Below are 57,671 nucleotides of genomic sequence, written 5' to 3'. Positions count from 1 at the left end.
TCAAGGCACTGAACTTCAGCGTGTCCTGCGAATCGCGGCCGGTGCCGGAGTACCAGCCGGATACCTGGCGGCGTCCCATAATCAACGGAAATACGCTCATGCTCAATGGATCGTTCGGGGCAGCCGGGACGAGAAGATTTCCATTGATGCCCAGCCCGTCCACCACCGAAGAGATCGCTTTCGCACTTGGAGCGGTTGCCAGAATAATGCGCGCTCCGCCGAGCTTCTGCAGCTCTGCAACCGTATCCGAAACATCAGAGTCGATATAGTGATGTGCGCCCAGCTTCTTCGCGAGTGCTTCCTTGTCTTTGCCCCGGCCCAGCGCCACGGTCTCAAAGCCCATCCTGCGTGCGTACTGGACGCCCAGATGCCCAAGCCCGCCAATGCCCTGCACCGCGACCACATCGCCGGCGCGTGCGCCGGCATTGCGTAAGGCGTTGAAGACCGTCACACCCGCACACATGAACGGGCCAGCCTCTTCCGCCGGGAGCCCGTCGGGAATCGCGGCCAGCGACTCCACCGGTGCAACCATGTATTCTCCATAACCGCCATCGAAGTCGATGCCCGTGATCTTGCGGTTGGCGCACATGGTGAAATCACCCCGCCGGCATTGGTCGCAGGAGAAGTCGTGTCCACCGTGCCAGCCGACACCGACGCGATCCCCAACCTTCCAGGTCGTAACGCGATCACCAACAGCATCAATACGGCCGGCGACCTCGTGCCCCGGTACGCGGGGATACTGCAGCCCGGGCCAGGCCCCGTCCTTCACCATGACATCGCTGTGGCAGACGCCGCAGGCCTCGACCTTCACTCGGACCTGCCCTGCGCCTGGCTGCGGAATCTCACGCTCTACAAGCTCAAAATCCCCACCCGGCTTACTGATTTGCGCAACCTTCATCGTCTTTGCCACGGACATGCTCCTTGTATGTTTGCGAATCGCCTGGAACCGCAGAATAGCCTAACAGCATGGTTTGATGCCGGGCAGACAAACGTGGCGTCAACTTTCCCATCACTCCAAAGAACCTTTATCGAAGCTTCACGAAAACACCTTTGTTCGCCATGCGTGCTTTGTGACAGAATGGCGGCTCTCTGTTTTTCTGCTCGGCTTCATCCCTCTGCGGTTGTGCCCATGGGATGCAGTACCATCACGTTGTCATAGGAGATGATTGACCATGAGTACAACCCCAGCACCCGTCACCCCTGAACGCCTCATGCAGTTTGGGTGGGGATACGCCCCTACGCTTGCGATCGAAGCCGCCATTCATCATCGCGTCTTCGACGTTCTCGATAGCGGACCCAAAACCCTCGCCGAAACCGCTGCCGCCACCGGCGCCTCGGAGCGCGGACTGCGCAGCATCATGAATGTCCTCGTAGGTCTGGACTTCCTGGCGCGCAGCGGTGACAAGTACACGCTCACGCCAGAGAGCGAAGCCTTTCTCGTGAGCACCAAGCCGAGCTTCCAGGGCGGCATGTTCAAACACATCAGCCGGCAGCTTCTGCCGAAGTGGCTGGGGCTGAATGAAGTGGTCGCCACCGGCAAGCCGGCGCGCTCCGTAAATTCGGAGGGCGATGGCACCGCCTTCTTTCAGGCCTTCGTGCATGACATCTTCCCGATGAGCTATCCGGCGACGCAGGTGCTGGCCGGTCATCTCGCTCTGGAGCAGCGTGAGGGCACGGTGCGCATACTCGACCTGGCCGCAGGCTCCGGCGTATGGAGCATTGGACTAACGCAGAGCGCGCCGAACGTGGAAGCAACAGCCTTCGACTGGGAGGGTGTGCTGCCCGCCACACGGGCCATGGTAGAGCGCTTCGGCCTCACCGCACGCTACAACTTTATTGCCGGCGATCTGAACACGACACCCTTCGGCAGCGGCTACGACGTTGCCACGCTGGGCCACATCCTGCACAGCGAGGGCGCGGCTCACAGCCAGGCGCTGCTGAAGAAGGCCTTCGATGCCCTGAGGCCGGGCGGCACCCTCGTCATTGCCGAGTTCCTGGTCAACGCCGATCGCACCGGACCTCCGGGGCCGCTGATCTTTGCCGTCAACATGCTGGTCAACACAGAGGACGGCGACGCCTTCTCTTTCGAAGAGATCAGCGAGTGGCTCACGGCAGCAGGCTTCGTCGATGCCCGCCTGCTCGATGCCCCCGGACCGTCGCCGCTGATCCTGGCGACGAAGCCTTAGTCACGGTCGTGCAATACTAGCGCTTCACTGCAGGCAGCCGTTGCAACGGCTGCCTGCACTCTCTTCACTTTGGAGTTCTGATGAAGCGTTCCTTCTTTGTCGCCGTATTGCTCGTGCTTGCCTGTGCTGCATCCGCGCAGGTCACTACCTCGCGGGAGCGCATTCTCTTCTACACCGGCGACTGGCATGGCGAGCGTTTTCCCGACGGCCGGCCAAAGCTGCCCGACGCACTGCTCTCTCGCGCGCTGGACGTCACCGTTGAAGATGTGTGGGACTTCCTGCAGGGGCATGGTTACAAGAGTCAGTTTGACGGTGGCTGGCAGTCTCTGCACGCCGACCGTCCTTTCGCCGGACGCGCACTGACCGCGCAATACATGCCATCGCGGCCGGACATGGTTGCTGCCATCAAAGCTGAAGGCAAGGCTGAGGGGCGCGTCGGCGACACCAATAGCTGGCCCATCAAGCAGCTTGAGCAGGGCGATGTGTATGTCGCCGACGGCTTCGGCAAGATCATCGAGGGCACACTGATTGGCTCGAACCTTGGCAGCGGCATTGCGGCCCACACCCACGGCGGATTCGTCTTCGATGCCGGCATCCGCGACCAGGAGGAGAACCGCGAGATTACGGGATTGAACGGCGTCTATCGCGGCTATGATCCATCGGCCTGGGCGCAGATGACGCTCACCGCGATCAATGCTCCCCTGCGCATCGGCAGAGCCGTGGTGCTTCCCGGAGACCTGGTGCTGGCGCGCGCGGACGGTGTTGTCTTTGTTCCCGCACAGCTTGCAGAAGAGGCCATCAGCAGCGCCGAGTTCACCAAACTGAAGGATGAGTTCAACTTCGAGCAGAACGCGAAGGGCTCCAACGGCGGCCAGTTTGAAGGTGGCTGGACGGAAGCGAAGTACCAGGCCTTCCGCACGTGGGTGAAAGATCATCCGGAGAAACTGAAGATGTCACAGGAGGAGTTTCAAAAGCTTCTCTCGGCGGCGAGACATGATTAGGAGTATCGATGAAATTCGAGAGTTCAAGCCGGGCACCGCAGTCAAGACAGACACCGGGATAAGCGCTGAAGGCGCGCTCTATTCCTGCTCCATCACTTATTGCTGCGGTTCTGCCTGAGGCTGAGGCGTATCTTTACTCTCATTCTTCTTCGAATGATGGAACGGCTTCGCCACGGCTCTTCCGGTGCCTTTCGCAATCTTGCCTGTTCCCTTCACCGTGCCTACACCAACATCCTTACCGGCTTCGCCGGCGCCTTTGCCCACATTCTCAGCCGCGCCGATCGGGTGCAGCGTCACCAAGTCACCGGCGCCTTTGCCAACACCCTCGGCGGCGTGGCCTGCGCCCTTACCTGCGCCTTTGCCGATGTCGCCGCTACCGCTACCAACGTCACCACCTGCACTTCGTTGATGAGRCTGAGACTGCGATGGCTGGGGTGGCGGAGTCTGCGACGGAGTAGAGTTCTGCCCCATGACAGCAAGCCCGAACACCAGCGGCGCCACCGACAGGAATACGACAGGAGTTCTCATAGCAAACCCTCCTCCGGAATTGAGATGCATTTGCTACGAATCTGGCTGCACAGAACCGACTCTCTGCACACCTCGCGGGAAGTGACACAAAGTAAAGGTCTAAACTGAGCATTCGTAGAGGGGGTATCGAATGGCAAGGATTCGAGGCTATATCGCAACCAGCCTGGATGGATATATCGCCGATCGGAACGGCGGGCTTGATTGGCTCTTTAAGTATGACGATATGGATCTTGGCGAGCATGACTACCGCTTATTTGCCACGTCGATACGAACCGTCATCATGGGGCGAGACACGTACGATTTCATCGCGGCCCAACCAACTCCCTGGGCGTACGAGGGCAAACGTGTGCTCGTCGTTACCTCTCGTCCAATCTCCTCACCGCCGGGCGAACTGGAAACCCGTCATGATGTGGAGGCATTGATTGCCGAACTCAGAGCGCTCGATGACGGTGACGTGTGGATGCTTGGAGGAGGGCGGTTGCAGGCGGCCTTTCTCGAGCGCGGCGCATTGGACGACATCGAGATCTATGTGATGCCGGAGATCATCGGCGGAGGCGTACCGTTATTTCCGGCCACAGGCCTGCGGCTCTCGCCCAAACTGATCGAGACCAAAGCTCTGGATAAAGGTTGCGTCTACCTGCGCTACAACTTTTCCTGACCATGTAGTTCGTGTGCGACTGGCGATATCGTGTAGTGGCAGATTCGTTTGTGCTCTGTCAGGGATTACGGGGTTCCCGCCCACCCTCGCGGAGTTAGGGTGGGTTAGGAATACCCATAACCTCAAACGACCGAAGAAAGCTCATCCCGCAGGATCTGCCTCTTCCAGAACCGCGGCAAAAGTTCCAGCGCACGTACGCGCTGCTGCGTTTCCGGGTCCGCATCTTCAACCAGGCTGTATCGCCAGATATCCGCCACGCTGATCCGTTCCGGCGCTCGGCTCACAACCGTGATTGCATCGCCTACGGCCAGTGTGCCTTCCTGCACAACCGATGCATACCAGCCAGGGAAGCCCTGGCGCACGAACAGCGCAACCATATCCGGCCGCTGAAACTTGATCTGCAGTTTGTAACAGGGGCTTCTCGGCTGCAGCACCTGGAGCAACGTACTTCCAATCTGAATCACGTCGCCGATACAAAGCTCAGCCTCTGAAAACCCCTCGGATGTAATGTTCTCCCCAAATGCCCCGGGAGCGAGCGGCCCTGTACCCAGCAGCTTTTCCCAATCCGCATAGTGTTCATGCGGATAGAAGTACACGGCTTTCTGAGGACCTCCATGAACCGTCAGGTCTGCCTGCACATCTCCATCCAATCCCAGGTGGCGGGCAGAGACGTTTCCGGAAATAGGCTCTTTGAAGATGCTGGTGGTCACAACCTTCCCGAAGAATTCAACGTCACGCCGCTTGCCCACATTGACCGAGTACACCTTGCCCACATCTGGCACCTGAACACCATCCTTTCGATCTGTTGAGAAGATTAGATGTTCCCGCGGCCTCCCCGGAATCTGGAAAATAACCGGCAGACGAGAAGTTCCGTCAGATGCCCCATGATCATTGACATCGCCGTCCGCGCTGTGACACCGTACCGGTAGCGCGCTCTGGGGCGCCTCCTGTCCGCGGCAAGGGAGAGTACTCCCACCCACTTTCAACCTGTGTTTCTGCAAGGACCTTTCATCCGGCCCTGAGCTCAGCGGACCTGGGCAATCACGGAAGGAAGGTACTATGTCCCGCCAGATCACGCCCGCTACCTCACTCGACAACCTGCGCCGCGAAGCCAAACGATGGCTTGCCGCCCTGCGTGCACAGGACTCCGCCGCGCTCGAACGCTTCACCCACGCTCATCCCAAACAAACCGGAACGATCGTCCTGCGCGATGTGCAGCATGCGCTTGCCCGCGAGTTCGACTTTGCGGGCTGGAGCGAGTTGAAGCTTGCTATTCAGGAGACGGCAAAGTCCCGGACACTTTCCATGCATCAACAGGCCGCAGTGGATTTTGTCGCTGCCTACAAAGGCGACGCCGAAGCCCTGGAACGCCTGAACCGCTACTATCACCGCGAGTTCACTCTGGCCGACCTTAAGGCAGAAATTTGGCGGCGCGATTACGCGTTTCGTCAGCGTGCCTGGAAACGCGCCGATGGGAAGGAAGGCGATAACGAATTCCCCATCGAAGAAGCGCAGCTTCTACTGGCGCAGGATGCAGGCTTCGGCAGTTGGGAGAAACTGATCGGCGCCGTCAACACAGGCCAGTCTCCGCAGGGGGCGCCGTACGCGATCGATACCAAAGACAACAGGATCGGACCACGGCGCCGCATGTCTGCAGCTGACTGGGACGCTCTGATTGCCGTCATGCGAGAGCAGCGCATTTCTACGCTCGACGCCAACGGACACATGACCGACGACGCGCTCGCGAAGATCGCCTCACTCGACTTCGTCACCGGCCTGAACCTCGACGGCTCTCGCGAGCTTACGGACGATGGCCTGCTGCATCTGGTGCATATGCCTCAACTCGAACAGCTCAACCTGAGCGAGTATCCCGGAGGCAAGCTCACTGACCGCGGCCTCGAGGTGTTGCGCCATCTGCCCAACCTGCGCAGGTTCGAGATGACGTGGCAGTCAGCCATCACGGATCGCGGCGCTGCTAACCTCCGTTTCTGCGAGTTGCTGGAAGAGGTCAACCTGATGGGTTCTCCCACCGGAGACGGCGTCGTCGAAGCCCTGCAGGGAAAACCACATCTTCTCCGCTTCAGTACTGGAAGATACGTGACCGATGCGAGCATTCCACTGCTGCACAACTTCCCTCTGCTCAAGACGCACACCGGCGAACGGGCGAAGCTGGTGCTTGATGGCCCCTTCACCAATGCAGGCCTGCAGGCGCTTGCCGGGCTCGATGGCCTGCTGGAGCTCGATCTCTTCTGGCACGTCGACCGCATCACGACTGACGGATTTGCACACCTGCTCAAGCTGCCTCATCTCGAATCGCTGGGCTGCGATGGACGGCTCAGCGACAACATCGCGCTGCAACACATCGGGACCATGCCCCGGCTGAAACGCCTGCGGATCCAGGAGGCCGCCGCCGATGACGATGGCTTTACCGCTCTGGCACGGTCGCAGAGTATTGAACAGATCTGGGGACGCGTCTGTGAGCACTTCGGCGGCCGCGGCTTTCTCGCCTTCTCGAAGATGCCAGCCCTGCGTAACCTCGGCATTGGCTGCAGGAATGTCGATGATGCCACGCTTGCGGCGCTGCCTGACTTCCCCGCTTTGCGCGAGCTCACGCCGATCGGCTTCACCGACAGCGGTTTCCGCCACATCGGCCAGTGCCGTCTTCTGGAACGCCTGACCTGCATGTACTGCCGCGAGTCCGGCGATGCCGCCACCGAAGCGATCCAAGCACTGCCGCTGAAGTACTACTACGCCGGCCTGACACAGATCACCGACCGCAGCATGGAATCTCTCAGCAGTATCAAGACGTTAGAGAAGATCGAACTCTACGAGTGTCTGAAGGTCACCGATGCCGGTCTGCCGTTCCTCGCTAAACTGCCACGACTGCGAGAAGTCCACCTCGACCACCTGCCCGGAGTCACGTTGAGTGGAACCAAGGTCTTCGGACCTGAGGTTCATGTCTACTACTCTGCGTGAGAAATCGACTGGTGAAGGGATTGGGTGCCCCATATCTGGCGGCATTATCGCCAGATGTGGGAGTGGTGGCACGACACGCGTGTCACGTTGCAAACCCACATCTCGGCGTAGCCGAGATATGGGGCACCCGATCGTTCAACTTACTTACTATTCGCAGTCAACGGGCGGATCTTGATATTGCGGAAGTAGACGACGTCCCCGTGATCCTGCAGCAGGATGTGTCCATCCGAAGCATCGCCGAAGCCTTTGAAGTCTTTGAACTTGCTCTGCGCCAGGGCTTCGCGGAAGGTCGGCGAGGTGCGGTCATATTCCAGCACCTTCACACCATTGAGCCAGTGTTCAGCATGATTGCCGCGTACTACGATGCGAGCCGTGTTCCACTCACCGATCGGACGCGTCGGCTTGTTCTCCGCCGCCGGCAGAATGTCATAGAGCGACCCCGTCTTGCGGTCACCATTGCGGCCCAGCTTGGCATCGGGGTGCACATCGTCATCCAGGAGCTGGTACTCGAAGCCGATGACGGACTTCGCCGCCTCATTCACCTTGTCGTTGACGAAGTACTTCACGCCGCTGTTGGCGCCGCGCGTCAGCTTGAAGTCAACGCTCAACTCGAAGTCGCCGAAGATATCGTCCGAAACGACATCGCCCTGGTGAGACTCCGAGGACCGCAGATGCAACACGCCTTCCTTGATCTCTGCACCGTCCACCGGTACATCCGCACCCTTGGCGCTATGCCATCCATGCATCGACGTGCCGTCCCACAACAGGCGCCATCCGGCGGCCTTTTCTTTGGGAGAAAGGGTGTTGTTCTGCGCGTAGACGGCAGGCACGAGAAGAAGCAACAGGGCACGGGCGGCAAATGACGGTTTCATAGGAAATCAATGGTACACGCACTCAACTATCCCCTTGCAAATGCTTGACGTTCGCCTGCCCCCGCACTACGCTGATGCCAGCGCGAGGGGCGCATCCAGTCCGCGGAAAGGGCCGTGCCCACCCATCTACACAACTGAAGGACGAACCTTCTTTCAGCCTGATCTGTGCGGACTCCAGGCATGTCGTGAAAGGAGATTCGCATGTTTCCCAATCCGCAGGAAGCGCTTCCCCAACCCGCCCGCCTCAGCCTGGAACAATACCGCAAGCTCGCCAAGGACCTGGTCAAGGTCTGCAAGACCGCAGACCCAGAAGCCATCCGCAACCGCATCACCCTATGGATTCGCGAGCTGGCGCGGCACAGCGACCTCAACCTCACACCCACCCTTCCGGTTGCCGTCGAAGGTTGGATCGACCAGGTCACAACCTTCACCATACAAACACTGCTCCAGGGCAAACGCACCTGCGCGCTGACCGATGCGCAGTTCGTGATTGCACGCTGCCACGGCTTCGCAAGCTGGCCCAGGTTCGTGCAACACATCGAGCAGGCCAGTATCGTTACCTCTACGATCGCGGAGTTTGAAGCAGCCGCTGACGCCATCATCTTCGGCGACCAGGCAACGCTGAAACGGCTGATCGAGAAAAACCCTGGGCTGGCGCGGCAACGCTCCACCCGCGAACATCACGCGACCCTGCTGCACTACACCTCAGCCAATGGTGTGGAGGGCTATCGCCAGCGAACACCGGCCAACATTGTTGCCATCGCGGAGTTCCTTCTAGAAGCCGGCGCGCAGATCGATGCTGAGGCCGACGTATACGGCGGCGGATGCACCACGCTTGGCCTGGCAGCCACCAGTGTTCATCCCGAAACGGCGGGCGTGCAGGAGGCATTGCTGCAGCTCCTTCTCGATCACGGAGCGCAGATCGAAAAGCCAAACCTCGCCGGCAACGGCACAGGCGCTGTCGTCTCCTGCCTGGCGAATGGACGCCTGCAGGCCGCTGTCTTTCTTGCCTCGCGCGGCGCCCACCTCGATCTTGACGGCGCAGCCGGTATCGGCAGGCTCGATACGGTGAAGACCTTCTTCGACATATCCGGACGATTGCTGCCGTCTGCAACCCAACGCCAACTTCAAAAGGGATTTCTCTGGGCCTGCATGTACGGATGGGAAGAAGTTGTCGTCTTCTTGCTGGAGCATGGAGCAGACGTGCGCGATCCCGCAGAGACTGGCGCGACAGGCCTGCACTGGGCGGCCGGCGGAGCGCATCTTGGCATCGTCAAACATCTGCTGCTTGCCGGCTCTTCACTGGAGGAGTTCAACCGCTGGGGAGGCACGGTTCTGGAACATGCGGGATACGGCCTCGAACACAACACCGCAAACGCCGACTTCGCGGCAACCTTTGAAGCATTGCTGGCAGCAGGCGCGGCAATACGAGGTCCAGAAGTCCCGGGATCCTGGCTGCGATGGATCGATCGGCTGAAAGATATCCCTGCTGCGCAGAAAGATAGGATTGCCGAGATTTTCCGCCGTCACGCGTCAATCCGATGAATCTTCGCCCGTATTATGTGGCCCAAGAACATTCAGGCCTCAGCAGGCAGATAAAGGTGCCGTACGTCTATGCAGGGATGTGTTTTTACCGGGCCGGAATCAATCCGTGCTACATTGCACGTACAAAAGCTAAAAATCTGTCTTCCTTTTCCCGCAAGGGGTAGAGGTTCTGCCATGTCGCTCTTTCCGTATCGGTGCCCCCAATGCTTGTCATCCCACGCGGTGCGAGAATCACACCCGCGTCTCTTTGACCTGCTTTCGCGTTTTCTGCTGCTGCGGCCCTATCGCTGCGAAAGCTGCCAGCGGCGCTTCTATGCGTGGAAGAAGTAGCTCGTAGATATCCATTCCTGACCCTGAACAATTGGGTGCCCCATATCCGGGGTCCCCAGCGGGCTTGCTCGTTGGGGTGGTATCTCGGCGTAGCCGAGATGTGGGGTTTGCAGGATGTGGGGATGACCGCGACTGTCGTGGTATTTCATTCCCACATCTGGCGATAATGCCGCCAGATATGGGGCACCCCGCCCTTACCAGGGTTTAGTGTTGCCGCTTAGTTCCGCCATATCGAGCACATCCTCGTCGGCGAAGACGATCCGGTTCCTGCCTTCATCCTTCGCACGATAAAGGGCGTCGTCGGCAAGATCGATCAGCCGCTGTACGGTGCTGCGTCCGAGCTCATACCAACTCACTCCGATCGAGCAGGTGATATTGAGGTAGTGCCCGCTGCAGCCAATCGGCTCCGCACAAAGCGCCGCATGCAGTTCGGGCAGGCGTGTACTTGCTGTCAGCCGCGTTAGACCGGGAAGCAGCATCATCATCTCTTCACCGCCGTAGCGGCCTACAACGTCGTACGGTCGTGCAAGCGCGCCCAGGCGCCGCGCATATTCACGGAGCACACAGTCGCCTGCCGAGTGTCCCCAGGTATCGTTCACCCGCTTGAAGTGATCGATATCCAGGAGAAGCACAGCAAAGGTGGCGCCCTCGCGCCGTGCCCGCTCGACCTCCTGCTCCAGGTGCTCCATGATTGCCCCGCGATTGAGAAGACCGGTCAGCGAATCGTGTGTTGCCTGAATCTGCAGCTCCTGCCGCGCTTTGAGCAGCTCATGCTTCTCCTGCTCCAGCTCGCGCGTGCGTTCCTGCACAATCGCTTCGAGATGGCGCTGCCGCTGGACAAAGAAACGCACACTCCAGCGCCACACCAGCAGGCATAGCAACAGTGGAGACAGGATATAGACCGCCCACATCGTCCGCGTCTTCCACCATGGCGGAAGAATCCGAAATTCAGCCGACGCCGTCTCGGACTTGCGTCCGGTTCCTTCATCAACCGCGACAACCTCAAGGCGGTACTCGCCCGCGGGCAGTGCCGGATAACGCAGGTCGTGCTGCGGCGTATCCTGCCAGTCTTCTTCCAGACCCACCATGCGATAGCGGAAGGTGATGGAACTCTCGCGTTGAAAGTCAGTGGAGACAAGATGGGCTGTCAAGGAGTCGCGGCCCCACGGTATTTCTCCTTCATGAAAGAGCGTCAACAGCTTCTCGCCGATCTTTACCTCGGCAATCTGCGCCGTCAGCGGTTCCTGCGTGAACAGGTGTTCCGGATGCACGAAGTGCGTCATGCCTCCACTGGTGCCGATCCAGACCGTGCCGTCCTTATCTTCGTAGAAGCTGTTGCTGTTGATATCGTTCCAGACCAGCCCGTCTTCGACACCGCAATGGCTCCATCGGCTGCCATTGAAAAGGTAGAGACCTTCTCCCGTCCCGGCCCAGACCCAGCCTCGGCTGTCTGTCTTTACCAGGAAGACTTTGGCGTCGCCGCTGGCCCACGGTATCGGCTCCAGCAGCTCTGCCTTGTTGCCGCGCACACGAAGATGCACAAGGTTCGGCTCGTTGCCGGAGATCCAGAAGGTGCCGTCGTGGCCGATGCTGAGCTGCGCAGAAAGCGTGGGATGGTATGCGGCCGGAAGCTCAATCTTTTTCCAGGTCCCGCCCGTCAGCCGGAACAGACCGCCACCGGCAATGAACCAGAGAGCGTTGCGCTTGTCTTCCGCACCGACATAGACCTGCTCTGACGGAGCGTCTTTGCCGGTGATCCTCTGTACGCTCCGCGAAGGATCATCGGGCGCCACGACATAGAGTCCGTTCAGCGTGCAGATCCACATACGTCCCGAACTGTCGCGGAGGATCTGAAAGACGCCTGTAAGCTGAGCTACCTTATGGCCTTCGCCGGTCGCGGGATCGTAGTCAAAGACACTGCCGTCGTCGCTTCCCGTCCAGAAATGTCCGTCGGCAGCCATCGCAATCGATTGCACACGATGAAGAGGAAGCCTGCTGGATGCAGCGCGCTTTCTGATCGACCGGCTTCCCGCTTCAATCATCTCGAGACCGCTCTCGGTTGCAATCCACATGCGGTCGCTGCGATCACGGGCAAAGTTCCACACGATGTCCGATCGCAAGCCGTTCATGGTTGTCCAGTTCACGGTGTTGTCGTATCCAAGCCACCGTCCCAGACCTTTGCCGTTCCAGCCCACCCAGACGGAACCCCGCCGATCGACAAACAGCGTATCGATCATGCGCACGGGAAGATCCGCGCCTCCCTGCAATACGTTCCAGTTGCCGCCTTCCAGGCGCGCCAGACCTTCGCCCAGGTTGATAAGGATGCGTCCCTGCTTATCCTCGACGATCGCGGTTCCGCGCGCTGCAAGAGCGCCGCTTGGCAGACTCAGACCGGCAGGAACAAATGCTTTCGCATCACGGTCCAGCCGGTAGAGCGAGCCCTCGCTTCTGACCCACAACCGATGTTTGCTGTCTGCAAATGCCACGCGCCAGCGCTGCTGCGGCAGGTTCTCCGCAGTTCCGTAGATATGCAATCCCGCCGCCGCTGAAAAAGAACAGATCTCGAATCCGCACCCTACCCAGAGGCGATCGTCCTGGCCGGCGACAAAGGTGATGTCCTTCAACTGAGGATGCTCACGAACAAGCTCAGGAGAAAATCCCGGAGCAACCGTCCACGTCGAAGCATGCTGCTCCGCAACATAGAGCATTCGCCGGCTGACGAAATAAAGCCGGTCATGCTCGCTCGGCAGCGCGGTCAGCGTTGTGTGCAGATCGAAGTCGAAGCCGCCCGGCGGCTCCGGAATGGCGTGCACGCCGCCGTGATCCATCACATAGAGCCAGCGCAACGTCGAGAACCAGACGCGGCCCTCGTTGTCGCGGGCCGCGCCGGTAACGTACTGCTCATCCGATGCGTTGAACACAATTCGCTTGAAGTCGGCGCCGTCGTACCGGTATACGCCACCCTCGGCGCAGATGATGAGAGATCCCTCAACGTCCTGCACGATATAGCGGACGCTTAAACTCTTCAGCCCCTCCGAGAGACCGTAGGTGCGAAACGCAAAATGCTGCGCCGCCGCCATCGTGGCCAACACGCCTAAAAGGCATGCGCACAGTGCAGCGACGATACATTTTCGCGTCATCCCGGGAACCCTTAAACGGCATATCGGCGGCAACCGGGAAAGATTGATCTGTGATGTAAAGATTTACCAGGACCGATGAGTCTTATATCGGCAACCCTGCTCTGCACACCCTTTTCGGGCTACTCGCCAACAGGGAAAATGCTCTAGCACGGGTCATGCAGTAGCGTTCACAATGCTAACGACGCGATATTCGAAGCGCCCTGGCGGTCAATGGCCATCTTCGCCTGTCGCAGACGTTCGCGGAGTTTCCCGGTGGCGATCCGATGACAGCGCAGGCAAAGTGTGCGGATATTGTCGAGGTCGCATTCGCCCCCGCCCTCGCTCACCGGCAGAATATGGTCAGCATCCCAAAGGCTCTTACGAGAGCGGGTGCGAAGCCCCCAGTGCTGCAACAGGTCCTGCCGGCGATTTCCGCGCGAGTACCGGAGAGTCCGCTCGGCAACGGTTGTATCGACGGAGCACTCCGCACAAACACCTACGTCTCTCAGAAAGACCTGCTCACGCAGATAACCAGGCTGCGATCGCAACTTCCATTCATGCACGCAGAACTCTGAACAAAACGTGAATCGGCCTCGAGGAACTTCTAAATTGCACCAGCGGCATAGACCGCGACCGTTCGCTCCCTTGGGGATCGATTTTCGGTCTACCCAACCTCCGGTCATGATGCGTGCGGTGCTCATCTCGTATAGCTATTCTCGCCCAACAGGACCGGAGCCCATACGAGAGAAAGGTACCGGAATCATGAATGACATCGATGTCTATGTCAAACCGGCGAGCCCGCGTTATTCACGACTCGCAAGGGATGATGCATCGAGCGAAGCTCGATCTGGTCTTGCTTAAGGGCACGGCTTTTAGCCGTGCCGAACAGGGAGCAGAGAACACGCGGCTTTAGCCGCTGAGGTCAAAATATAAGTCGTTAGTTATGGTTAAGAACATCAGACACACACAGGAGATGCGGTACCTCAGCGGCTAAAGCCGCATTCCTTTTCGAGCCGAGACGGGACGGCTAAAGCCGTCCCCTTAAGCAAGACGGAGCGCCTTTGGCGCTTTGCCCAGCCAGCGGCACTGGCCGGGGTCCCCGCTGCTCCCACCCAGGTACGCGCAATCCATAGAGTTCAACTATGGCCTTCACTTCGTACATAAAATCCCTACGAAGTCGCTATCGCCGCTTTCAGCAGCCCGGAGACATAAGCCGGTGTAAGCGGGATTCGCCTGGCATGAATCCCTGTAGCGTCGTGGAAGGCAGCGGCAATCGCTGCCGGACACACCGCATTCGCCGGCTCGGAGCCTCCGGCGTAGCCTTTGTCATCACGGGAGATCTGCACTATCTTGATCTCCGGCATCTCGGCCATGGTCAGGATCTTGTAGCTGCTCCAGTTGGTGCTGGTGATCTTGCCGGTATCGAAGGTGACCTCCTCCTTCAGAGCTTCGCTGATACCCATCACAACGCCGCTGAGCATGCAGCGCTCAAGCTGGCGGGGATTGATGATCTTGCCCGGTTCTGCCCCGATGGTGAACTGTGTCACCTGAATCACACCTGTAGCGGGCGTGACGATAATCTCTGCGATGCCGACCCAGTAGCCATTCTGACGCATCATCAAGCACATTCCGCGCCCATGCAGTTGATTCCCATCTTCACTGCGAGCCTTGGGATTCGGCGATGGCCGCGGCTGCCATTCTGCTGCCTTTGCCGTCGCGTGCACCAGTTCGGTAAGACGTTGATCCGAGGTGTGCGCAAGGCGAAACGCGATGGGATCCATACCAGCCGCCGCGGCTGCTTCATTGAGAAGCGATTCGAGGGCAAAGTTCTGCTGCCGCTGTCCGGGAGTGCGCATGATGAGTCCGCGCATGCCGACTCCGCTCGGTGCATCGCTGCCAAGGTTAGGCGTGCCGTAGACCTCCTCCCGGCGATGCGGAATGCCATCATAGGGCCACTCTGTTGCAATCCAATAACCCGGTTTCGGATCGCTGGTGGGCATGCCGGCAAGGATCGCTCCAACGATGCGTGCGTCGTTTGATTGCGTCGAATAGAACGAGCTTTTAAGAGCAGTGATCCGGTTGTTCGCATCGAGACCACAAGCGATGTCTTCCACCCAGCCGGGAGAACTGGCGGACCAGGCGAAGTCATCCTGCAACATCCACTGCACGCGCACCGGCCGGTGCAGCATCTGCGAAAGGATCGCGGCGTCACCTTCGGCGCCGTCTCCGCCGAAGGTCGTGCGGCCGAACTGTCCGGCATGGTCGAACCAACGCACGACGACCTTATCCATCGAGGTGGAGAGCGTATTGGCGATCTGCGCGCGCAACCCCTGAAGATTGGCCGAGTGAGACCAGACGGTAGCAAAGCCATCCGCACGAACGTCGGCCACTGCTACAAAGGGTCCAATGGGCGCGTGCTTGATAAAGGGCTGCTCGTAGGCAGCGGAGACCTGCTTTGCGGAAGTGCTGAGCGCGGCTGTCGTCTCTTCAATACTTCCCTTTCCTTCCGAGGGAGCCTTCCACGGATAGCTGCGCAGAAACCCAGTGAGCTTGTCACTGCCAGGCAGCCCCGCCCACTCTGTCCACTTGGTCGCGGAGGCAACGGCGCGAGAAGCGCTGATAGCTTCCCACTCATTCGGTGAGACCACCGCAACCAGGTTCTTCTTCACGACCACCTGTGCGTTGGGGAACTTCGTCTTGTCGAGTGCGCCTGCAGCGATCAACGTTGATCCCAACGTCGGAGGACGCACGACGCGGGCATGCAGCATATTCGGCAGCATGACATCGCACGTCCACTGCGTGCGTCCAGTCACCTTGTCTGGGATGCTGGGCATCGGGTATGACGTGCCTACGACCTTATATCCGCTCAACGGCCGCATCGGCGGATTTCCCAGCACGACGATACCGTCCAGCCCGGAGAGTCCGTTCCACGCGGTTGGGTCAACGCGTGCGGCTTCGCCGGAGACAGGTATGGTGAGATCGAGTTGCTGGTTGCGAACAAGCTCGGCGTAGCTGATCTTTCGTCCATCGCCGGAGACGATACCGTCGCTGACCGTGAGCTGGTCTGCGGGGAGATGCAGCTTCTCCGCCGCCAGGCGCAGCAGGGCCTGATAGGTATAGGCGGCCACTTTGCGGAGATTCTCTGCCCCGGTAAGAAAGCCGGCGGAGTAACCACCGTCGGGTGTGCGGTCGGTATCGCCCATGATGAGAGAGATGGTTTCGGGACGGACACAGAGCTCGTCGGCGATGATCTGCGGATAGAAACCGCTCATTCCGGTGCCGATCTCAGCGCGGCCGGTACGTACGAGGATGCTGCCGTCATCGTGCAGCTCAAGCCAGGAGGTAGCCGGCATCCCACGCGGCGGTGCCGTCTGTGATGTCTGCCCCGTAAGTCGCGGCGTTGCCATGGAGACGACCAGCGCGCCACCAGTCTTGAGAAAACCGCGACGGGTAAGCTGAGGCAGGAACTCTTGAGAAGGAACGGGGCTCGAAACCGGAAGCATGATCTTCATGCCGGTCTCCGATCCGACGTCATGACCGTCGACGCTCGCTGCACCGCGCGGATGATCGCGGCATAGGTTCCGCAACGGCAGAGATGGGGTGATGGAGGCTTGTTCGTGTACGCGTCTTTGATCTGGGCAACGCTCGGCGTGGGGTTCGTTGCAAGCAGTTCGACAGCCGCGATCATCATGCCGCTCTGACAGTAGCCGCACTGCGGAACCTGTTCGTCAATCCATGCCTGCTGCACCGGGTGAAGCGTCTCTGCCTCCACGGCTGCACCTTTGTTCTGTGCCCAAAGCGCGGGAAGCCCCTCAATGGTGACGATCTTCTTGCCGGTTGTGGCGGCAAGAGGCGTGATGCAGGAGCGAACCTCTGCTCCATCAACCAGAACAGCGCAGGCGCCGCACTGCGCCATACCGCAACCGTAACGCGGACCGGTACAGTGCACCTCATTCCGCAGCACGTAGAGCAGGGGCGTCTCAGCGGTTGCGTGGACAGGATGCTCCTGTCCGTTGACGTTGAGGGTGAGCTGATCTGCCATGGGTGATGCTCCTTGAGGTCGTATCCAAACCCGCCGTCGATAAGAACTACATTGCGATACTAATCAAAACCCTTGTCAAACCAACACAGATTGGGTTGTGGGTGAGAACCCCTTGTTGCGTCTCAGACGCAGATTCGATAGGTTTGTCCCATTACAACAATTTGAAAATCGTCCCGCGACGGCATGCGTTGCTGGTCTTGCAGGGGATTTCTCCAGCTTCTGTCCCTCGGATTCCTTTTTGTCCGCTCAAAGCATTTCCCCTGTTCCTGGGTTTCCCGGAAGGGGCGTGCAGCGGCGTTTTCATTGCGGAAAACGCCCATAGATGTGAATGCCCTGGTCTACACCTACAGGGAAAACGCTTAATCAGATTTCTCTTCGAAAGCGAGAAGCTCCATGAATCTGTATCGCATCACGCAGGCTGCCGCCCTGGCCGCGGCGCTGCTGGTTATTCCGCCCGCAGCCGCGCAGGAACAGGCGGGTGACAAGGTTGATCTCGACGTCCTGGCACAGATCAAGCACGAAGCCCTCCAGAACTCGCAGGTGATGGAAAACCTGTACTACATCTCTGAGGTATATGGTCCGCGCGTCAACAACAGCCGCAATCATCGCGCAGCCGCCGAGTGGGCCATGCAGCAGATGAAGGCGTGGGGACTGAAGAACGTCCACCTGGAAGCATGGGGCCCCTTCGGTTATGGCTGGCAGATCAAGAAGTATTACGGTGCGCTGGAGTCTCCCGCCTATGCCGCGCTGACCGGCTTCCCGCTGGCATGGACACCGGGCACCGACGGCCCCATCACCGCCGATGCCGTATGGGCTCCCATCCATTCGAAGGACGACTTCGCCAAGTACAAAGGCAAGCTGAAGGGTAAAGTTGTGCTGATCTTCGATCCGCCTCAGCTTAAGCTGCACTCAACTGCGGAAGCGGCGCCCAGCCCGACCGATGAAGAGGTCGAGGCGCGCACCAAGACTCCTCCGACCGGCCCTCGCGGTGGAGGCGGCCGCGGACGCGCCGGTGAAGGAGAGTGGGACTACACCCCGACCTCCCTTGCACTATCAGGACCGAAGGGCCGCACTCTTCGCAACGAGGTCAATGCCTTCCTCAAGGAAGAGGGCGCTGCCGTGGTGCTGACGCCGGGCTACAACGGCGACGGCGGCACGGTCTTCTCAACCTACGGTGGATCCGAAGATCCCAAGGATCCGGTTCCGCCTCCGATGGTCGCCGTTACTCCTGAGCAGTACAACCGCGTTGTTCGCCTGGTGCAGCATGGAACCACGCCGAAGTTGACCTTCGACATCCAGGTCGACTACCAGAAGACGGATCAGATGGCCTTCAACGTTGTTGGCGAGATTCCGGGTACCACCAAGGCCGACGAAGTGGTCATGCTCGGCGGCCACTTCGATAGCTGGCAGGGCGGCACCGGCGCCACCGACAACGGCACCGGCTCCTCTGTCGCCCTGGAGGCGGTACGCATTCTGGCAACCATGCACAAGCCCATGGCGCGTACGGTTCGCGTTGCCCTGTGGGGCGGCGAGGAAGAGGGACTCTACGGTTCCATCGCTTATGTGCAGCAGCACTTTGCACAGCGCGAAACCATGAAGAAGACTCCGGAGTACGACAAGCTGGATGTCTACTTCAACGACGACTCMGGTTCGGGCCGCTTCCGTGCCGTATCGGCGCTGGGCAATCCGCAGCTTGCGACGATCTTCAGGTCGTGGATTGAGCCCATCAAGGACCAGCACATCGTTGCTGTGACCGGCGGTACCGAGTTCAGGCCCACGGCGCAACCCGGCGGCACCGACTCCACCAGCTTCTCGTGGATCGGACTGAACGGCATCGGCTTCCAGCAGGACTCGTTGGAGTACGGCACCCGCACCCATCACTCCAACGCGGATCTCTATGACCGCGTGCAGAAGGACGATGTGATGCAGGGTTCCCTGGTCGAAGCCTGGTTTGCCTACAACGCAGCCACCCGCGCCGAGATGCTGCCCCGCATCCCAACACCGGAGCCGTTGAAGAAGTAATCGGACGTAGAAAGAAGCAAAGGGTGAGGCCAAAGCCTCACCCTTTTGTTATTGCACTTGGTGTATTAGCTCTAAGCACCAAAAGGTTGCACCTTCTCAGGTGGGAGCAGCGGGCTTCAGCCCGCTGCTCCCACCCGGTTCGAGCTTCGCTCGAATATACCCATCGCGTTGAGATGGATGGGGCACCTAACTATGACTGCAGATCACCATCACTGGCAGCTCTTTCCGACTCGGCCATAACGTCATAGAACACATCATGGAGCATCTCCCCGTTTTCCGGATTGACCACGGTTCGGTTCCCCTTCGCATCCATCGCAACCAGCTTGAATGAGCCCTCGTACGATCCGATTCCGTCCAACACATTAAGGAACGTAACGGCCGAGAGTTCGGCGCACTCCCGCAGGAGTTCTTTCACCAACTCGCGGCCATTGTCGTCGAGATCATGGAACCAGCGCGCCCGACGCTCTTCGATTTCTGCTCGAGCATGCAGGGACACGCCGACGCTTTTGTCGATCTCAGAGGTCCAGGCCTCCATAGGGATGGTCGGTTTCGGCTGCAGTAGCTGCTTCAGTATTTGCTTGTACGGATAGTCAATCGCGTCGCGTTGTATGACTTCAATAAACTCACGTGCATCCATCGTCAATGTCCTCAGCGTAATTACCATTTTGCAGCATTCCACATCGCTCGTAGAACCCTGCCAAGGTAGACATGCGCCTACATGTTGCGCTTCAGCTTGGTATCTCCGCTTACCTGGTTTTGGGCCAGGCCCAAGCCTGTCGCAGGATACCTCTCAACCACTGGACGCGGCCAGAACGCCACAAGGGTTGAATCCACAGTAGTAAGTGTGATATAATACTAAAGGTAACTTCACGTCAGAACTTACTATGAGGTCTCATGCCTATCTCACACGACGCTGTTGCATCGTTCTTCCAGAAGTTTGCGGCCAGCAGCAATTCCAAAGACACACCGGCCGAAATCTCACACTTTGCCGATGTCTTCGTTGCGGCTGGTCCGTCTGGTAACGTTATCGTCAAGGTTGAAGATTTCGCGAAGGTATTGCCGAAGAGACGCCAGCTCCTGGAAGCATCCGGTCTTGTTCATACCTCACTCAAATCCTTCGATGTGACCGCTTCGACAGACCGCCACGTCGTCGTCAACAACACCTGGGAGATGGACTTCAAGACCCAGACACATGGTCCGGTCACAATACCGGTATCTGCCACCTTCACGATTGATATGGCCAGCGATACGCCCAAAGTGCTTGTCTACCTCGCACATCAGGACATCCTGCAAATCCTTCGTGATCGTGGAATGCTGGCCGCCATTTAGGCACCGGCCTCCAATAACCTTGGTCTAATTGATGGCCCTCCGGCATCAGAAGCATTAATGGATGCATAGAGGTGCCCCATGAATGACTCTCTTGATTTCCGGCTGTCCCGTATCCCTCTCAAGAACCGCGCCGGCCGTATGCCGGCGCTTGGCTTCGGCACTCTGATTCCTGATGCAGCAGAAACAGTGAGTGCAACCAGAGGTGCGCTGCAAGCCGGGTTCAGGCATTTCGACGGTGCGGAGCGTTATCGGAACGAACGCGAGGTGGGCGAGGCGTTACACGCCGGGCTCGCCGCCGGTGAAGCCACGCGCGACGATATCTTCGTCACCACAAAGTTATGGAATACCAATCATCGACCGGAACGTGTCGAACCGGCATTTGAAGCAAGCCGAAACAGGCTTGGGCTTGAGTATATCGACCTTTATCTCATTCACACTCCGTTCGCGTTTCAGCCTGGAGACGACCAGGATCCCCGAGATCAAAACGGCAATGTTCTTTACGACAAGGGAGTGACGTTGCTCGATACCTGGCGAGCCATGGAGACTCTCGTGGACCACGGCAGGTGCCGGGCGATCGGGCTATCGGACATTACGCTGGACGCACTTCGGCCTATCTACGAAGCAGCAAGAATCAAGCCCGCCGTCGTCCAGGTCGAGTCACACCCTTATCTACCGGAGACAGAACTTTTCGAGTTCTGCAAACAGAATGGAATCGTGTTGCTAGCGTTCGCACCTCTGGGTCACGGATTGAGGCCTGGGCCGTTGGAAGACCCGACCATTCTGGCGATTGCAGCACGCGTTGGAAAGACACCGGCACAGGTCCTGCTGGCATGGGCGGTCCAACGCGGTACAGCCTTACTCACCACACCGAAGACCGCGGCTCGCGCGAGAGAAAACTTCGATATCTCCGCCCTTCCTGAAGACGCGTTTAACCAAATCAACAGCATTCAGACAAGACAACGGCTCAATTCCGTGGTGCACACCGGCGTGCCCGGCTTCATTGCGCAAGGCAGATGATGTTAGAGCTGCTGACTCGGACAGCATAAGGTAATCCGCTGCAAATGGAGGATGTGTGGCAAAACTGCTTTCAGTCAATGTCGGCCTTCCACGCGAAGTCGAATGGCAAGGCAAGCTGGTCCGTACCGGAATCTGGAAGCTCCCCGTCTCCGGCCGCGTCTTTGCGCGGCGATTGAATCTGGATGGCGATGGCCAGGGCGACCTTGCCGGCCATGGCGGGGAACACCGCGCCGTCATGGTCTATCAGATCGATGCCTATCGCTATTGGGAGAAGGCGCTCAATCGGAACGATTTTGAGCACGGGCAGTTTGGAGAGAACTTTACCGTCGAAGGTCTTGCAGATGATGAGGTCTATATCGGCGATCGATACAGCATCGGCAACGCGGTCTTTGAGGTGACGCAGCCTCGCGTTACCTGTTACCGGCTAGGCATCCGCATGAACAATCCCCAGATGGCCGCCTTGCTCATCTCGCACCGGAGGCCGGGATTCTACTTCCGCGTGATTACAGAGGGCGAGGTTGGTGCGGGAGATGAGATTGAAAAGATCGCGGATGGACCGGGACGAATTTCGGTCGCCGAAGTCGACGCGCTGCTGTATCTGCCGAATCACGATCCTAAACGCATCGCGGTTGCTGTGACGGTTCCCGCGCTGAGTAGTGGATGGAAGGGCTCACTTGAAGAGTTACTGAAAGCAGATGAGGAGGGCGTGCATAACGGCAACGCCGGGCTAACATCTTCCATTTCTTCTCCACCGTTGTGGAATGGCTTTCGCATGCTGCGGGTTGCCGCGGTTCACCAGGAGAGCAGCGAGGTAAAGTCCATCGTGCTGGAGTCAGTGGACGGCTCGCCTCTTCCGGCTGCGCTACCGGGTCAATATCTAGTCTTACGTCTTCACCCGGACAGGGGTTCGCGTCCCGTGGTGCGCAGCTACTCCATCTCAGGTGCCTCCGATGCCGGGAGGTATCGCATCAGCGTGAAGCGAGATACCGGCCCGGGCAGCCAATACATCGTGGACGTAACCCAGGCCGGCGACATGTTCGAAGTAAGCGCGCCACGCGGTGAGTTTGTACTGCGCTCCGGGACACGTCCGGTCGTTCTGCTGAGCGCCGGGATTGGCGTGACTCCGGTCTTATCGATGCTGCATGCGCTCGCATCTCAGAGCTCAGCGTCTCATCGCGAGGTCTGGTGGGTTTACGGGACGCGCAATGCCCAGATGCATGTCTTTGCCGAAGAGACTCGCGGGTTGCTGAAAACCATTCCCGGAAGCCATTCGGTGATCGTTTACAGCAAAGCGGATCCTGCAGATCGGCTGGGAACGGACTTCGATATAGCAGGGCGCCTGGACCTTGATCGCTTGCAGAAACTTGGCATACCTCTCGACGCCGATTTCTATCTGTGCGGTCCTACTACGTTTCAAAACGACATCACCAGGGACCTGGGCTCTTTGTCTGTTCCAACGAGCGCGATTCATCAGGAGATCTTCGGCTCCGTGGGTTCTATCACACCCGGCGTCGTGAAGGCCAAGGTTAAACTTCCGCATCCGCCAACGGCTTCCACTGGAAACGGACCGCTCGTCTCATTCACCCGCAGCAATCTAACGGTGCCGTGGGACAACAGATTCCGGAGCCTGTTGGAGTTTGCTGAGGCCTGCGACGTCCCCGTCCGATGGTCCTGCCGCACCGGCGTCTGCCACATGTGCGAGTGCGGTCTGCTGAGCGGCGACCTGCATTACTCTCCCGATCCGCTGGATCAGCCGGCTGGAGGAAATGCGTTGATCTGTTGTTCGACGCCGGAATCACAGGTTGATCTGGATTTGTAATCGATATCTTCGTTTTGTGTTGTTTGAGATTTGGGGTATTCCTTACCCCACCCTAACTCCGTGAGGGTGGGGCACCCAAGTAGGGGGAAATGACAAAGCAAAGGGTGCCATGGCACCAAGCGCTGAAGGCCGGGGTCCCCAATGAACGTGTTCATTGGGGTGGAAAAGCGCGCTCTATACCAGCCTGGGGCAACGCCCCAGGTTTCGGTCTCCATAAGATGTTAAAGGGCTGAAGGCCCGCTCTATAGCCCTCCTGTTCAGGCGATCGAGGAGTCTCAAGAACCTCCTCGCTAAAGGCAGCGTTTGGTAAGAACAACCATCTCTCCGAATTGACTGCAAGACGAAGGAACGCACTTCGTGAATAATTCTCCTTGTGAAAAAGACATCCCTCGCATCGTTGAGTCGCCGCGACCTCATCCTTGGAGCAACTGCCTCGGCTTCGCTCGCCGCCGTACCGCTTCGCGCGCAGAGCACTAGACCGTCGCTGCCCCTCGCCGACCTTCGTGAGACACCCGCCCAGATAACAGCTTTTGCAGGTCTGGATAACGCGCAGCCGTTGACACGCTCCGGCAGCGAATGGCGGGCAGGTGACCTGGTGGTCACGCTCGATAACGCGGGAACAGGAACCGTCGTATCGCTGGCGGCGCCCTCGCTTGCTGTGACACACCTGCGTCTTCGCTGGAACATCCGCCACCCCGAAGATATCGTCGTGCTGGGCGATGCGTGGGAGCGCTCGTATGGCGATCTCGGCTGGCGCAATGTCGTCGCCGAACGTCCACTGCCCTGGTACTGCGCCGTTCATCAGAATGACACCACGCACTGTTACGGGGTCCAGACCGGTGCGGCGAGCCTTGCAATGTGGCAGGTCGATGCGGCGGGAATCACGCTCTGGCTCGACGTGCGCAACGGCGGCGAGGGCGTACTCCTGGGATCACGCGTAGTCAAGGCAGCAACGCTGATAGCGCGTCGCGGAGAACGTGGCGAGTCTATCCACAGCACCTTATCCGCCTTCTGCCGCACGATGTGTCCGTCGCCGCGGCTGCCGAAGACCACCGTCTATGGATCGAACGACTGGTACTACGCCTACGGCAAGAACACAGCGGAAGGCATCCTCCGCGATGCGGAGCTGGTCGCAGCGCTTGCTCCCTCCAGCGGTCCAAAGCCGTTCGCCATTGTCGACGACGGCTGGCAGAACAAGCAGGCGTTTCCCGACATGGCGGCGCTGACATCGCAGATCCGCTCTAAGGGAGCACGTCCGGGTTTGTGGATTCGGCCGCTGCAAGCGCATACAGGCGCCGATCGCAAACTGCTTCTTCCCGACGCACGTTATGGACGCCGCCGGGAGCGCTTCAACGATCTTGCCTACGACCCCACCATTCCAGAGGCTCGCGAAGCCGCGCTCAACACCATGCGTGAGGCCGTGCGCTGGGGCAACGACCTGGTCAAACACGACTTCTCGACCTATGAGTTGTTTGGCGGCTGGGGAAGCGAGATGGGGCCGTCGATGACCACAGGCAGCTGGCACTTCAACGACCGCTCGCTCACCAACGCCGAGATCGTGCTCAACCTCTATCGCGGCCTGCGCGAGGCCGCCGGGGAGCAGACGGTCGTCATCGGCTGCAATACCATCGGTCATCTCGCCGCCGGCCTGTTTGAGGCGAATCGCACGGGAGACGATGTCAGTGGGCGCGCCTGGGAACGCACACGCCGCATGGGCGTCAATACGCTCGCCTTCCGGCTGGCGCAGAACCGCACGTTTTTCATCGTGGACGCTGACTGCGTTCCGCTCACCAAAGCCATCGCGTGGGAGAAGACACGCATGTGGCTCGATGTGGTGGCACGTAGCGGCACCGCGCTGATCGTCTCTCCCGAACCCGGCGCGGTTGGAGCAGAACAGAAGGCAGCCCTACGCGAAGCCTTCGCTATCGCCGCGTCAGCTCCTGCTGCTACCGCGGACGATATGCTGCAAACCAATGCGCCACAGCGTTGGACGTTTCAACAGAACGGTGGAACGAAGAAAGCGAACTATAGCTGGGATGAAGATGGCGCATCGCCGTTCTCGATTTAACTGATTAATTCAAGGGCATCGCCAGATTCGAGATAACCCATGCACCGGGTGCCCCATGTCCCCGAGGGACATGGGCCCGTCTTCGCTCTCCCAATGCCATTTCTCCGGTGTGAACAGCTCTGATCGATTCTCTGAACCTGCAGGACTATAGAGCGGGCCTTCAGCCCTTGGTTTTCAATGTGCCCGAAACCTGGGGCTTCACCCCAGGCTGGTATGGAGCGCGCCTACAGCGCTCAGAGCCATGGCACCTTTTTGTTTGTCATTTCGGAGCTACCGGAGCCATCAGTAACAAACAAAGGCGCCGCAGTCTTCACCACTCTTTTGAAGAATCCCCCACGCATAGTGCACGATGGTAATGATGAGTGATTTTGTGAACGTTGGTCTTATCGGTTATGGATACGCTGGTCGTGTCCTTCATGCTCCTTTAATTCAGGCAATCCCCGGCCTGCGTCTCACTACCGTCGCCTCTTCCAAAGGAGATCAGATTCGCGAGGCTCTGGGAGACGTCCGTGTCTGCACGCCGCAGGAGCTGATTGCAGACGTACAGATTGACCTCGTGGTCATTGCCACGCCCAACACCGAGCACTTCCCGCTCGCAATGGCGGCACTCGAAGCCGGTAAACATGTCGTGGTCGACAAGCCCTTCACGCTCGATCTCGCCGAGGCTGAGAACCTGCGCGCCGCTGCTCTTCGCAAAGACCGTATGCTCACCGTCTTCCATAACCGCCGCTGGGAGAGCGAAGTTCTCGCCATCGACGAAGTGCTGCAGCGTGGCGTGCTCGGCCGCGTCGTGCAGTTTGACTGCCACATGAACCGCTTCCGTCCTGTCGTGCGCAAGCGCTGGAGAGAGGACGCCGGCCCGGGCGCGGGACTATGGTTCGATCTCGGCCCACACATGATCGATATCGCGCTGCACTTCTTCGGCCTGCCGCAGCAGATCACTGCTTCGTTCGCGATTCAGCGTGAAGGCGGACAGACCGATGACTGGGCGCACGTCATCCTCAGCTATCCGGACAAGCGCATCGTTCTTGAAGCCATGAACGTTGCCTCAGGCTCACTGCCTCGCTCCATCCTCCACGGCATGCAAGGCACCTGGGTGAAGTACGGGCTCGACACGCAGGAGGCGCAGTTGCAGGCAGGCATGTCTCCTCTTGATCCGGCCTTCGGTATCGATCCTGTGCCCGCGGTCTTCTATGCCGGCACGGGTGAGACAGTGGAATACCCCACGCCTCGCGGCAACCAACTGCCGTTCTATGAAAGTGTGCGTGACGCGATCCTTCACCACATGCCTGCACCCGTCTCCGCGCGGGACGCCCTTGCCGTTATGGCTGTGCTTGAAGCCACCTTCCACTCCGGCGAACAGCAGCGAACGCTTCCGCTTGAATTCAAACTGCCGCAGGAGCCAGAGTGGGGCGAATCAGAACCGTACGCATACGAGAAGCAGTGATAAGCATCCATGAGAAAAGGACCAGGACAAATGCTCGATTGGTAATGCCGTAGGGAGCGCCTCGATGCAGCGTACGGAACTGGATAAAAAAGGCGATGAGCATGAGCGCGGCCCAAAGTATCGACTCCACGCGAAACGATCGCCAGCCAGGATGTTTCCAGTAAGCAACAGGTAAAAGTAGCGCAACGAGTATGCTGCCGCCAACGTTAATGAGGAAGCTGGCGGTATGGATATTGCCGGTGCGAGTATTTACGGTAGACTCCTCCAGGTCCGTGGGGAAGATCGCGGAGACGATCAAGCCGATGGATACCACCACAAGCAGTAATATCGCGATACGGGCGACCAGCGAACGCAGGCCGCTCCGGTGAAGTCCGATTGCCAATGAGAGATAGCCAAGGCTCATGGCCACGAAGACGGATTGCATCAACCAGCCAAAATGTCCGACCGCGTAATCACTGATCATGTGAGAGCGCGGGGTATAGTCTGGCCGCAGAAAATGCAATAAGGCCAGGGCTGCGAATGCGTACAAGATGAAGAAGGCGACCAGGTTCGGCCAGATTGTGCTCTCGGACCGAACAGGTGCGACAGAATTCTCCTGAGTCATAAGGCGTTCCAGATTGCATCGAGTTTTAGAGTGACGAGAGAAAGGCGGAACTCTCTCGCAAGTAGCTTACTTCGGCTCCGGCCCTTTGTCTTCAGAAGCTCTCCGTATCAACCGAAAGTTGAAATCATTCCTGCAAATTTGTAGCTAAAAAACCGATAAAACCCACTAGAGCATTTCTCCTGTTGCTGGGTATCCCGCGAGGAGCGTGCAGCGGCGTTTCATTGCGGAAAACGCCCATAGATGCATAAGCCCTGCTCTACACCCACAGGAGAAATGCTCTAGCGGCGGTAGCGTTACACTCATAGGGTGAAAACGAAGATGTTGTTTGCACCTCTCATGGCGATCGCGCTCGCCTCGACCGTCGCCGCGCAAGACACCAAAGCGTTTCTCGGCCGTTGGGATATGACCGTTACCCCCGCCACCGGCAAACCATATCCGCAGTGGATTGAGCTGACGGAGAATGGCGGCAAGATTGAAGGTCGCGTTCAGCCGAAGGGCGGCGGATGGCATCCGATCTCGGACGCCCACATCGAATCGGGCAAACTGATCGTGGGTGTAGGAGAAGCAACGAATTGGGAGCTCACCTCTCCCAGCGCAGGCAAGCTGACCGGCGTCGAGAAGCACGGCGCCACCGATGGCCCGGCGCTCGCCGGAGTGAAAGCGCCTTCGCTGGATCGGCCCATGCCGAAGAAGTGGACCAAGCCCACGCCTCTTTTCGACGGCAAAGATCTGAAAGGCTGGGAGCCGATCGGCAATGTCGACAACAACAAATGGGTCGCGCGCAATGGCGAGCTGGTGAATGACAACCCTGAAGTTCCCGGTCAAAAGACCCACGGTGCGGCCAACATCATGACCACCGAGAAGTTCCAGGACTTCAAACTGCATATCGAAGTGAACTGCCCGGAAGGTGGCAACAGCGGCATCTATCTGCGCGGCCGCTATGAGGTACAGGTCGGCACCGAAGGCGGCAAGCTGCCATCGCATGAGATGGGCGCCATCTACAGCCACTATCCTCCGCCGGCAGGCTCAGAGCTTGGTCTTGGAAAGTGGACGACCTTTGACATCACCCTGGTCGGCCGACATGTAACGGTGTTGCGCGATGGCAAGATGTACCACGACAATGTCGAGATTCCCGGCCCGACCGGCGGCGCTCTTGATAGCAACGAGGCCGAGCCGGGGCCGTTCTATCTGCAGGGCGATCACCACGGCGTCATCGCATACCGCAACATCACCATCTCCGTTCCGGCAAAGGCCTCGCCGGCCCCCCCGCGGTTCGAGCAGGCTTATCGATTCGCTCCGTAACAACGCTCCGAACCAGCCTTCAGGGCGTATCGATATCCGATTTGAGCTTCGTTAGGAATTTTGGGTATTCCGAACCCACCCTAACGTTGTGAGGGTGGGGCACCCGGGCAGAGACAAGGTGTCACGATTCTAAGCGCTGAAGGCGCGTTCTATACCAGCCTGGGGCAACGCCCCAGGTCTCAGTACCCAAAAGATGTTGAAGGGCTGAAAAGGCCCGCTCTATAGTTCAGTGTTCAGAGCCTAGACACCGCCCTTCATTTTCCATGGGCAGGAGACTCCTCTATCGTTCGCAATTCGGGGTCGCTCCACTCCACCGCAGGAGGAGTTCAACCTCTGCCTGACTAAGCGGCTCCTTCGGAACACGGACAAAGCCATTGGGAGATGGCAGGAAAACGTAAGCATCGGACATATCAATGCATTTTATGAAGGCGCTCCAGGCGAAATGCGCAGTCACTTGACCATTGCCTCGATCACTAAAGATACCCGATTCGTCGATGGTTAGGACCTGATCGTTAAGGCCCGCCTCCTCTTCCATAAAGATGGCCCTCAGACACTTTTCCCGGGTTCTTTTGGCAAGTAAACCAGAGAAAAGCGCGTACAGAACGTACACCACAACCATCGTATAAGTAGGCACGCGAATGGGCGGAACCTGTGGTGAGAGCCCCACAGCCAGACAGACAACGCCCAAAATCACATATTCCGGCCATGACCGTTTAGGCACCCTTTTCGGCTTCATCGCCACAACGGCCTGCAAGGTATCCCTGTACTGCTCAAAGCTGATTGTGGGACGGAAACGGATGATGTTTATGGCATCAGTCATTTGCAATAGGCTGCCAAAGCTCGATGCGATTTCCTTCCGGGTCAGTGACCCAGCCGAACTTTCCGAAGTCGTAGCTCTCGCGCTTTGGATCGACTGTGACGCCCGCGGCGGTCAAACCGTCCAACAGTCCATCCAGGTCATCCACCTGAAGATTGATCATCGCCTTCTGTTCCGGAGGGAAATACGCGCTGTCTTGCTTGAAGAAGGAGAAGACAACCCGCGGGTGTTGCGTCGGAGCGGGAAATCCGAACGCTCCATCAGCTTTCACCAGGCCGAGATGCTGCTCGTACCACTGATAGAGAGCCTTCGGATCATTTGCCCGCAAGAATGCTCCGCCAAAGCCGGTAATGGAAGCCATACAGTCTCCTATGAGGAACGCTTGTCCAGAGCTTACGTCTGGAGAACCACAGTGTATCGGACAGCTCGAATAGCACCCAATGAATTAAGGTGCATGGATATATTCGATACGGTCGCGCGCAAAGCGCGATACCCAGCGACCGTGTTTGCCCAGGACCCCATTCTTCGCGATAAAGCTGCGAAGAATGGAGCAACGAGTGTCTACAGCTTCCGACTTTATCGACCACTCTGGTTACACAATCTCCGCCGCAGGCGTCACTTTGGCAAGATCCTGTTTCAGCAGATAGAACGACACGGCCAGCAGAACTACATCCTTCATCAGAAAAGCCACATTACCAACCATCGCGGGAAAACCGCCTGCAGACGGAGCCCAGCCATCGGGCATGAACGGAATGATCGTCACCGTCGCAATGAAAGTGAACACCGATCCCAGAGCGCCCAGGATTCCCGCCTTACGGTTCCAAAACCCCGCCAGCAACAAGCCTCCAAACAGCCACTCGGAGACACCCAGAAAGTACGTCGAGCTTTTGATACCGAAGACCGCGTACATCCAGTAGATGAGAGGTCCGTGGGTGAAGAATGGGACTAATCCTTGTGCCTCGTACTCAAACCACTTCTGATACCCGAAGAAGAAGTAGATGATAACCATCGATGCGCGGATGAGATGGTTGTCGAGGTCTCCCTTTAGAAGACTTGATTTCGATAGAAGTCGGATAAGCGCGTTCATTGACCTTATTTCCAATCTCCGGCAGCGCTTCAGCGCCGCACGGGAAGCATCTATGGAGATAAGACAATACGGATTGGCATAACTAGTATCGTTGATATACCTTAGAGTCTCGATGGATCGCCTCGCGCCCTTTTTCGAACGGTTTTCCCTCACAGCCCGGATGTTTTATTCGGGAACCTTGTGCGGAAGCACGCCCGACCAGGCGAACGATCACGCCGGTTATCTTCATGTGCTCGGGAAGGGAACGCTGAAGATCTCGCGGCCTGGCGCCCGCAAACTGGTTATTGATAGGCCGAGCGTTATCTTTTTCCCGCGTCCCCGGCTTCATCGGCTTCACGGCCCAATGGAGGATGGCGCCGAGCTGGTATGCGCGACGATCGAATTTGGCACAGGAATGTTAAATACGCTGATTGCGTGTCTACCTGAGCCGCTCGTGGTCCCGCTTGATGCCCTTCCCGAACTTGCGCCGACGCTGCAGCTTCTGTTCACCGAGGCCGCCGCACAATCGCCGGGCCGTCAGGCTGCCCTGGATCGACTCTTCGAATATCTCTTTGTACTGCTGATGCGATCGGCAGCAAGTGCGCACATTGTTGAGAGCGGGATTTTGCCGGGGCTCAGTGATCCTCGTTTGAGCAGAGCCATCGAGGCCATGCATCAACGCCCCGAGACTTCGTGGTCACTCGAACATCTGGCTCAACTTGCCGGTATGTCCCGTGCTCGTTTCGCCGTCCATTTTCGGCAGGTTGTCGGTATGACTCCATTTGATTACCTGACCAACTGGCGATTGGGGATCGCGCAGACAATGTTACAGAAAGGTAACTCGCTGAAACTCATTGCGGCCGCTGTGGGATACGCCAATGCCCCGGCTCTCACCCGTGTCTTTACGCAACGTCTGGGCGTATCTCCTTCGGAATGGCTGGCTCGCAGCCGAATGCACAACGAGTGAACTAGGCCTCTCGCCGAGTCGTCCAGGCTGAGCGACAATTGCTTCGAAGGGGTTTTGTTATGAGCGCACCCACGATCGAACTTTCGATGATCGTGAAAAATGGCGGAAGCAGTCTGGCACGGTGTTTACAGAGCGCGCGGTCCATCGTGGATCGCATTGTTATCGGCGACACCGGATCCACTGACGACACCGCTGAGATTGCAAAGAGATTTGGGGCGACCTGGATGCCCATTCCCTGGAACGAGGACTTCGCCGAGGCCAGGAACCTTGTGCTGCAGCAGGCAACCTGCGACTGGATTCTTGTCCTCGACGCCGACGAGATGATGGACCCGGAAGGCGCCGAGCTTCTGAAGAAGCTGGTCGCAAAGACGGATATGGACGCCTTCGATGTCGTGCGATGGAACTACGTACGGCAGGCCAACAGTCGGAGCGGCGCGGAAGGGGCCTTAGCGAATCCGCGCATCCTTCCGGAATCGGCCCCCTTCCCTGCGTATGTCACCACCATCAATACCCGTCTGTTCCGCCGGAATCCTGAGATCCGCTTCGAACGGCCGGTGCACGAGACCGTTGTCTATCGCGTGCAGGAGCTCGGTCTCCCCATCGGCCAGGCGACGTTCGTGATCCATCACTTCGGGCTCGTCGACGATGAAGAAAGCGTTCGCGACGCCAAGAACGCGCTTTATCTGGAGATCAACAGACGGCATTTTGAAGCGTATCCAGAAGACAGCAGAACAGCCTACGAACTGGGCTGGGCCGAGCTCGAGTTCTCCAAGGACCCGCAGGCAGCCCTGGACATGTTAATTCGCGCCGTTCAGTTGGATGAATCCAACATGGACGCCGTCATCCTGGGCGGGGTTTGCTTGCTGCGCATGCAGCGGTACGAAGATGCGATCCAGCTGCTCTCACATGCCATGGCAAGGAACGTGACCAGCATCGTCCTGTACGAAACGCTCGGAGATGCTCGCCTGCACCTGCAGCAGTACGAAGAAGCGGCTCACGCCTACAACACGGCTCGCAGGCAGGGTGGAGCAACCGCGCTGATTTTGGCGAAATACGGAGTTTGCCTGATCCATCTGGGCAAGACGCAGGAAGGAATAGCGATTCTCCGCGAGGCTTGCTCGATGGAGCCCAAATATCCGGAGCTCCTGGATATCGTGATTGCCGGCGCGGTCACGATGAACGAACTGGCCTTCGCCGCGGAGATCGCACAACAACGCCTGGAGCTTCCAGGAGCGACCGACCTGCATCGCTCGATTGCGGACTATCTGGAAGTGGAGCAGGAATAGATCAGGGCTTCCGTCTCACCTGCCCGCCTGAGACTCATGGGCAGCACATCTCGCTCTGCCCGCATCTCAAGTTTCTGCAGAACGGAGGGCGATTGAGATGACCACAGCAGATCGCATCAAGCACGCAATAGCCATTACGCTGATCGGCGATGGAGTGGCTGCTGCATTGCATCCCACGCACGGTGGACAGTTCTGGAAGAAAGGTCCTGCCGGTTGGCGGCGCGGCATGCGCTGGTGTCAGCGCCCCCCCCACGCGACCCGCATGTTCGCAATCGCACAGGCCGGTCTCGCAACGATGTGGGTGCTGCATCACGAGCGCGGAGCCAGGAGCCTCTTTGGCTAAGCCCGTTGTTGCTCGTAGGACAGTGCATCTAGAGGTCCACCGCCGAAGCTGACCAAGTCCGTACAGATCCGCGAAAAGAAAACTGGTTGCGGCCGTAATTCCTGCGAGCGGCCACAGTTCTTCCTAACCCACCCTAGCGTTGCGAGCGTTCACCCCAACGAACAAGTTCGTCGAGGACTCCGAGGGTGGGCACCCGCTGGGTAAGCGCTGAAGGCCGGGGTCCCCAATGAACTTGTTCATTGGGGTGGAAAGGCGCGTTCTATACCAGCCTGGGGCAACGCCCCAGGTCTGATGGCCCCATAGAAATTAAAGGGCTGAAGGCCCGCTCTATAGAGCTTCAGTAAAAGCGAACTTGTCGATTTGCCCTGGCAAGGCTAATCCGACCGCATCACCTCCGATATGGCCGACGACAGTCGCTCGCTTGTGAACTCAGGCCTCCCGCATATAATTTCGTCGCTGCAAAATACTATGGTTAGAAAGATGGCCGAAGGCCTAGAGCAATCGCCGGCACATGGTCTGAACGCGGTTTCTCAAGATTCTGTCCTAACCCTGGAGACGTACAAATGAGACGCGCGTTGTTCTCTGTGCTGCTGGTGTCGTTCTTACTCTGCGCGGCCTCTGGTCTCCATGGCCAGACCTTCAACCTGCAAACCGGACGCGAACCCGTTGCTTCCCTCGATGGCCTCTGGCGTTTTCACACCGGGGACGATGTCGCATGGGCCGACCCTCATTTCGACGATTCGCAATGGCCCCTGCTCCGCTCCGATGAACAATCGAGCCAACAGGGTTATAAGAACTATGGAGGATTCGCATGGTATCGCTTCACCGTCGCGGTGCCTGATGGCAGCAGGAACTGGTCCATCTATTTAGGACCGATGGAAACCGGCTATCAGCTCTTCGTCGACGGACGTCAAGCCGGTTCTTTCGGCCCGATCCAAGGTTCCCTGAACTACGCCATCGCAAGCCGCGTCTTCGACCTATCCCCCGCCGCTTCTGGCCCGCGTACATTTCATATTGCCATCCGCACCTGGCACCTTCCCGTCTGGGCGGACTACGTGCCGGGAGGCTTCTATGGCAGCAGCTATTTCGGAGACTCCCGCCTCATCGCGCGACGCGCGGCGACGGATAGATCGCTGCAGTGGAACGGCCTCGTCGATGAATACACCTATGCCGTGCTCAGCACGCTCGTCGGCCTCGTCGTGCTCGTGTTGTTTTTCATCCGTCGTGAGGAACGTGAATATCTATGGTTCGCTCTGTTTCTCCTGGCGAACGCGGTCGACATTGGATTAGGCATCAGCAGAGATTTTGCTCTGATCCCTTTACCGGTCTTCGATTTTGTCGATGGCCTCGTGCGATTGGCCGCTCTCTTTGCCGCTCTGGCATTTTTCTCCGTCGTATTGCGCACCTCGCATTCCAGGTCCTGGTGGTTCGTTGTTGCCCTGTTGTTCATCAGCCCGCCAACGGTCGTGTTTCTTTACGTCTTCCATATCACGTCCGTGGCAATCGCCGGGTTGCTGGGCACGCTGGCCGCGCTCCCTGCCATCGTATGGATTTTCGTAATCCTACTTAAGCGTTCACTCCAACGTGATCGCGACGCGCTCATCCTGCTGGTTCCCACTCTTCTCTGGCAGGGATTTCCCTTAATCGACGACATCCTCCTCGTCACCTGGCAACTGGGCTGGCAGCGTTGGACGGCACGCTGGGTTTTCCCATTGCTAACCAAACCGTTCGTGCTGATGCCTGGTCCGGCCGTCGGCACAATCTTCATCTTTGCCCTGCTTCTATTTCTGATTCGGCGCTTCTCGCTCGCCCGGCGGGAAGAAATGCGCCTTGCGAGTGAACTCGAATCTGCCCACAGCATTCAGCGCACGCTCGTGCCGCCTATCTCTACTTCATTCGGCGGCTACGACCTGAATGGCCTCTCGCTGCCCAGCGAAGAGGTGGGCGGCGATCTGGTGGACTTTGTGCTGCTCCCTAATCGATCTATCCTCGCCTACGTCGCTGATGTCTCCGGTCACGGACTCCCGGCCAGCATCCTCATGGGCATGATCAAGACCGCGGTCCGCACCATCCTGCTCGAATCCTCGGATGACTCCGCTTCCCTTCTCGCCAGTCTCTGCGACCGTCTCAACCGCGCACTCCCTGCGGTGAAGGCGCCGCACATGTACGCAACCCTGTCCGCTATCTGTCTTGCACCCGATGGCCGCGTCCAGTACACCCTCGCCGGACACCCATCGATCCTCCACTACCGGGCATCCAACCGGACCGTGCAAGCGATCACCTGCCATCAACTCCCCGTCGGCCTGCTTCCGGTCGACGCATATCTCTCGCACTCCCTGCAAATGGAACAAGGCGATCTCGTCGCTATCGCCACCGACGGCATCCTTGAAGCTGCCAACGCCCAGCAGGAAGAGTTCGGAAGTGACCGCATCGCGGCGATCCTGACGCAGATGCCTGGGCAGGACCTTGCAAGCATTCGCGACAGCATCGTCTCCGCCGCACAGGCCTTTGGCAAACAAGCCGACGATCAGACGATCCTGCTCGTCCGCCGCGTTGAATAAACTCGCAGCACTCCTTCGGAGAACAGCCTCGGCACGGCGCTGGTTGCGAACTCAGCCTGCCCGCTTATAATTTCGTCGCTGCTGCAAAATGCCAATGATCGGAGATTCGAATCCATGATCCGCCAGGTGCTCTGGTTTTCTCTGTTACTGCTCCCATGTACGCAATTGGCCGCGCAAGGGGTCGCTGTCCCGGGCGATACCTGCAAGCCGGTGGGTGTGCGTACACAACAGGTCGGCTGCTGGATCCTGGCGGACAATCCCGTAGGTCAACTCACAAAGCCACAGGTCTTCTGGCATCTCGACGCCTATCCAACACGGCTCGCGGCAGAAGCAGACAAAGGACCACGAGGCACGGTGGTCGAGTCATTTGGCAAGGTGTGGCTGATGACCATCGAAGACGAGAAATGGAGATCGGCCCACGGAAATCGCATTTCCGAAATTGGACCGCTTCCGGTCGTGGCTGGAGAAAAATACTCGGCGCAGTTTATGGAAGCGGACTTCACACCGGGAATGACGGCGCCCTCACACCTTCACTCAGGCCCGGAGGCCTGGTATGCCGTAGGCGGCGAAACATGTCTGGAGACCTCCGATGGCCGCATGCAGATCAGCCGGGCAGGCGCCGCTCCCGTAATCGTTCCCATGGGATTATCGATGCACCTCACCGCGATCGGCACGGCAGAGCGCCAATCGATCGTGATTATCCTGCATCAATCATCACAGGTCCCAACCACGATGGTCCATGACTGGACACCAAAAGGTCTTTGCCAGGCAAGCAAGTAAGCGAACCGCGGCTGTCGCTACCGGGAAGCCGACTTGTCGGGGCGCTCGATAAGTTTTGCGTAACGTGTCGAGCTTTATCCATGCAGCAAGCAGAGGCATCCTGAAAATCAGGACGCCTCCCGTAGCTTGCCAGGGTTCAGAACAGGTACTTGATTGCCAGTTGTAGCTCGCGGTTATTCAAACGGGTTGAGGTGATCTGGCCGAAGGTGCCATCTCCCAGGTTGGAATCCGGCGTCGACCACTGCGGAGTATTGAAGGCGTTGAATGCTTCGAAGCGGATCTGAAGCTGATGGGCCTCATTGAAAGGCATTGCGACGTTCTTCATCACGGCAAGGTTTACGACATCGGTTGCAGGCGATACAAGAGGATTCCGCGTCGACGTCCCATAGTTCAACGTGCTGAGCGTAAACGCATCCGTATTGAACCAGTTGTCGATGGAACGATGTGCCACCGACAAAGTCGAACCAGGAACCCTGTCGGGACGTTGCCATTGGTTATCCGTATTCTGTCCGTCACTGCTCTGCAGGACATCGTATGGATTTCCGCTGGCAAGCTGTACCAATCCATTCAATGCCCAGCCGTCAGTTAACAGCTTTGCCGCCATCGCGTCGCTCTTGTTGAAAGCAGGAAGCTTCCACACGTAGCCCATGGATAGGTTGTGCCTCTGGTCAGTCGTTCCGCTTGCCCACTCATGCGGGTTGCGAGGGTTCTGACACCCGCAGCCGCCGCCATTCGTATCGAAGGCCTGGTTATCCAGCTCATGAGATAACGTGTACGCAGCCGTAAAGCTCAGCCCTTTGGTGAACCGATGCTCGAAGTGCATCTGCAAACCGTTGTAGTTCGATGCTCCATCGAAATCCTGATAGCGGATCCGAGCGAAGGTATTGTAGGGTCGTCGCCCCTGGACCGGATTGACCAGGTCGCCCGGCGCAGGCGAGTTGAAATTCTTGATACTGCTATCGATATGGCTGCCATTCACACCGACGTAGCTTACGTCCAGCACATTGGACCCGAACTGCTTTGAAACAGTCAGATTGTAGGTTTGCAGATAGAGGTCCGGGCGCTGACGATCCGCAGGGAGTGTTACCGCATTGAAGTAAGGGTTCGCGGGATAGAGCGAGGCCGGCACAGGGTTCTGAATCGTCGCAACCGGATTGCTGCTGGGATTGGTTATGGTGAGACTGCCTGCCGTCGGAGGATTCAGCTGCAGGATGTTGATATTGTCGAACTGGCCGCCATAGTAGAAGACTCCGTATCCACCGCGAACCACCATCGTAGGCGTCACGCTGTAGGCAAAACCCAGTCGCGGGCCGAAGTCTTTATGGGTGATCGACCAGATGCTGTTCAACCGTTGGCCCGGAGCCGGCGTGAATACCGGAACGGCGCCACTGAAGTCGAGCGTACGGCTGACGTTGTTCACGTCGACTGGCGGAGCGAACAGGTCATAACGGACGCCAAGATTGATTGTCAGTCTTGAGTTCACACGCCAGTTGTCCTGCGCGTAATAAGCGGATCGCCATTGCCGGGCTTTTGTGATCGGAACGCCTTCAGGAGTAAGGCTGGTGCGTGGGAAACCAAGCATAAAGTCCGCAGCAGGATCCCCGGTGATATCTCCTGTGAAGTCCATCTCTCCAAATGGCGTGTTGTTCGTCGTCGCGTCGTCGAGCACATAGCGGATGTCGGTGCCGAAGATCAGTGCGTGTTTGCCATGGGTCCACGTGAGATTGTCGGCAAGCTGATAGGTCCGGCTGTAATCAAGGTTCGATGCTGCGAGGTCGTCACCCATGCCCAGATATCCAGCGATATTCAGAATGGGGAAGCCTTCTTCATTGGGATTCAGAGGCCGGCCATTCGGTCCGCCGACTTTGAATCCATTGATCCCTAGAGATTCAACCGTAAAACCTGTACCGGTCCGCGTGCCCGACTGCTTCACGTGTTCGAGGTTCGTGCCGGCGCGAAGCTCATTGAGCAGCTTCGGCGAAAAGACATGGAGATATTGCAGCGCAACGTTGTGGATGGGATATGTACCGGTGAAGTGAAAGTTGGGATTCACATCAGTCACCGGAAAGTCGCGGATGGCATAGATGTAATGGAGAAATACCTGGTCGCGATCGCTGAACTTGTGATCGAGCCGAACGATACCCTGGTTTACACTCAACCGGCCAGAGTTGACCCCAGCGTAGTTCGTACTGCCACTGCTGTTTGGCAGGGGCATATACGTGTTGATGATGTTCTGGGCTACGGCATTCACTGGAATCTGGTTGTTTGGGTATGGGTTACCCGTAAACGGGTTAATGATGGGAGTCGACGAGGCGGAAAAGTCTCCTCTGCGCTGCGCCGGCGTCAGAACATTCGCCGTCGATGGAAACTCCTCAACGGAGCGAAGGCTTTCATAACTGAGAAAGAAAAAGGTATTGTCCTTGATGATCGGACCGCCAACTGTTGCTCCAAATTGATTCTGCTTCAAGACATTTTTCGAAAGCGGAGCGGGGCGAAAGTAGTTACGCGCATCGACCGCATCGTTACGAATAAATTCGAACGCGCTGCCATGGAATTTATTCGTTCCCGACTTCAACTGGATATTTACATTCGAGCCGGCACTGCCACCGTACTCCGCGGAGTAGTTGCCGGTTTGCACGGTGAACTCTTCGATTGCGTCGATGGAAGGATAGAGATTCACATACGCATGCCGATTGTTCACCATCGTGATGCCATCGACGTTGATCTGTCCCCAGGTCGAGCGGCCCCCATTGGATGATATGGCGGAACCGTCGGTACTCGAGGAATGAAGATCGGGGTTGTAGACACTCACACCCGGAGTCAACACGGCAAGATCATCGAACTTCCTTCCATTCAAAGGAAGATTCTGGGTTCGCTCTGTATCGATCACTGCGCCCAGCGAGGCATTCTCGCTCTGCAATAAAGGCTGACTGCCTTCGACCTGCACAGTCTGCTCCGCTGCGCCGGCACTTAACGTAAAGTCGATCTTTTCCTGTTGATTGAGAGTCAGAACGATCCCAGTCTTCTTTTGCCTTGCGAAGCCCTGAGCTTCAATCGCAACATCATAGGTTCCCGGAGCAAGATAGCGGACAGCGTACTGGCCTTCGCTACCCGTGACTATGGCCTTTCGGGTTCCTGTTGCCGAAGAGGTGATCGTGATTGTCGCTCCAGGCAAGACTGCGCCTGAACTATCCGTGGCCGTTCCCAGAATGCCAGTGTCAAAGGATTGACACAAAAGCGGACAGGCCATTGCAAAACATAGTATTGTCGCCAGAAAAGCGAGACGGGTACGCATGGGGGAGACCCTCCTGAGCATTGAGTTTGCGTTCAGAGATGGGGAAGCAACGCTTCAGCGCGGTACGATGTCTACGATTTCAACTATTACGGATCTGTTACGACGATGCGCGATTATAGCCATGCCTCGGTCATGCGGGGACAGGGGCAAATGCCCTAGTAAAAACTAGGAAATTCTTGCTTATAAATTTTGTTGATCAATAGGTGAAAGTAATTTTTCGCCGGTGACACGGCAGATCCACGGCCCTTTGCCTCGACCTTGATAGAAAAGTGATTCGGGCTCGGATAAGAACTAGTTCAACACACCCGCTGACAAACGTACTCCAGGTCCGCTTCTGTAGACCCATCCCATTTGGGGTGATGACAACAGGGCTTACCACTCATTGAATCGGAGCTGCGATATTTCGATGATTGCCGATGAGAAACGCGCAGCAGCAACAAAGAAACTCATTCGGAGTTGAGCGTCGCTAGCTGTACAAAATGAAGTAGACGATCTACCTCCAATGGGAGTAGTGTGTCTACATCCATGAACGAAAGAAGCCAATATAAGAACCGAATCGAGCTGCTACAGGGAACACTCGACATGCTTATTCTTCAGACTCTGCAATGGGGACCGCAGCACGGATACGGAATTGTCCAGGCTTTACGTTTGCGATCCGGGGACGTGCTTCAGGTGGAGACCGGATCACTGTATCCGGCTCTCCATCGATTGGAGCGTCAGAGCTGGGTGCAGTCTGAGTGGAAACAGTCGGAGAGCAAGCAAAAAGCCCGCTATTACCGAATCACGGCCAAGGGGAAAAAGCAGCTGGCCTCAGATCTGGGCCGATGGGAGCGGATTGTTGAAGCGATTGGGTCGGTGATGTACGTCAAGCCGGAGGAGAGTGAGTCATGAAGTGGTTCCCGAGCTTCGGTTTTCAGTGGCGCAAGCGCGAATTGCAGGAAGAGATTGATGCACACCTGCAGATGGCGATTGCAGATCGAGTAGCGCGAGGGGAAACGGCGGAGACAGCGCGACGAGCAGCAGCGCGGGAGTTTGGAAGCGTTCCTTTGGTGCAGGATGTGACGCGCCAGATGTGGGGCCAAGCCTGGCTTGACCAACTAGGCCAGGATGTCCGTTACGCGCTGCGGCAACTGCGCAAGAGCCCCGGCTTTACGATCACCGCTACGGCCATGCTGGCAGTAGCTATCTGCGCCAACAGCACCGTATTCAGTTGGATCGACGGCACCATGTTGCGTCCGATTCCGGGCGCGAGAGACACGGGCGAACTCGTAAGCCTGCAGCGGGGAGAACGGAACTTCTCGCCGACTCCGCCTTTCTCCTATATCGACTATCGCGATCTGCGCGAGCAGAACCACGCCTTTGCCGGAATACTTGCCTATCATAACGATTGGATTGCGCTGACTGGCGGCGCACAGCCGGATCGTGTCTATATAGCGAATGTGTCGGCTAATTATTTCGATGTGCTCGGCATCAAGCCAACGCTGGGGCGATTCTTTCTGCCGGACGAGGAGGCCCGTGCGGTACCCAACGTGGTCCTGGGCTACGCGCTCTGGAAGACGCGTTATGGCAAAGACCCGGCAATTGTGGGCAAGTCGATCGAGGTCGCTCGGCATCCGGTGACGGTGATCGGTGTGGCGCCGGAGGGGTTTGTCGGAGCAGCTCCCGGGCTGCTTGACGATCTGTGGGTAACGCTCGATCCCCTCGGGACGGATGTGTGGCGAATGACCCATCGCGACTCGGACTGGCTGATCTTAGTAGGAAGATTGCGGCCCGGCGTGAGCCGTGGCCAGGCAACCCAGGATCTCGATACCTCGATGCACCATATTGTAGTGGCGTATCCGGACCAGCATCTCGGCGATAACCGGATCACGCTCGATCCGATGTGGCGTTCGCCATTCGGCGCCAACGGATACATGGCGGCGACGCTGCCCATTCTGCTGGCCTTCGCCGGCGTGGTGCTGTTGTTGACCAGTGCGAACGTGGCCACGCTCACGCTGGTGCGGTTTGTATCCCGGCGGCGTGAGCTTGCCATCCGGCAGTCGCTCGGGGCCAATCGCATGCAACTGGTGCGGCAGATGATGCTGGAGGGCGCTGTGATTTCCATCGTCGCGGGAGCCGTGGCCCTTGTATTGACATGGTGGACATCGAAAACATTTGCGTGGTTCTTTCCAGTGAACGCAGTTCCCCTCGCACTGAACGGGAACGTGGACCATAGGGTGGTGATCGGGATTGCGGTATCTTCTCTTTTGGCAGGCATGCTATGCGGCGCGCTCCCCGCCTGGCGATCCTCTCACGCGCCGGCCATTGAGGTACTCAAGGCAGAGTCTGCAAGTATCTCCGGCGGCTCACGCAACCGGAAATTGCTCAGTGGGCTGGTGGTGGCGCAAATCGCGCTTACCCTTCCGTTGCTGTTGTGCTCCGGGCTATTTCTGCGAACGCTGCGGAATCTCGCCGCGGCGAACCCCGGCTTTGAGCAAGACCACGTTCTCACTGCGTCCGTTGGGCTGAATATCGCCGGCTACAGCAACGATGAGGCAAAGTTGATCCGTCGCAAGATACTTGATCGCGTGTCGGCACTGCCCGGCGTGGAGGTTGCGTCTCTTACCGACTGGATTCCGATGACCCTGATTCAAAAGAGAAACGATGCGTATCCGGAAGGGTATGTGCCGCACCCTCATGAATCTCTGCTGGTGCAGAATGCCGAAGTGGGACCGCGGTATTTCGAATCCCTTCATATACCCATCTTGGAAGGACGCGAGTTTACGCCGGAGGACGATGAAAGGGCCCCGAGGGTACTCATCGTGGATCAGACCGCGGCGAGGCGCTACTGGCCGGGACAGGATCCGCTGGGAAAGAGGCTCAGGATTTGGGGCAGCCTTTTCACGGTTGTCGGCGTGGCGAGGAATTCAACCCATACTTTCGTGAATGAGTCACCCGAGCCTATGGTCTATATGAGTTATTTCCAGCAGCCGGGGTACGAGACGATGGTGCAGGTGAAAACCGAGGGTAATCCCGTCGACCTGGAGCCAATGGTGGAAAACGCCATCCATGGGATCGATTCGCGACTGCCGGTTTTCGATGTGCGTTCCATGCGGGAGAGCACCCAGATGGCCAACATTTTCGCCGTCATCGAGAGCACCCTGGCGGGGATGTTCGCGCTGATTGGGCTGGTTCTTGCCATAACCGGAATCTACGGCGTCGTGGCATATCGAACCCAGTTGCGAACCCACGAGATCGGGATACGAATGGCTCTAGGTGCTTCACGGGTGGACGTGCTGAGACTCGTGCTGGTGCAGGGATTGTGGCTCACAGGCATTGGGCTGGCACTGGGACTAGCGTCCGCGTTGGGACTGACACGTGTCATCGGCCGGATGTTGTATGGAATCGGAGCCAACGATCCCATCACCGTCGTTTCCGTCGTTATGCTTCTGGGAGCAATGTCATTGTTAGCATGCTACCTTCCCGCACATCGAGCGATGCGCCGGAACCCGGTGACCGCAATTCGAGAATTGTAAGCTGCAGTTCAGATTCGACGCGAATTGGACGGATTCGGGGTATGCGTGGCAAGCAGCAGGCGCAAAGCTTAAAAAGGCTTGAGGAGCAGGTTGGGCTGACCTTTTTTCACAGCGCCACGCCGCTATTGAAGTTTTGCGAGAAGTTAAAGAGGAAGGCCCCTGCTGATTTATGGAACATCACAAATCTCAGTGGTCGCGTACGGAGCCGTCTGTCGCATCCCACATCTCCGGGAACTTCCATTCCGGGATACCGCGCTCATTGTCGATGAGGTTGTCATCCAGCTCGATGCCGAGCCCCGGCCCGTCCAGATTGCCCTTCAGGACAATGTTGCCCTCGGTCATCACGAATGGCTTTTTGATGTAGCTCTTCCCCATCGGGCTGCGCTGCACATTGGGCGGCCCTCCCTTTACCGCCTGCAGCGACGGCACCTCATGCGCGAGGAAGTTCGGGATCGACGCCGCCACGTGCATCGAGGCGGCAAAGCCCACCACTCCTTCCTTCGAGTGCGGCAGCATATCGGCATAGAAGGCCTCCGCGAGCGTGGCCACCGCCTTCAGCTCGGTGATGCCGCCCACATGCGTAACGTCCGGCTGCAGCAGTTGCGCCGCGCCGGCTGTCAGCAGGTCACGGAACTGCCACTTCGTCACCATGCGCTCGCCCGTGGCGAAGGGGAACACCGTCTTCTTCGCCATCTCTGCCATCAAAGGCAGGTTCTGGAACTGGATCGGCTCCTCATAGAACCAGGGGCGGAAGGGCTCGAGCGCCTTGATGATCTCCATCGCGGCGGGCGGCTCATGCTCGCCGTGCATCTCGATGCCCAGGTCGAAGTCGGGACCGACGAGCTCGCGGATCGCCTTTACCTTTTCGACAAAGCCGTCGATATAGTACGGGTTCTCGGACGAGCGTGACAGCCGGCCTCGTGTGGACGAGACGCTGGTCTTCATCGACCGGTAGCCCTGGGCGAGCACGTGGGTTCGGGTTTCTTCGACGCTCTCGGCCTGGCCGTAGCACTTGATGCGGTCCCGCGTTGGGCCACCCAGAAGGTCATAGATTGGAACTCCCAGCGCCTTGCCCTTGATATCCCACATCGCGATATCGACCGCGCCTAGCGCGGAGGTGAGGACGATATCACCGCGATAGAACGCGTGCCGGTAGATCGCCTGCCAGTGGTGTGCCGGCCGGCGTGCGTCCTTGCCGATGAGGTAGGGCTCGATCTCCTTGATGGCGGCGGCCACCGTGGGGATGCGTCCCTCCACAGTGCCCTCCCCGATTCCGGTGATACCGGCATCGGTGTGCATCTTGATGAAGATGCTGCGCAGCGAGTTGACCGGGATGATCTCGAGTCCGGTTATCTTGATCTCGTCGCGCGGGTCGGCCAAAGCGGAGGCGTGGTTCACCGGCTGCGCGGCAAGGTTGCGCTCGCTCGCGAGCAAGCCGCCCAAGCCCATGGCGGCGGTTTTCATCCAGCTACGGCGTGACTGAGCCATCGGCGATTCCCTCGGTGTGATTCCAGAAAACGCTGGAGCATTTTTCCTGTAAGTGTAGTGTAGGGTTTCCGCATCTATGGGCGTTTTCCGCAATGAAAACGCCACTGTACTCCCCTCCCGGGATACCCAGCAACAGGAAAAGTGCTCTATCACCTGAGCCGTGAGAACGTCATCCTGCAGCGTATTGGCTTGTGGGGTCTGAGACCGCTTGCAGCCAGTAACGGATCAAACAATCGTGAGTAAGACAGAGCCGGCGCGGCGTAGCATAGTCGGTGAATTCCAGGCGAAACAGCTACTCGACCTTGCTTGCTTTATTTAGCAGCACCACGTGAGAGAAGACTCCCGTGTCGAGCGTGGTTGGGAGATGCGAACAGAAACCGATGCCCACATAAAAAGGTGCGTCGAAGTGCATTGTCAGCGGAGGCCCAAGCGGGTGCATCGGTTCACCCTTAATCGACGCGTAAATCGTGATCTCATCACCCTTCTTCRTGATCCCGATCCGCTGAGCCATCACTCCGTTGAGGGTGCCGCCAAAACGATATTCCATGTCCCTCATCTGCGCGCCTTTTTCCGGACGATCGGCTAAGTGAATCATGCCGGTGCCGTGCATACCGACCATGGCTTCCTTCGAGTCGTCCTCAAGTGTCTGCCGGACTACCAGCACAACCTTGCGATCGCCGTAGCCACCAGCCTTCGGAAAACTGGTATTCGCCGCAAGAGATACATCGCCCGACATCTTCTTGAAGAGAAAATGGAACTCGTCGCGCTGGTACCAAATGTTGTATCCGGCCGAGGTCACCGTATATTGCCCGATGGATTTGTCGTATCTGCCGCTGCCTTCCACAAGCGCACCGCCCACGTCCGCCTGCCCATCGAAGATGCCGATGGGCATCTTGTCGATCCGGCTGGATCGGTGGAAATCGGAAGGTGGAGGCACCTGCTTATGCGTCGCCGAGCCGGGCAGCGCCCAGTCCGGCACCCCTTCCGGCGCCTGCGGTTGCTGTGCTGTCGACAGAAGGCTGAGTGCTCCTATGAGTAATGCAGATGCAGCGCAAAAAGCATACTTTCTCATCGAACGGCACTTTAGCAGATGGTGGTGACAGATGTAATAAGTCCTCATAGTGTCGGCTTGTGTTTACCTATCGCCCCCAAGTCTTCGCTGGGGAAGAACAGGCCGATACACTCATTGACCCTTGACCGGGTTCGATTACTTCTGGGAAGAGTCGTTTATCAGGAGTAATCCGCTGAAGTTGCCGAAAACTAAAACTTTCAGGGAGTCTACAATCGTAGCAAGCTGCTCTGGGATTGAGCTGTAGAATTAGGCGTTCTCTGACGAGGTCTACTCATTGGCTCAAGGTAAAGACAATCAGAATGTATCTAAGGGAATCAATGCCAATAAGCATCGCGAGACGCGCTTAGAGTCACTCTCGTCGATCTGTGTTGTTCTAGTTATCGGTCTGTTCACTATGAGCGGTCTAGCTCAGAATTTTGTGATCCCTTCCGGCTCAATGGAAAAGACGTTGCTTGTTGGCGACCATGTCGTCGTGGATCGTATGACCTTTGCTCCTCCAACGAGATGGGCCCCGTTCGTCCACTCTCGAGAGCCCAGGCGCGGCGACATTATTGTGTTTTTGAAGCCTAATCCCGAAACGCCCGATCTAATCCTGGTCAAGCGCCTGATTGGCCTACCCGGGGATCGCATTCGTTTGGATCACGGAATTGTCTATCTAAACGGGGTACGCCAAAATGAGCCGTACGCTATCCTGCCTCACCTAAGCGAAGACCCTGAGGACCAATATTCGCCTTCACGCGATGATTTTCCCGCTCTCGGTGCTCCGGAAGGTGCTACGGCCGTCTGGTCGGAGGAGCTGGCATCTCATATTGCTGACGGCAACTTGGTGGTTCCTGCCGGCAAAGTCTTCGCCATGGGAGACAATCGTAATCACAGCGCTGATAGCCGCTACTGGGGATTTGTTCCTCGCGAAAATATCCTCGGTCGGCCCCTTTTCAATTATTGGTCGTTTGATGCTGGGACTACAAAACCAGAGACACAGTCGATCAGCGTTGTCCAGCGTCTCGAGGCGTTCTTGACTACATCCATCCACATCTTTGACAGAACGAGATGGACTCGCACGGGACACCCGATTACATAAACGGCTAGACGATCCGCTATGTGCACGGTGAGCCTACCTCTCGTCCGAATTGGATCATCTTTCCTGGAATTGAAAGACTCGTTGACAATGTGGCATGCCTTCGCACCGCGGTGCTAGCATGCGTGCATGCCCCTGAATCCAGCAGAAGTCTTTCAGCACTATACCGACGCATGGAATCGGCACGATGCATCTGGCATTGTCTCCACATTCGCTGAATGCGGAACCTACACCGACCCAACGACCGCTGGTCCGCTTGCCGGAGCAGCGATAGCAGCCTACGCAGAATCCCTTTGGCATGCCTTCCCCGATTTGAATTTCGAAACGGTAAGTTTGACCAATAACGCTCAGGGATTGGTCTCAGCCGAGTGGCTCATGAAGGGGACCAACACGGGCCCCATGATGGGCCTGCCCCCTACGGGCCGTTCGATCGCGTTGGCCGGTGCCGACTTCGCTCGCATCGAAGGCGGAAAAATCCTTTCCCTGCAAGGATATTTCGATAGTGACGCCGTACCGCGCGCCTTGGGACTTGACATCATCGTGCAGCCCTCCGCAATCGGCCCTTTCGGGTTCGGCACCAGCGTTCGCGCAAGCAATGGAAGCACCGCCCTTCCCGGTGCGTTCAGTATCACCAACTTCTTTGCGCGCAATCCAGAGGAGGCCGCCGTCATGAAGGAAAGCGGCCGCAAGATAGCTATGGACATGCTAACCATGCCGGGGTTCATCAGCTTGGTCTCAGTTGTCGTGGGAGATTGCCTGATGACCATCACCGCTTGGGAGACCCTGGACTCCATGGCGCCCCTGATGAAACAGGGAGAGCATCGTTCTATGGTCAGCCGCTACTTTACCTCGGAATTCGGTCAGGGCGGAATGACCGGGGTGTGGGTTCCGGGCCGCCTCAATCCACGCCGCGTCCGCTGTCCTGGCTGTGACAAGATGACCCCTGTCGAAGCTCCGAAACAGAACTGCACCTGCGGCGCTGTACTCCCTGATCCACTTGCCTATTGGTAGCTAGATTCGCTCAATCACGCAGGCGGGTCGGAAGGCGTGAGTCGGTCTGCTGGAAAGCATCTGGAGTGACTTCTCTGATAAAGCGCGCCTCTCGTAAACGTGCCTGCCATTCAGCGCGGGATTGGTAACCGGAAGTCGGCTTCTCCTCAACTGACCTGGAGCGCGAGTTACCACGATTAGAGCTGTTGTCGCTCATCGCCTTATCCGCAGCGGTTGCAGATGCCTGCGGTTCACGTCCGCAGGTATATTGGTCGCCCGGGAGTGAATGATGATTAATCCTTCTGTATCGCGACGGAGAATGCTGCAGATGGCCGCAGCTTTTGCACCCACAGCCATGTTGCCTGCCCAGAGCACTCAGAGTGACGCTCAGACCGAGACCGACCTACGCCCTACGGTCTCCCGCGTTCACCCCGGCCCGTCCGGCAAGCTGGTCTACACGGCTGACGCACAGGGCAATACCATACCGGACTTCTCAAACGCCGGCTATGGCGGCGGGGGTGTGCCCATCCCTTTTGTGCCCACGCGTGAGACCATCTGGCCGGTTGCCGGTGACAACGCGGCCAACCTGCAGGCGGCTATCGAGCGCGTCTCTGCTCTTCCGCTGGACGCTGATGGATTTCGAGGAGCTCTGCTGCTGCGCGCGGGTCACTACCCACTGGCCACTCCAGTGAGCATCAAGGCCAGCGGCGTTGTGCTGCGCGGTGAAGGGATGGGGGACACGGGTACGATCCTGATCGGCACCGGGACCGGCCGCACAACCGACGCCACCGGTCCCGGCCGCGTACAACCCACGCTTGTCCGAATTGCAGGCAGCGCCGGCTGGATCCCCAGGGAAGACAGCAAGCAAGCGGTTACGGACGACTACACACCTGTGGGATCACATACCGTGCGCGTAGCCAATGCGCGGGGCTTCAAGCCCGGCGATACCGTCATCGTTCGCCGGATCGGCAACCAGGAATGGATTGACGCCATGGGCATGAATGGCGCCACGCCGCAGACGCGCTGGCGACCGTTCAACGTGGAGTGGGACCGCGTTGTCGTTGACGTGCGCGGGAACCTGATCACGGTCGACGCACCCATCACCTGTGCCATCGAAAAGAAGTGGGGAGGCGGCGAGGTGCTCAAGTACGAAGACAACGACCGCATCGCCAACGTGGGCGTGGAGAACATCCGCGCCATGTCAGAGTTTGATCCCACCAAGCGGACCAACGAGTACGGCAACATGGACCGCCCCGACTACAAGGGCGAAGAGTACTACGCCGACGAGGACCACTTCTGGAACTTCGTCACCATGGACAATATCCGCAACGGCTGGGTGCGCAATTGCACCGCTCTGCACTTTGCCAACAGCCTGGTGGGCACGCAGCGCGGAGCCAAGTGGATCACGGTGGAAGACTGCATCTCGCGCGAACCCGTCTCGCGCCGCATGGGCGCTCGCCGCTTCACCTTTGCCTTGCGCGGAGAGCTCACGCTGGTCCAGCGCTGCCACTCTGACAAGGGTCGCCACTCCTTCATGATGGGCCAGCCGACGTCCACGCTGAACGTGTATCTCGACTGTGCTGCCACCAATCCCTATTCGTCCAGCGAAACACACGAGCAGTGGGCCACCGGCGGTCTCTACGACAACGTGCACGCGCCGCTCACGGCCCGCTTCTGGAAAGACATCGTGATCGGCTGGGGCGGCGGCAATACCGTCTTCTGGAACTGCGTAGGTCCGTTCCTGGTGCAGAAGCCACCCACCGCACAGAACTACGCCTTCGGCCACATCGGTGTGGATATGATCAGCTACAACACTGCCTTCCAGGACCTGACCAAGGAGGGCGGCTACATCGAATCGCTGGACAAGCACGTATCTCCACGCAGCCTCTACCTTACCCAACTACGCGACCGCCTGGGCATGGCCGCACTCGGCAATGTAGCGGCACCGGGCCAGAAAGCCTAAACACCGCAGGCACATAAAAGGCGCACAGGGTTACCTGCCGCGCCGCCCCCTGCTTGAACGACGAAGCAGGCTAGGTGCCGAGAACGGCGTTTATGGGGAGTGATGCATGGTCTAAGAACGTTTATGTCTCTTCCTTCGTCTCTTTCCACAATAGATTTCGCACCTTGTTGGCCATGGCATTCCGCGACCAGGAATTGATATCTTTTTTACCGCCGAAGAAATCGTTTTCTCGCCGGAGCCACACATGAAACGTCTCGCCCTCGCCCTTCTCGTTGTTGCCGCCATTTCCGCGCACGCGCAGCCTCCGGCCCCAGCCACACCCACAACGCTCAAGGACGCTTACTCGCCCTACCTCCGCGTCGGCGCAGCGCTGAACAACGCTCAGTTTGAAGAGCGCGACCTCCTCACCAAGGACATCATCGCCGCGAACTTCAACACCATCAGCCCGGAGAATGTCCTCAAGTGGGAGGTCGTTCAGCCCGGCGTCGACAAGTACAACTTCGACCCCGCCGATAAATACGTCGCCTTCGGCGAGAAGCACCACATGTTCATCGTCGGCCACTGCCTCGTCTGGCATAGCCAGACGCCCAGGTGGGTCTTTGAAGACGCCGATGGCAAGCCCCTCACCCGCGACGCTCTTCTCGCCCGCATGCGCGACCACATCCACACCATCGTCGGCCGCTATAAAGGCCGCATTCAGGGATGGGATGTCGTCAACGAAGCCATCGCCGACGACGGCTCCATGCGCCAGTCCAACTGGTACAAGATCATCGGCGACGACTTCATCGCCAAGGCCTTTGAGTACGCCCACGAAGCCGACCCCGCCGCCGAGCTCTACTACAACGACTACTCGCTCGAAAACGAAGCCAAGCGCAAAGGCGCTCTCGCCCTCGTCAAAAAGCTGAAGGCAGCCGGCATTCCCATCAACGGAGTCGGCCTGCAGGGCCACATGAAGATCGACCGCCCCACCCCCGCCGTCGAAGCGCAAACCATCGAAGACTTCGCCGCCCTCGGCGTCCGCGTTAACATCTCCGAGCTCGACATCGACGTCCTCCCACGCACCAGCGTCCTCGACTCCGCCGACGTCTCCGCTACCGCCAAAGGCGACTCCAACTCCAACCCCTACAAAGACGGCTTGCCGGAAGAGATGCAGCAGCGCCTCGCCCAGCGCTACGCCGAGTTCTTCCAGGTCTTCCTCGAACACTCTAACCAGATGGGCCGCATCACCCTCTGGGGCGTCGACGACGGCCACACCTGGCTCAACAATTTCCCCACGCGCGGCCGCACCAACCACCCGCTCCTCTGGGACCGCCAGGGCAAACCCAAGCCCGCCTTCTTCGCCGTCCTCAAGACGGCCATCGACTGGAAGGCCGCCCACCGCGGCCCGGCGACCTCAACCACGCCTCGCCCCACCGGCATCGAGCTCGTCAAGACACTCACCAAGCCCAAAGGCTTCCGCGCTCCCATGGAGAAGGACTTCGGTGGCTACCTCCTCGTCTACTTCAAGGACCAGACGCAGGCCGCCTACCTCGCCGCCAGCAAAGATGGCTACACCTTCACCGACATCAATGACGGCCAGCCCATCTTCCTGGGCGCCGAACTCGCCGAGCAGAAGGGCGTCCGCGACCCCCACATCACCCGCGGGCCTGACGGAGCCTTCTATCTCGCGATGACGGACCTGCACATCTTCGGCCAGCGCGCAGGCATCTTCAAAACGCCCTTCCAGCGCCCGGTAGAGGAGTGTGGATGGGGCAACAACCGCGCTCTCGTCCTCATGAAGTCCTACGACCTCATCCACTGGTCCCACTCAGACTTCCGCGTCGACACAGCCTTCCCGGCACTCGGCAATATCTGCACCGCCTGGGCGCCGGAGACCATCTACGATCCCGCAAAGAAGAAGATGATGGTCTACTTCACCATGCGCTACGGCCCCAAGGGCAGCGACGTCTACTACGCCTACACCGACCCGGCCTTCACCAGGCTCGAAACCAAGCCGGAACTTCTCGCCCACACCGACGGCGCGGACGGCGACATCACGCCCTTCCATGGCAAGTACGAGCTCTACTTCGTATCAGACGCTAAGATTCGTCATGGCGTCTCCAGCACGCTGACCGGCGGCTACCAGATGGATCCGCAACGGATCGACCCCGAAAAAGTCTCCACCGAAGCGCCCACCACCTTCAAACGTCTCGGTACGGACAAGTACGTCCTCATGTATGACGTGTATGGCGCGCGTCCCAGCAACATGGGTTTCAGCGAAACAACGGACTTCCAGCAGTTCACCAACCTCGGCCGCTTCAATGAAGGCGTCATGAAGACCACAAACTTCACCAGCCCCAAGCACGGCGCAGTCACCTACCTGACGGCAGCAGAACTCAAAGCCATCGCAGATCACTGGCATGTGCCACTGCAATAGACAAACCGGGCACAAAATTGCTGGAGATCGGAGTCCGTACCGGAAGCTTTCCGGGGACATTGAACAATCGAACATTCCACATTGCCTGGGAGAACAAGAATCACGGTTCAGGAGTTTAGTTGACAGAGCGAGCCGACTCCGTTGTCCACTAACTGCGGATGGAACCGCAGGTTCAGTTCACGAATCCTTCCGTGTTGAACAACAATCATTTAAACGGCTTCAAGTCTGCGGTGCCCACTTCCGAGAACGGCGTTTTCGGTACTGATCGGTTTTGAACTTCGCTCTCAGTTGCTTCAGGCAGAGCACCTTCATATGTGACCAGTGAACTTCACTGTATTGGTCGAGAACGTCTCCAAATAGAGACATCACGGCGCGGGGAGGTTCCGAACACGCGCGTGTACTCACGGCTGAACTGGGAGACGCTCACGTAACCCACGTCATGCGCAGCAGACTCTACCGTGGCATTACGGAAGATCATCAAACGACGGGCTTCATGGAGTCGGAGCTGCTTTTGATACTGAATGGGTGTCATCCCCGTCACCGATTTGAATTGACGATGAAATGTCGCCTGACTCATATTCGCGGCAACGGCGAGATTTGCCACATGGATTGTCTCACTCAGCTTGTTTCGAAGAGTGTGAATGACCTGAATGATCCTTCGGTCCTGTCCGTTTGCCATGATCATGATTTGGCTGACCTGATGACCTTCGGGACCCGTCAAAAGCCAGTAGCAAATCTCACGCATGATTCCTGGATAGAGCCTCGGGATCGCCTCTGGAGTCCCGATAAGATGAATCGCGCGCTGGGCACAATCCACTAGTTGGCGATTTAGCTCGAGAACGAATGCGCCACGGGCTTTTGGCTTGCTGGCTGCGGTCAGAGTGATCCCGGTCTCTTCCGCCATCTCCTGCATGATGAAAAAATCCAGCTCGATTTGGAGTCCGAGATAAGGTGTCTTTGAACTTGCGACAACGACCGTACCGCGCGAAGGTATATCGACAGCCACCATAAGTGACTGTCCCGCCCCAAACTTGTAGCGCTTGTCCCCAAAGGTCGCCCATTTGGCTCCCTGAAGGGTCATGTAGAGAGCGGGTTTGAACAAGCAGCTAGCTGGCCGATTTGCCTGATCGGAGCGAAGAATCGACAGTCCCTGGATGGCAGTCGGAAATGTATCGCTTCCATCGATACCATCTGTGTACTGCCGTAGGCTTTGTGCCAGCTCTTGTAGGTTTCTCGATGCGCGTTGTTCGAGAAGGCTCATAGAGCACCAGTGTACGTGACAGGATTAGGCATGTATTTGAAAGCCTTGAGCATTCACAGAAAGCAACACAGCGATCTATGCTGGAGTTGAGCTACCAGCGGGGATGGAGATCACGATTCGTCGCCGACTTTGATGAGAAATCCAAACGATTTGCAACCAACTCAGAACCCGGAGGAGACAGCCATGCCGTTTGCACGTATCGACTTGCTTAAAGGGAAAACGTCCGAGTATCGCGCCACTTTGGCCGACGTCGTCTACCAGGGGATTGTCGATGTCCTGAAGGCTCCGGATGGGGATCGCTTTGTAGTCGTCGGGGAGCATTCACCCGATAATCTAATCTACGACCCGCACTTTCTCGGTTGGGAGCGATCCCCTGACTTCATCTTGATCCAAGTGACCAGCACTGTCGGAAACAATAAAGAGTCGAAGCTTGCCTTCTACCGATATATAGCCGACGAACTGAAGAGCAAGCTATCTGTTCGCCCCGATGACGTCATGATCAACATGGTCTTTGTCGACCGTTCGGATTGGTCATTCGGGAATGGCGAACCGTGGAACTAGCCGTTCATAGTCAACGCGATTCGACGGTAAGTCGTCGTTGCAGCCTTACATCGGCGGATTACTCCTGAAAATGTATGGTCCGCCGCGCGACTGCAAGGTTGAGTTTGGTCGAGAGACAAGTCTGCGGCAATGTATTCGGCCTTTGATGGAGCCGCGTGCTCCCTAGAGCTGCGAGGTAGACCTGGGCGGCTGATTTTTCGACGTCGGTAATGAAACGGTGGGCGTCGGGACTATGATGGCTTTGCATTCACAGGCCAAAGCACAGGCGACCGCTGAGGACGGCGGACAGAAGCTTCGGGATGGGGGAACGGCGGATGAGGATTTATGTGGGAATGGCCGGCTGTCTGCTTTCGCTGGCACAAAGCCTATCGGGCATGGCACAAGCAAAACCTTCTCGGCCGGCTATCACTGGAATCTCACACGTCTGCATCTACACAACCAACGCCGCGAAGTCCGACGCCTTTTACCAACACGATTTGGGAGCGTCCAAAAGGCCTGATCCTGAGAATGCTCTGGGTGTGCGGTATTACTTCAGCCCAATACAGTTCGTGGAGGTGTTGCCGCTGCCTTCGACGGAGACCTCCATCAATAGGCTCGACCATGTAGCGTTCAATACCGCCGATGCGGCAGGTCTAAGGCTCTATATGAAGGAGCACGGCATCGCTGTCCCGGAAAAAATAGAGAACGCAAGCGATGGAAGCCGCTGGTTTGAGGTACGCGATCCTGAGGGCAACCGGGTGCAGTTCGTACAACCTCCTGCGAAACCGGCAGACATACCGTTGGACGAATTCAGCAGCCACATCATTCATCTCGGATACATGGTGCGCGATGACAAAGCTGAGAATGAGTTCTATCGATCTCTGCTTGGATTCCGGCCATATTGGTTCGGCGGCAGGGCTGAGACTCCGACGGACTGGATCTCACAACAAGTGCCCGATGGGACGGACTGGATCGAGTACATGATGGTAAGGGATCCTGAGAGAGTCCGCATTCCTGCCAGTGTAACCAAGACCTCGCTGGGATCGATGGACCATATTGCACTCGGAGTACCGAGTATGAAGGCTGCCTACGAGACCCTCTACACCGGAGACAGGCTCAACAACCGGAACGCTGGAGGCATAAAGATCGCCCGCGACGGCAAATGGCAGTTCAATATGTATGACCCAGACGATACGAGGGTTGAGCTTATGGAGTTTAAGCCAACGGTAAAACCCTGCTGCTCCCCTTTCACGGCCAGCCATCCAACCCGATAAAGCATTTCTCCTGTAGGTGTAGAGCAGGGTTGTGCATCTTTGGGCGTTTTTCTCAATGAAAACGCCGCTGCACGATCCTCACGGGATACCCAGTAACAGGAGAAATGCTCTAGTACGTGGTGCGCTTGGCCTGGGAACTCCAACCGGTCGCGGCAACTGGAGAGCAGCGGCTTGGTAACGCGAGTCGTATATCCCAAAGTCCCTCCCCGAGTCGAATAAGAAAACCCCTGGGCGAGACCGCGGGTTGCCCGGTAAGGGCTCTATGAACGCAGATCACCACTACCAATAAACGGATCAGTTATTCAGAGTGGAGCGTCGTGATCGCAGAGCGGCGCTGGCGAGTCGCCGCTCTGCGATCAACTTACGTCAGATTGGTCTGAGTGTGAGCCTAGCGAACACTGGCGCGTGCAGGCTGACAGCACTGGGGACTTAGGGCTGGTGCGTATCCCAATATGGAGACGAGTCATCGTTGGGAACTAGACCAGCACCACCGAAGCCGGAACTACCCACTGCGAGATTGTAACTCATATTGATGAGGGCATTGCCCATGCGTGAGATATCGACGTCGGCGTTTCTCCACGTCCAATTTTGTTTCGAATCATAAGAACCGTCCTCTACTATGAGGACAATTCCATCTGTCGATAGAAATTGTTGATATTTTCTATTGAATATCTTGAAGCATGTATAGCCCATGGCTGCGGTTCCATCTGGATTTGAGCAGTCCCATCCGGTATAGGGATCGACAAGAGCCCATTGCTGCTCCGGGTCTTGAACCTGTTCCTTTGTTCCGAACATCACCGTGAGAGAACCCGGGTCTCCTTCCACCCTCAGGTTGATGTACTCTGGTGCGCTGAAAATGTTGTACCAGAAACATTCATAAGGGAACTCATACAAAGTCACGTTAATTGTTGATTCATCTCCGCTCCCTCCGGTGTAGCTGATAAAGTATTTATCCGGAGGGGTGCAGGTAACTGTGTACTCGTTCTCCTGGCTCTCTGAATTGTTCCAGGATATATACACGGACTCCTCTTGACCATCATCGGCGCCGAATCCGTATGTCACGCTTGCAATACAATTATTGAGTAAGTCTCTTTTCTCATCCCACTGGACGTTCTGTGAAGGATTTATGGTCGTCGGTGGAAAGACATTATACAAACCTCCTTCGATCTCCCAGGTCCCACCGCCCGTCATAGTAAGTGTCTTTGACGTACGATTGCTGAATTTGACCGTAACGCATCTGTACGCACTTTTCTGTTCTATGTCGACCGTCCCAGCTTGCGCTGGTGTCGACGCCTTGGCTGCTTTAGTCTGCTCGAGATTCGAACTCATGAATGGATCTCCTTGGATTTTTTGAGCCGACGAGGGAAAGAAGGGTCGTGCGGATATCCGGGTGGAGAGTCCCGGAATTGTGTGTGGCCAGCATCCCAGCTTCTCGTTCCAGAGTCAACTGCAGCTGGATAGTTTCTGATAACAAACATCACACCAAGAAAGCCAGACCTTTGAGTGGACTTTATTTGTCCCACTTAAGGGCGTACCAGTTTGCAGTGAACGCGCATGCGATGAGTTCAGTATGGATCGTGCTGCTCGTTGCTGCCACGTTTGGCATCAACTGATAAGGTTGATGCCATGGAAGTGCACCTGATCGATGGGACCTATGAGCTCTTTAGGCATTTCTATGCTCTCCCCTCGGCCAAAGACAGCGAAGGTCGCGAGGTTGCCGCGGTGCGCGGTGTTCTTGGTTCACTTCTGGGCATGATGCGCGCAGGTACGACGTACATCGGTGTGGCTACCGACCATGTGATTGAGTCCTTCCGGAATCAAATGTGGCCTGAATATAAGACCGGAGTGGGTGTGGACCCGCAGTTACTATCGCAGTTTCCGTTGTTGGAGGAGGCGCTCCGTGCGCTCGGAGTCGTAGTGTGGGCGATGGAGGAATACGAGGCAGACGATGCGCTGGCATCGGCGGCTTTTCTCGCACAGGACGACCTTCGGGTTGAGCGCGTAATCATCAGCACCCCGGACAAGGATCTTGCTCAGTGCGTTGTCGGCACACGCGTTGTGCAACTCGACCGACGCAGGCGCCTCGAACGCGAT

Annotated in this window: 44 protein-coding genes and 1 pseudogene (2 of these 45 cut by a window edge); 27 read left to right on the top strand and 18 right to left on the bottom strand. The window is 57.9% G+C overall.

The window, feature by feature from the left end; genetic code table 11:
• Nucleotides 1-910, bottom strand: partial view of an alcohol dehydrogenase gene (locus AB4Y89_RS21480; protein WP_442302990.1) — the 5' portion only. The gene continues 113 nt to the left of window position 1, outside the view; the window shows 910 of its 1,023 coding nt (coding positions 1-910); it begins with the start codon at nucleotides 908-910; its stop codon lies off the left edge, out of view.
• A 262-nt stretch (nucleotides 911-1,172) separates the two neighbouring features.
• Here AB4Y89_RS21480 and AB4Y89_RS21475 point away from each other — a divergent pair, with 262 nt between their 5' ends.
• Together AB4Y89_RS21475 and AB4Y89_RS21470 are read left to right on the top strand one after the other, a co-directional pair.
• Nucleotides 1,173-2,186, top strand: coding sequence for a methyltransferase (locus AB4Y89_RS21475; protein WP_442302989.1), 1,014 nt, complete (start codon nucleotides 1,173-1,175; stop codon nucleotides 2,184-2,186).
• A gap of 80 nt (nucleotides 2,187-2,266) precedes the next feature.
• Complete coding sequence (locus tag AB4Y89_RS21470) at nucleotides 2,267-3,187, top strand: RraA family protein (RefSeq protein WP_442302988.1); 921 nt, start codon at nucleotides 2,267-2,269, stop codon at nucleotides 3,185-3,187.
• 96 nt (nucleotides 3,188-3,283) lie between these two features.
• Here AB4Y89_RS21470 and AB4Y89_RS21465 read toward each other — a convergent pair whose 3' ends face one another.
• A complete protein-coding gene (locus AB4Y89_RS21465) occupies nucleotides 3,284-3,715 on the bottom strand; it encodes a hypothetical protein (RefSeq protein WP_442302987.1) in 432 nt (143 codons plus the stop codon).
• A 130-nt stretch (nucleotides 3,716-3,845) separates the two neighbouring features.
• Here AB4Y89_RS21465 and AB4Y89_RS21460 point away from each other — a divergent pair, with 130 nt between their 5' ends.
• Nucleotides 3,846-4,373: a dihydrofolate reductase family protein gene (locus tag AB4Y89_RS21460; RefSeq protein ID WP_442302986.1), complete on the top strand. Its 528-nt coding sequence runs from the start codon at nucleotides 3,846-3,848 to the stop codon at nucleotides 4,371-4,373.
• Nucleotides 4,374-4,495: 122 nt separating this feature from the next.
• Here AB4Y89_RS21460 and AB4Y89_RS21455 read toward each other — a convergent pair whose 3' ends face one another.
• Nucleotides 4,496-5,155: an MOSC domain-containing protein gene (locus AB4Y89_RS21455; RefSeq protein ID WP_442302985.1), complete on the bottom strand. Its 660-nt coding sequence runs from the start codon at nucleotides 5,153-5,155 to the stop codon at nucleotides 4,496-4,498.
• A 277-nt stretch (nucleotides 5,156-5,432) separates the two neighbouring features.
• On the opposite strand from AB4Y89_RS21455, the gene AB4Y89_RS21450 reads away from it, so the two are divergent.
• Nucleotides 5,433-7,349 (top strand): hypothetical protein, encoded by a 1,917-nt coding sequence (locus tag AB4Y89_RS21450; protein WP_442302984.1) that lies wholly within the window; start codon nucleotides 5,433-5,435, stop codon nucleotides 7,347-7,349.
• 140 nt (nucleotides 7,350-7,489) lie between these two features.
• On the opposite strand, the gene AB4Y89_RS21445 is transcribed toward AB4Y89_RS21450, so the two are convergent.
• The gene (locus AB4Y89_RS21445) at nucleotides 7,490-8,221 is read right to left on the bottom strand and encodes a 3-keto-disaccharide hydrolase (RefSeq protein ID WP_442302983.1); all 732 of its coding nucleotides are present in this window, start codon (nucleotides 8,219-8,221) and stop codon (nucleotides 7,490-7,492) included.
• 201 nt (nucleotides 8,222-8,422) lie between these two features.
• On the opposite strand from AB4Y89_RS21445, the gene AB4Y89_RS21440 reads away from it, so the two are divergent.
• Nucleotides 8,423-9,766: an ankyrin repeat domain-containing protein gene (locus AB4Y89_RS21440; protein WP_442302982.1), complete on the top strand. Its 1,344-nt coding sequence runs from the start codon at nucleotides 8,423-8,425 to the stop codon at nucleotides 9,764-9,766.
• Nucleotides 9,767-10,290: 524 nt separating this feature from the next.
• Here the strand turns inward: AB4Y89_RS21440 and AB4Y89_RS21435 are convergent.
• The 4 genes from AB4Y89_RS21435 to AB4Y89_RS21420 all read right to left on the bottom strand — a co-directional run bounded on the left by AB4Y89_RS21435 (nucleotide 10,291) and on the right by AB4Y89_RS21420 (nucleotide 17,257).
• Nucleotides 10,291-13,236: a diguanylate cyclase gene (locus AB4Y89_RS21435; protein ID WP_442302981.1), complete on the bottom strand. Its 2,946-nt coding sequence runs from the start codon at nucleotides 13,234-13,236 to the stop codon at nucleotides 10,291-10,293.
• A gap of 167 nt (nucleotides 13,237-13,403) precedes the next feature.
• The gene (locus AB4Y89_RS21430; protein ID WP_442302980.1) at nucleotides 13,404-13,763 is read right to left on the bottom strand and encodes an HNH endonuclease; all 360 of its coding nucleotides are present in this window, start codon (nucleotides 13,761-13,763) and stop codon (nucleotides 13,404-13,406) included.
• Nucleotides 13,764-14,384: 621 nt separating this feature from the next.
• Nucleotides 14,385-16,727 (bottom strand): molybdopterin cofactor-binding domain-containing protein, encoded by a 2,343-nt coding sequence (locus tag AB4Y89_RS21425; protein WP_442302979.1) that lies wholly within the window; start codon nucleotides 16,725-16,727, stop codon nucleotides 14,385-14,387.
• Nucleotides 16,724-17,257, bottom strand: a complete 534-nt coding sequence (locus tag AB4Y89_RS21420) for a (2Fe-2S)-binding protein (protein WP_442302978.1) — start codon at nucleotides 17,255-17,257, stop codon at nucleotides 16,724-16,726. Before AB4Y89_RS21420 ends, AB4Y89_RS21425 begins: the two co-directional genes overlap by 4 nt.
• A gap of 393 nt (nucleotides 17,258-17,650) precedes the next feature.
• Here AB4Y89_RS21420 and AB4Y89_RS21415 point away from each other — a divergent pair, with 393 nt between their 5' ends.
• A complete protein-coding gene (locus tag AB4Y89_RS21415; RefSeq protein ID WP_442302977.1) occupies nucleotides 17,651-19,279 on the top strand; it encodes a M28 family peptidase in 1,629 nt (542 codons plus the stop codon).
• A 190-nt stretch (nucleotides 19,280-19,469) separates the two neighbouring features.
• Here the strand turns inward: AB4Y89_RS21415 and AB4Y89_RS21410 are convergent, their stop codons facing one another.
• The gene (locus AB4Y89_RS21410) at nucleotides 19,470-19,916 is read right to left on the bottom strand and encodes a hypothetical protein (RefSeq protein ID WP_442302976.1); all 447 of its coding nucleotides are present in this window, start codon (nucleotides 19,914-19,916) and stop codon (nucleotides 19,470-19,472) included.
• 257 nt (nucleotides 19,917-20,173) lie between these two features.
• On the opposite strand from AB4Y89_RS21410, the gene AB4Y89_RS21405 reads away from it, so the two are divergent.
• The 5 genes from AB4Y89_RS21405 to AB4Y89_RS21385 all read left to right on the top strand — a co-directional run bounded on the left by AB4Y89_RS21405 (nucleotide 20,174) and on the right by AB4Y89_RS21385 (nucleotide 26,959).
• Nucleotides 20,174-20,608 carry a hypothetical protein gene (locus AB4Y89_RS21405; RefSeq protein ID WP_442302975.1) on the top strand — a complete coding sequence of 145 codons (435 nt, stop codon included), beginning with the start codon at nucleotides 20,174-20,176 and terminating at the stop codon, nucleotides 20,606-20,608.
• A gap of 78 nt (nucleotides 20,609-20,686) precedes the next feature.
• Nucleotides 20,687-21,625 (top strand): aldo/keto reductase, encoded by a 939-nt coding sequence (locus AB4Y89_RS21400; RefSeq protein ID WP_442302974.1) that lies wholly within the window; start codon nucleotides 20,687-20,689, stop codon nucleotides 21,623-21,625.
• A 55-nt stretch (nucleotides 21,626-21,680) separates the two neighbouring features.
• Nucleotides 21,681-23,444, top strand: coding sequence for an MOSC domain-containing protein (locus AB4Y89_RS21395; RefSeq protein ID WP_442302972.1), 1,764 nt, complete (start codon nucleotides 21,681-21,683; stop codon nucleotides 23,442-23,444).
• 373 nt (nucleotides 23,445-23,817) lie between these two features.
• Nucleotides 23,818-25,512, top strand: coding sequence for a hypothetical protein (locus tag AB4Y89_RS21390; protein WP_442302971.1), 1,695 nt, complete (start codon nucleotides 23,818-23,820; stop codon nucleotides 25,510-25,512).
• 370 nt (nucleotides 25,513-25,882) lie between these two features.
• The gene (locus AB4Y89_RS21385; protein WP_442302970.1) at nucleotides 25,883-26,959 is read left to right on the top strand and encodes an oxidoreductase; all 1,077 of its coding nucleotides are present in this window, start codon (nucleotides 25,883-25,885) and stop codon (nucleotides 26,957-26,959) included.
• Here the strand turns inward: AB4Y89_RS21385 and AB4Y89_RS21380 are convergent.
• Nucleotides 26,898-27,563: a DUF998 domain-containing protein gene (locus AB4Y89_RS21380; RefSeq protein ID WP_442302969.1), complete on the bottom strand. Its 666-nt coding sequence runs from the start codon at nucleotides 27,561-27,563 to the stop codon at nucleotides 26,898-26,900. The genes AB4Y89_RS21385 and AB4Y89_RS21380 overlap by 62 nt on opposite strands.
• A gap of 318 nt (nucleotides 27,564-27,881) precedes the next feature.
• On the opposite strand from AB4Y89_RS21380, the gene AB4Y89_RS21375 reads away from it, so the two are divergent.
• A complete protein-coding gene (locus AB4Y89_RS21375) occupies nucleotides 27,882-28,865 on the top strand; it encodes a 3-keto-disaccharide hydrolase (RefSeq protein ID WP_442302968.1) in 984 nt (327 codons plus the stop codon).
• 280 nt (nucleotides 28,866-29,145) lie between these two features.
• Here AB4Y89_RS21375 and AB4Y89_RS21370 read toward each other — a convergent pair whose 3' ends face one another.
• The 3 genes from AB4Y89_RS21370 to AB4Y89_RS21360 form a co-directional block, all read right to left on the bottom strand.
• Nucleotides 29,146-29,685 (bottom strand): YcxB family protein, encoded by a 540-nt coding sequence (locus AB4Y89_RS21370; RefSeq protein WP_442302967.1) that lies wholly within the window; start codon nucleotides 29,683-29,685, stop codon nucleotides 29,146-29,148.
• A complete protein-coding gene (locus AB4Y89_RS21365) occupies nucleotides 29,678-30,043 on the bottom strand; it encodes a VOC family protein (RefSeq protein WP_442302966.1) in 366 nt (121 codons plus the stop codon). Before AB4Y89_RS21365 ends, AB4Y89_RS21370 begins: the two co-directional genes overlap by 8 nt.
• 231 nt (nucleotides 30,044-30,274) lie before the next feature.
• Nucleotides 30,275-30,769, bottom strand: coding sequence for a YkgB family protein (locus AB4Y89_RS21360; protein WP_442302965.1), 495 nt, complete (start codon nucleotides 30,767-30,769; stop codon nucleotides 30,275-30,277).
• Between the two features lie 112 nt (nucleotides 30,770-30,881).
• Between AB4Y89_RS21360 and AB4Y89_RS21355 the strand changes: the two genes are divergently transcribed.
• From AB4Y89_RS21355 to AB4Y89_RS21335, 5 genes are all read left to right on the top strand, one after another.
• Nucleotides 30,882-31,715, top strand: a complete 834-nt coding sequence (locus AB4Y89_RS21355; RefSeq protein WP_442302964.1) for a cupin domain-containing protein — start codon at nucleotides 30,882-30,884, stop codon at nucleotides 31,713-31,715.
• A 59-nt stretch (nucleotides 31,716-31,774) separates the two neighbouring features.
• On the top strand, nucleotides 31,775-33,001 hold the full coding sequence (locus tag AB4Y89_RS21350; RefSeq protein ID WP_442302963.1) for a glycosyltransferase: 1,227 nt from the start codon (nucleotides 31,775-31,777) through the stop codon (nucleotides 32,999-33,001).
• Between the two features lie 97 nt (nucleotides 33,002-33,098).
• Nucleotides 33,099-33,344, top strand: a complete 246-nt coding sequence (locus tag AB4Y89_RS21345) for a hypothetical protein (protein ID WP_442302962.1) — start codon at nucleotides 33,099-33,101, stop codon at nucleotides 33,342-33,344.
• Between the two features lie 563 nt (nucleotides 33,345-33,907).
• Complete coding sequence (locus tag AB4Y89_RS21340) at nucleotides 33,908-35,905, top strand: SpoIIE family protein phosphatase (RefSeq protein WP_442302961.1); 1,998 nt, start codon at nucleotides 33,908-33,910, stop codon at nucleotides 35,903-35,905.
• Nucleotides 35,906-36,019: 114 nt separating this feature from the next.
• Nucleotides 36,020-36,685 carry a hypothetical protein gene (locus AB4Y89_RS21335; protein ID WP_442302960.1) on the top strand — a complete coding sequence of 222 codons (666 nt, stop codon included), beginning with the start codon at nucleotides 36,020-36,022 and terminating at the stop codon, nucleotides 36,683-36,685.
• Nucleotides 36,686-36,821: 136 nt separating this feature from the next.
• Here the strand turns inward: AB4Y89_RS21335 and AB4Y89_RS21330 are convergent, their stop codons facing one another.
• On the bottom strand, nucleotides 36,822-39,935 hold the full coding sequence (locus AB4Y89_RS21330) for a TonB-dependent receptor domain-containing protein (RefSeq protein WP_442303006.1): 3,114 nt from the start codon (nucleotides 39,933-39,935) through the stop codon (nucleotides 36,822-36,824).
• 570 nt (nucleotides 39,936-40,505) lie between these two features.
• Here AB4Y89_RS21330 and AB4Y89_RS21325 point away from each other — a divergent pair.
• Nucleotides 40,506-40,871 carry a PadR family transcriptional regulator gene (locus AB4Y89_RS21325; RefSeq protein ID WP_125487364.1) on the top strand — a complete coding sequence of 122 codons (366 nt, stop codon included), beginning with the start codon at nucleotides 40,506-40,508 and terminating at the stop codon, nucleotides 40,869-40,871.
• Complete coding sequence (locus AB4Y89_RS21320; protein ID WP_442302959.1) at nucleotides 40,868-43,495, top strand: ABC transporter permease; 2,628 nt, start codon at nucleotides 40,868-40,870, stop codon at nucleotides 43,493-43,495. Before AB4Y89_RS21325 ends, AB4Y89_RS21320 begins: the two co-directional genes overlap by 4 nt.
• A gap of 186 nt (nucleotides 43,496-43,681) precedes the next feature.
• Here AB4Y89_RS21320 and dgoD read toward each other — a convergent pair whose 3' ends face one another.
• Both dgoD and AB4Y89_RS21310 read right to left on the bottom strand, forming a co-directional pair.
• Nucleotides 43,682-45,088: a galactonate dehydratase gene (dgoD, locus tag AB4Y89_RS21315; RefSeq protein ID WP_442302958.1), complete on the bottom strand. Its 1,407-nt coding sequence runs from the start codon at nucleotides 45,086-45,088 to the stop codon at nucleotides 43,682-43,684.
• Between the two features lie 187 nt (nucleotides 45,089-45,275).
• Nucleotides 45,276-46,055, bottom strand: a complete 780-nt coding sequence (locus AB4Y89_RS21310; protein ID WP_442302957.1) for a biopolymer transporter Tol — start codon at nucleotides 46,053-46,055, stop codon at nucleotides 45,276-45,278.
• 274 nt (nucleotides 46,056-46,329) lie between these two features.
• On the opposite strand from AB4Y89_RS21310, the gene lepB reads away from it, so the two are divergent.
• The 4 genes from lepB (at nucleotide 46,330) to AB4Y89_RS21290 (ending at nucleotide 52,502) form a co-directional block, all read left to right on the top strand.
• The gene (lepB, locus tag AB4Y89_RS21305; RefSeq protein ID WP_442302956.1) at nucleotides 46,330-47,136 is read left to right on the top strand and encodes a signal peptidase I; all 807 of its coding nucleotides are present in this window, start codon (nucleotides 46,330-46,332) and stop codon (nucleotides 47,134-47,136) included.
• A 126-nt stretch (nucleotides 47,137-47,262) separates the two neighbouring features.
• The gene (locus AB4Y89_RS21300; RefSeq protein WP_442302955.1) at nucleotides 47,263-48,144 is read left to right on the top strand and encodes an ester cyclase; all 882 of its coding nucleotides are present in this window, start codon (nucleotides 47,263-47,265) and stop codon (nucleotides 48,142-48,144) included.
• A 307-nt stretch (nucleotides 48,145-48,451) separates the two neighbouring features.
• The gene (locus AB4Y89_RS21295; protein ID WP_442302954.1) at nucleotides 48,452-50,086 is read left to right on the top strand and encodes a hypothetical protein; all 1,635 of its coding nucleotides are present in this window, start codon (nucleotides 48,452-48,454) and stop codon (nucleotides 50,084-50,086) included.
• A gap of 244 nt (nucleotides 50,087-50,330) precedes the next feature.
• Nucleotides 50,331-52,502 (top strand): endo-1,4-beta-xylanase, encoded by a 2,172-nt coding sequence (locus tag AB4Y89_RS21290; protein WP_442302953.1) that lies wholly within the window; start codon nucleotides 50,331-50,333, stop codon nucleotides 52,500-52,502.
• 328 nt (nucleotides 52,503-52,830) lie between these two features.
• On the opposite strand, the gene AB4Y89_RS21285 is transcribed toward AB4Y89_RS21290, so the two are convergent.
• On the bottom strand, nucleotides 52,831-53,763 hold the full coding sequence (locus AB4Y89_RS21285) for an AraC family transcriptional regulator N-terminal domain-containing protein (protein ID WP_442302952.1): 933 nt from the start codon (nucleotides 53,761-53,763) through the stop codon (nucleotides 52,831-52,833).
• Between the two features lie 183 nt (nucleotides 53,764-53,946).
• Here AB4Y89_RS21285 and AB4Y89_RS21280 point away from each other — a divergent pair, with 183 nt between their 5' ends.
• The 3 genes and pseudogenes from AB4Y89_RS21280 to AB4Y89_RS21270 form a co-directional block, all read left to right on the top strand.
• Entirely contained in the window at nucleotides 53,947-54,324 is a 378-nt protein-coding gene (locus tag AB4Y89_RS21280) for a tautomerase family protein (RefSeq protein ID WP_442302951.1), read from the top strand.
• A gap of 332 nt (nucleotides 54,325-54,656) precedes the next feature.
• The gene (locus AB4Y89_RS21275; protein WP_442302950.1) at nucleotides 54,657-55,577 is read left to right on the top strand and encodes a VOC family protein; all 921 of its coding nucleotides are present in this window, start codon (nucleotides 54,657-54,659) and stop codon (nucleotides 55,575-55,577) included.
• 150 nt (nucleotides 55,578-55,727) lie between these two features.
• A pseudogene (locus tag AB4Y89_RS21270) lies at nucleotides 55,728-55,796 on the top strand (winged helix-turn-helix transcriptional regulator); the annotation flags it as partial.
• A gap of 210 nt (nucleotides 55,797-56,006) precedes the next feature.
• Here the strand turns inward: AB4Y89_RS21270 and AB4Y89_RS21265 are convergent.
• On the bottom strand, nucleotides 56,007-56,906 hold the full coding sequence (locus AB4Y89_RS21265) for a hypothetical protein (protein WP_442302949.1): 900 nt from the start codon (nucleotides 56,904-56,906) through the stop codon (nucleotides 56,007-56,009).
• A gap of 297 nt (nucleotides 56,907-57,203) precedes the next feature.
• On the opposite strand from AB4Y89_RS21265, the gene AB4Y89_RS21260 reads away from it, so the two are divergent.
• A protein-coding gene (locus AB4Y89_RS21260; RefSeq protein WP_442302948.1) for a 5'-3' exonuclease crosses the window boundary here: on the top strand, nucleotides 57,204-57,671 show its 5' portion. Its footprint extends 402 nt past the window's final position; only the first 468 of its 870 coding nucleotides appear in the window; the start codon lies at nucleotides 57,204-57,206; its stop codon lies off the right edge, out of view.

The sequence above is a fragment of the Terriglobus sp. 2YAB30_2 genome (assembly GCF_052114765.1).
In the GTDB taxonomy this organism is placed as follows: domain Bacteria; phylum Acidobacteriota; class Terriglobia; order Terriglobales; family Acidobacteriaceae; genus Terriglobus.
This window is presented reverse-complemented; position numbering and strand designations above follow the sequence as displayed.

What these genes read in the sequence shown, in the direction of transcription:
- AB4Y89_RS21470 (WP_442302988.1), top strand. Translation starts at nt 2,267, where the DNA reads ATGAAGCGTTCCTTCTTTGTCGCCGTATTGCTCGTGCTTGCCTGTGCT.
- AB4Y89_RS21420 (WP_442302978.1), bottom strand. Translation starts at nt 17,257, where the DNA reads ATGGCAGATCAGCTCACCCTCAACGTCAACGGACAGGAGCATCCTGTC.
- AB4Y89_RS21355 (WP_442302964.1), top strand. Translation starts at nt 30,882, where the DNA reads ATGGATCGCCTCGCGCCCTTTTTCGAACGGTTTTCCCTCACAGCCCGG.
- AB4Y89_RS21405 (WP_442302975.1), top strand. Translation starts at nt 20,174, where the DNA reads ATGCCTATCTCACACGACGCTGTTGCATCGTTCTTCCAGAAGTTTGCG.
- AB4Y89_RS21375 (WP_442302968.1), top strand. Translation starts at nt 27,882, where the DNA reads ATGTTGTTTGCACCTCTCATGGCGATCGCGCTCGCCTCGACCGTCGCC.
- AB4Y89_RS21320 (WP_442302959.1), top strand. Translation starts at nt 40,868, where the DNA reads ATGAAGTGGTTCCCGAGCTTCGGTTTTCAGTGGCGCAAGCGCGAATTG.
- AB4Y89_RS21300 (WP_442302955.1), top strand. Translation starts at nt 47,263, where the DNA reads ATGCCCCTGAATCCAGCAGAAGTCTTTCAGCACTATACCGACGCATGG.
- AB4Y89_RS21280 (WP_442302951.1), top strand. Translation starts at nt 53,947, where the DNA reads ATGCCGTTTGCACGTATCGACTTGCTTAAAGGGAAAACGTCCGAGTAT.
- AB4Y89_RS21325 (WP_125487364.1), top strand. Translation starts at nt 40,506, where the DNA reads ATGAACGAAAGAAGCCAATATAAGAACCGAATCGAGCTGCTACAGGGA.
- AB4Y89_RS21450 (WP_442302984.1), top strand. Translation starts at nt 5,433, where the DNA reads ATGTCCCGCCAGATCACGCCCGCTACCTCACTCGACAACCTGCGCCGC.
- AB4Y89_RS21380 (WP_442302969.1), bottom strand. Translation starts at nt 27,563, where the DNA reads ATGACTCAGGAGAATTCTGTCGCACCTGTTCGGTCCGAGAGCACAATC.
- AB4Y89_RS21275 (WP_442302950.1), top strand. Translation starts at nt 54,657, where the DNA reads ATGGCCGGCTGTCTGCTTTCGCTGGCACAAAGCCTATCGGGCATGGCA.
- AB4Y89_RS21345 (WP_442302962.1), top strand. Translation starts at nt 33,099, where the DNA reads ATGACCACAGCAGATCGCATCAAGCACGCAATAGCCATTACGCTGATC.
- AB4Y89_RS21475 (WP_442302989.1), top strand. Translation starts at nt 1,173, where the DNA reads ATGAGTACAACCCCAGCACCCGTCACCCCTGAACGCCTCATGCAGTTT.
- AB4Y89_RS21360 (WP_442302965.1), bottom strand. Translation starts at nt 30,769, where the DNA reads ATGAACGCGCTTATCCGACTTCTATCGAAATCAAGTCTTCTAAAGGGA.
- AB4Y89_RS21460 (WP_442302986.1), top strand. Translation starts at nt 3,846, where the DNA reads ATGGCAAGGATTCGAGGCTATATCGCAACCAGCCTGGATGGATATATC.
- AB4Y89_RS21425 (WP_442302979.1), bottom strand. Translation starts at nt 16,727, where the DNA reads ATGAAGATCATGCTTCCGGTTTCGAGCCCCGTTCCTTCTCAAGAGTTC.
- AB4Y89_RS21290 (WP_442302953.1), top strand. Translation starts at nt 50,331, where the DNA reads ATGAAACGTCTCGCCCTCGCCCTTCTCGTTGTTGCCGCCATTTCCGCG.
- AB4Y89_RS21335 (WP_442302960.1), top strand. Translation starts at nt 36,020, where the DNA reads ATGATCCGCCAGGTGCTCTGGTTTTCTCTGTTACTGCTCCCATGTACG.
- AB4Y89_RS21295 (WP_442302954.1), top strand. Translation starts at nt 48,452, where the DNA reads ATGGCCGCAGCTTTTGCACCCACAGCCATGTTGCCTGCCCAGAGCACT.
- AB4Y89_RS21410 (WP_442302976.1), bottom strand. Translation starts at nt 19,916, where the DNA reads ATGGATGCACGTGAGTTTATTGAAGTCATACAACGCGACGCGATTGAC.
- AB4Y89_RS21285 (WP_442302952.1), bottom strand. Translation starts at nt 53,763, where the DNA reads ATGAGCCTTCTCGAACAACGCGCATCGAGAAACCTACAAGAGCTGGCA.
- AB4Y89_RS21445 (WP_442302983.1), bottom strand. Translation starts at nt 8,221, where the DNA reads ATGAAACCGTCATTTGCCGCCCGTGCCCTGTTGCTTCTTCTCGTGCCT.
- AB4Y89_RS21265 (WP_442302949.1), bottom strand. Translation starts at nt 56,906, where the DNA reads ATGAGTTCGAATCTCGAGCAGACTAAAGCAGCCAAGGCGTCGACACCA.
- AB4Y89_RS21370 (WP_442302967.1), bottom strand. Translation starts at nt 29,685, where the DNA reads ATGACTGATGCCATAAACATCATCCGTTTCCGTCCCACAATCAGCTTT.
- AB4Y89_RS21435 (WP_442302981.1), bottom strand. Translation starts at nt 13,236, where the DNA reads ATGACGCGAAAATGTATCGTCGCTGCACTGTGCGCATGCCTTTTAGGC.
- AB4Y89_RS21365 (WP_442302966.1), bottom strand. Translation starts at nt 30,043, where the DNA reads ATGGCTTCCATTACCGGCTTTGGCGGAGCATTCTTGCGGGCAAATGAT.
- AB4Y89_RS21350 (WP_442302963.1), top strand. Translation starts at nt 31,775, where the DNA reads ATGAGCGCACCCACGATCGAACTTTCGATGATCGTGAAAAATGGCGGA.
- AB4Y89_RS21340 (WP_442302961.1), top strand. Translation starts at nt 33,908, where the DNA reads ATGAGACGCGCGTTGTTCTCTGTGCTGCTGGTGTCGTTCTTACTCTGC.
- AB4Y89_RS21440 (WP_442302982.1), top strand. Translation starts at nt 8,423, where the DNA reads ATGTTTCCCAATCCGCAGGAAGCGCTTCCCCAACCCGCCCGCCTCAGC.
- AB4Y89_RS21400 (WP_442302974.1), top strand. Translation starts at nt 20,687, where the DNA reads ATGAATGACTCTCTTGATTTCCGGCTGTCCCGTATCCCTCTCAAGAAC.
- AB4Y89_RS21330 (WP_442303006.1), bottom strand. Translation starts at nt 39,935, where the DNA reads ATGGCCTGTCCGCTTTTGTGTCAATCCTTTGACACTGGCATTCTGGGA.